The sequence below is a fragment of the Arthrobacter ruber genome (assembly GCF_002954225.1).
In the GTDB taxonomy this organism is placed as follows: Bacteria; Actinomycetota; Actinomycetes; order Actinomycetales; family Micrococcaceae; genus Arthrobacter_D; species Arthrobacter_D ruber.
Window position 1 is genome coordinate 57,672 of the sequence record NZ_PPTH01000010.1, and the last position, 46,792, is coordinate 104,463.

At 61.8% G+C, this 46,792-nt stretch carries 45 protein-coding genes and 1 pseudogene (1 of these 46 running past the window's edge); 23 read left to right on the forward strand and 23 right to left on the reverse strand.

The genetic code is table 11. The features are described 5' to 3' along the window. A protein-coding gene (locus CI785_RS01675) for a hypothetical protein (RefSeq protein ID WP_157940113.1) crosses the window boundary here: on the forward strand, positions 1 to 714 show its 3' portion. 4,773 nt of this gene lie to the left of the window's left edge; 714 of the gene's 5,487 nt are visible here — the last part of the coding sequence; its start codon lies off the left edge, out of view; the stop codon is at positions 712 to 714. Between the two features lie 2 nt (positions 715 to 716). Then, positions 717 to 2,603 (forward strand): hypothetical protein, encoded by a 1,887-nt coding sequence (locus tag CI785_RS01680; protein ID WP_105030373.1) that lies wholly within the window; start codon positions 717 to 719, stop codon positions 2,601 to 2,603. Between the two features lie 69 nt (positions 2,604 to 2,672). Here CI785_RS01680 and CI785_RS01685 read toward each other — a convergent pair whose 3' ends face one another. Both CI785_RS01685 and CI785_RS17620 read right to left on the reverse strand, forming a co-directional pair. Continuing rightward, positions 2,673 to 3,077 (reverse strand): recombinase family protein, encoded by a 405-nt coding sequence (locus CI785_RS01685; protein WP_338064869.1) that lies wholly within the window; start codon positions 3,075 to 3,077, stop codon positions 2,673 to 2,675. Beyond that, positions 3,023 to 3,250, reverse strand: a complete 228-nt coding sequence (locus CI785_RS17620; RefSeq protein WP_276307992.1) for a recombinase family protein — start codon at positions 3,248 to 3,250, stop codon at positions 3,023 to 3,025. Before CI785_RS17620 ends, CI785_RS01685 begins: the two co-directional genes overlap by 55 nt. 381 nt (positions 3,251 to 3,631) lie before the next feature. Here CI785_RS17620 and CI785_RS01690 point away from each other — a divergent pair, with 381 nt between their 5' ends. After that, positions 3,632 to 5,131: a pentapeptide repeat-containing protein gene (locus CI785_RS01690; protein ID WP_157940114.1), complete on the forward strand. Its 1,500-nt coding sequence runs from the start codon at positions 3,632 to 3,634 to the stop codon at positions 5,129 to 5,131. A gap of 428 nt (positions 5,132 to 5,559) precedes the next feature. Here the strand turns inward: CI785_RS01690 and CI785_RS17725 are convergent, their stop codons facing one another. From CI785_RS17725 to CI785_RS17625, 5 genes and pseudogenes are all read right to left on the reverse strand, one after another. Then, a complete protein-coding gene (locus CI785_RS17725; RefSeq protein WP_157940115.1) occupies positions 5,560 to 7,320 on the reverse strand; it encodes a zinc-ribbon domain-containing protein in 1,761 nt (586 codons plus the stop codon). 73 nt (positions 7,321 to 7,393) lie between these two features. Beyond that, a pseudogene (locus CI785_RS17730) lies at positions 7,394 to 7,630 on the reverse strand (zinc-ribbon domain-containing protein); the annotation flags it as partial. A gap of 151 nt (positions 7,631 to 7,781) precedes the next feature. Next, complete coding sequence (locus tag CI785_RS01715) at positions 7,782 to 8,306, reverse strand: hypothetical protein (RefSeq protein WP_105030376.1); 525 nt, start codon at positions 8,304 to 8,306, stop codon at positions 7,782 to 7,784. 110 nt (positions 8,307 to 8,416) lie between these two features. Continuing rightward, on the reverse strand, positions 8,417 to 9,127 hold the full coding sequence (locus CI785_RS01720) for an SOS response-associated peptidase (protein ID WP_105030377.1): 711 nt from the start codon (positions 9,125 to 9,127) through the stop codon (positions 8,417 to 8,419). Positions 9,128 to 9,459: 332 nt separating this feature from the next. Then, positions 9,460 to 9,582, reverse strand: a complete 123-nt coding sequence (locus CI785_RS17625; RefSeq protein ID WP_276307993.1) for a hypothetical protein — start codon at positions 9,580 to 9,582, stop codon at positions 9,460 to 9,462. Between the two features lie 212 nt (positions 9,583 to 9,794). Here CI785_RS17625 and CI785_RS01725 point away from each other — a divergent pair, with 212 nt between their 5' ends. From CI785_RS01725 to CI785_RS01740, 4 genes are all read left to right on the forward strand, one after another. Then, complete coding sequence (locus CI785_RS01725; RefSeq protein ID WP_105030378.1) at positions 9,795 to 10,118, forward strand: hypothetical protein; 324 nt, start codon at positions 9,795 to 9,797, stop codon at positions 10,116 to 10,118. Positions 10,119 to 10,200: 82 nt separating this feature from the next. Further along, the gene (locus tag CI785_RS01730) at positions 10,201 to 10,509 is read left to right on the forward strand and encodes a hypothetical protein (RefSeq protein WP_105030379.1); all 309 of its coding nucleotides are present in this window, start codon (positions 10,201 to 10,203) and stop codon (positions 10,507 to 10,509) included. Positions 10,510 to 10,577: 68 nt separating this feature from the next. Continuing rightward, positions 10,578 to 10,922 (forward strand): histone-like nucleoid-structuring protein Lsr2, encoded by a 345-nt coding sequence (locus tag CI785_RS01735; RefSeq protein ID WP_105030380.1) that lies wholly within the window; start codon positions 10,578 to 10,580, stop codon positions 10,920 to 10,922. A 35-nt stretch (positions 10,923 to 10,957) separates the two neighbouring features. Next, positions 10,958 to 11,575, forward strand: coding sequence for a hypothetical protein (locus CI785_RS01740; RefSeq protein WP_157940116.1), 618 nt, complete (start codon positions 10,958 to 10,960; stop codon positions 11,573 to 11,575). Between the two features lie 183 nt (positions 11,576 to 11,758). On the opposite strand, the gene CI785_RS01745 is transcribed toward CI785_RS01740, so the two are convergent. Next, on the reverse strand, positions 11,759 to 11,989 hold the full coding sequence (locus CI785_RS01745) for a helix-turn-helix domain-containing protein (RefSeq protein WP_420808203.1): 231 nt from the start codon (positions 11,987 to 11,989) through the stop codon (positions 11,759 to 11,761). Positions 11,990 to 12,178: 189 nt separating this feature from the next. Here CI785_RS01745 and CI785_RS01750 point away from each other — a divergent pair, with 189 nt between their 5' ends. Then, positions 12,179 to 12,394 carry an Lsr2 family DNA-binding protein gene (locus CI785_RS01750; protein ID WP_157940117.1) on the forward strand — a complete coding sequence of 72 codons (216 nt, stop codon included), beginning with the start codon at positions 12,179 to 12,181 and terminating at the stop codon, positions 12,392 to 12,394. A 451-nt stretch (positions 12,395 to 12,845) separates the two neighbouring features. Here CI785_RS01750 and CI785_RS17420 read toward each other — a convergent pair whose 3' ends face one another. The 7 genes from CI785_RS17420 to CI785_RS01780 form a co-directional block, all read right to left on the reverse strand. Beyond that, positions 12,846 to 13,382, reverse strand: coding sequence for a ParB family protein (locus tag CI785_RS17420; protein WP_240614945.1), 537 nt, complete (start codon positions 13,380 to 13,382; stop codon positions 12,846 to 12,848). Continuing rightward, positions 13,379 to 14,206: a ParA family protein gene (locus CI785_RS01760; RefSeq protein ID WP_105030384.1), complete on the reverse strand. Its 828-nt coding sequence runs from the start codon at positions 14,204 to 14,206 to the stop codon at positions 13,379 to 13,381. The genes CI785_RS17420 and CI785_RS01760 overlap by 4 nt, the downstream gene beginning before the upstream one ends. Positions 14,207 to 15,750: 1,544 nt before the next feature. Then, positions 15,751 to 17,397, reverse strand: a complete 1,647-nt coding sequence (locus CI785_RS01765; protein WP_338064870.1) for a MarR family transcriptional regulator — start codon at positions 17,395 to 17,397, stop codon at positions 15,751 to 15,753. A gap of 383 nt (positions 17,398 to 17,780) precedes the next feature. Next, positions 17,781 to 17,927, reverse strand: coding sequence for a hypothetical protein (locus CI785_RS16920; protein ID WP_157940118.1), 147 nt, complete (start codon positions 17,925 to 17,927; stop codon positions 17,781 to 17,783). 713 nt (positions 17,928 to 18,640) lie between these two features. Beyond that, entirely contained in the window at positions 18,641 to 18,949 is a 309-nt protein-coding gene (locus CI785_RS01770) for a hypothetical protein (RefSeq protein ID WP_105030386.1), read from the reverse strand. A gap of 10 nt (positions 18,950 to 18,959) precedes the next feature. Further along, complete coding sequence (locus CI785_RS01775) at positions 18,960 to 19,727, reverse strand: hypothetical protein (RefSeq protein ID WP_105030387.1); 768 nt, start codon at positions 19,725 to 19,727, stop codon at positions 18,960 to 18,962. After that, a complete protein-coding gene (locus CI785_RS01780; protein ID WP_157940119.1) occupies positions 19,724 to 20,452 on the reverse strand; it encodes a hypothetical protein in 729 nt (242 codons plus the stop codon). The genes CI785_RS01775 and CI785_RS01780 overlap by 4 nt, the downstream gene beginning before the upstream one ends. Positions 20,453 to 20,630: 178 nt before the next feature. Here CI785_RS01780 and CI785_RS01785 point away from each other — a divergent pair, with 178 nt between their 5' ends. From CI785_RS01785 to CI785_RS01850, 12 genes are read left to right on the forward strand one after another with little or no spacing between them, the layout of a single operon-like run. Then, a complete protein-coding gene (locus CI785_RS01785; RefSeq protein WP_105030389.1) occupies positions 20,631 to 21,749 on the forward strand; it encodes a transglycosylase SLT domain-containing protein in 1,119 nt (372 codons plus the stop codon). Continuing rightward, positions 21,746 to 22,396: a hypothetical protein gene (locus CI785_RS01790; protein WP_105030390.1), complete on the forward strand. Its 651-nt coding sequence runs from the start codon at positions 21,746 to 21,748 to the stop codon at positions 22,394 to 22,396. The genes CI785_RS01785 and CI785_RS01790 overlap by 4 nt, the downstream gene beginning before the upstream one ends. Next, a complete protein-coding gene (locus CI785_RS01795) occupies positions 22,393 to 23,955 on the forward strand; it encodes a hypothetical protein (protein ID WP_105030391.1) in 1,563 nt (520 codons plus the stop codon). Before CI785_RS01790 ends, CI785_RS01795 begins: the two co-directional genes overlap by 4 nt. Next, positions 23,955 to 25,385, forward strand: coding sequence for a MinD/ParA family ATP-binding protein (locus CI785_RS16925; protein WP_157940120.1), 1,431 nt, complete (start codon positions 23,955 to 23,957; stop codon positions 25,383 to 25,385). Before CI785_RS01795 ends, CI785_RS16925 begins: the two co-directional genes overlap by 1 nt. A 2-nt stretch (positions 25,386 to 25,387) precedes the next feature. Beyond that, a complete protein-coding gene (locus CI785_RS01810; RefSeq protein WP_157940121.1) occupies positions 25,388 to 25,990 on the forward strand; it encodes a DUF6668 family protein in 603 nt (200 codons plus the stop codon). A 15-nt stretch (positions 25,991 to 26,005) separates the two neighbouring features. Continuing rightward, entirely contained in the window at positions 26,006 to 26,311 is a 306-nt protein-coding gene (locus CI785_RS01815; RefSeq protein WP_157940122.1) for a hypothetical protein, read from the forward strand. A 40-nt stretch (positions 26,312 to 26,351) separates the two neighbouring features. Next, positions 26,352 to 27,173 (forward strand): DUF8175 domain-containg protein, encoded by an 822-nt coding sequence (locus tag CI785_RS01820; protein ID WP_105030396.1) that lies wholly within the window; start codon positions 26,352 to 26,354, stop codon positions 27,171 to 27,173. Continuing rightward, entirely contained in the window at positions 27,173 to 28,888 is a 1,716-nt protein-coding gene (locus CI785_RS16930) for a hypothetical protein (RefSeq protein WP_157940123.1), read from the forward strand. The genes CI785_RS01820 and CI785_RS16930 overlap by 1 nt, the downstream gene beginning before the upstream one ends. Further along, positions 28,885 to 30,417 carry an SCO6880 family protein gene (locus CI785_RS01835; protein WP_105030399.1) on the forward strand — a complete coding sequence of 511 codons (1,533 nt, stop codon included), beginning with the start codon at positions 28,885 to 28,887 and terminating at the stop codon, positions 30,415 to 30,417. Before CI785_RS16930 ends, CI785_RS01835 begins: the two co-directional genes overlap by 4 nt. Further along, positions 30,417 to 31,958, forward strand: coding sequence for an ATP/GTP-binding protein (locus tag CI785_RS01840; protein ID WP_105030400.1), 1,542 nt, complete (start codon positions 30,417 to 30,419; stop codon positions 31,956 to 31,958). The genes CI785_RS01835 and CI785_RS01840 overlap by 1 nt, the downstream gene beginning before the upstream one ends. Before the next feature lie 10 nt (positions 31,959 to 31,968). Then, entirely contained in the window at positions 31,969 to 33,657 is a 1,689-nt protein-coding gene (locus CI785_RS01845) for a type IV secretory system conjugative DNA transfer family protein (RefSeq protein WP_105030401.1), read from the forward strand. Next, a complete protein-coding gene (locus CI785_RS01850; protein ID WP_105030402.1) occupies positions 33,654 to 34,052 on the forward strand; it encodes a DUF4913 domain-containing protein in 399 nt (132 codons plus the stop codon). The genes CI785_RS01845 and CI785_RS01850 overlap by 4 nt, the downstream gene beginning before the upstream one ends. A 130-nt stretch (positions 34,053 to 34,182) precedes the next feature. Here the strand turns inward: CI785_RS01850 and CI785_RS01855 are convergent, their stop codons facing one another. From CI785_RS01855 to CI785_RS01885, 7 genes are all read right to left on the reverse strand, one after another. Continuing rightward, entirely contained in the window at positions 34,183 to 35,025 is an 843-nt protein-coding gene (locus CI785_RS01855) for an IclR family transcriptional regulator (protein ID WP_105030403.1), read from the reverse strand. Positions 35,026 to 35,074: 49 nt separating this feature from the next. Beyond that, entirely contained in the window at positions 35,075 to 36,292 is a 1,218-nt protein-coding gene (locus CI785_RS01860) for a mandelate racemase/muconate lactonizing enzyme family protein (RefSeq protein WP_105030404.1), read from the reverse strand. Continuing rightward, a complete protein-coding gene (locus CI785_RS01865) occupies positions 36,279 to 37,280 on the reverse strand; it encodes an NAD(P)-dependent oxidoreductase (RefSeq protein ID WP_157940124.1) in 1,002 nt (333 codons plus the stop codon). The genes CI785_RS01860 and CI785_RS01865 overlap by 14 nt, the downstream gene beginning before the upstream one ends. A gap of 40 nt (positions 37,281 to 37,320) precedes the next feature. Further along, the gene (locus CI785_RS01870) at positions 37,321 to 37,899 is read right to left on the reverse strand and encodes an OsmC family protein (protein ID WP_105030406.1); all 579 of its coding nucleotides are present in this window, start codon (positions 37,897 to 37,899) and stop codon (positions 37,321 to 37,323) included. Positions 37,900 to 37,973: 74 nt separating this feature from the next. Then, positions 37,974 to 39,323: an MFS transporter gene (locus CI785_RS01875; RefSeq protein ID WP_105030407.1), complete on the reverse strand. Its 1,350-nt coding sequence runs from the start codon at positions 39,321 to 39,323 to the stop codon at positions 37,974 to 37,976. A 1,249-nt stretch (positions 39,324 to 40,572) separates the two neighbouring features. Beyond that, the gene (gene trxA, locus CI785_RS01880) at positions 40,573 to 40,899 is read right to left on the reverse strand and encodes a thioredoxin (RefSeq protein ID WP_105030408.1); all 327 of its coding nucleotides are present in this window, start codon (positions 40,897 to 40,899) and stop codon (positions 40,573 to 40,575) included. A 73-nt stretch (positions 40,900 to 40,972) separates the two neighbouring features. Continuing rightward, positions 40,973 to 41,713 (reverse strand): SDR family NAD(P)-dependent oxidoreductase, encoded by a 741-nt coding sequence (locus tag CI785_RS01885; protein WP_105030415.1) that lies wholly within the window; start codon positions 41,711 to 41,713, stop codon positions 40,973 to 40,975. 99 nt (positions 41,714 to 41,812) lie between these two features. On the opposite strand from CI785_RS01885, the gene CI785_RS01890 reads away from it, so the two are divergent. The 3 genes from CI785_RS01890 (at position 41,813) to CI785_RS01900 (ending at position 44,318) form a co-directional block, all read left to right on the forward strand. Further along, positions 41,813 to 42,445, forward strand: a complete 633-nt coding sequence (locus tag CI785_RS01890; protein WP_205753540.1) for a TetR/AcrR family transcriptional regulator — start codon at positions 41,813 to 41,815, stop codon at positions 42,443 to 42,445. Between the two features lie 120 nt (positions 42,446 to 42,565). Beyond that, a complete protein-coding gene (locus CI785_RS01895) occupies positions 42,566 to 43,054 on the forward strand; it encodes an ACT domain-containing protein (protein WP_105030409.1) in 489 nt (162 codons plus the stop codon). A 37-nt stretch (positions 43,055 to 43,091) separates the two neighbouring features. After that, positions 43,092 to 44,318 (forward strand): MalY/PatB family protein, encoded by a 1,227-nt coding sequence (locus CI785_RS01900; protein ID WP_240614946.1) that lies wholly within the window; start codon positions 43,092 to 43,094, stop codon positions 44,316 to 44,318. 85 nt (positions 44,319 to 44,403) lie between these two features. On the opposite strand, the gene CI785_RS17250 is transcribed toward CI785_RS01900, so the two are convergent. Further along, on the reverse strand, positions 44,404 to 46,792 hold a 2,389-nt coding region (locus CI785_RS17250; RefSeq protein WP_170068206.1), incomplete at its 5' end, for a pectinesterase family protein.

Consider the following 46,792-nt stretch of genomic DNA (forward strand, 5'->3'; position numbering starts at 1 on the left):
CCCTTTATTACGCTACCCCCGGCAGCCCGCACCGAGCTCGGCAACGCTCGAGCGTACAGCGAGTCGGGGGCACTCACCAAACACCTCACCGATGGGCCACCGGCCGGCTCTGATCGCGACTTCCCCGTCGAGGACTGGCTTCACGGAATTGCGCGGGTGCGCGATAAACTCCATCACTGGGAGAACGTCGTCCTGCTCGCAGACGCGCTGCCCGGCGCAGCCCCTCCAGATCTGACTCCAATCCAACTGCCCAACAACACCGACGTCCCGTGGCTAGCAATGGAGTTGCCCACCGACACTGTGGTCGATAGTGACCCGCTCCTCTACACCGCCCACTGGGCGGGTCCCTACAACCCCGCCGAACCGCTCTGCGGTCTACTCATCGACGAATGGACCGAAGTAATTCCTGGACGGGAGCAAACCACCGGCGTCGCGTTCCACCACGACCGACCCAACGCCGAACCACCGCAAGCCTGGCTGCTGGCACTGCCCGCTACCTTCGACGGCCCCTGGTCCTGGGATGACCTCGTCGGAGCAGTGAACGACGCCCTGAACTCGGCCAAAATGAGGGCCATTGAACCCGTCCATATCGACAAGACGGCTTACAGCGCATTGCTGCCGGCCACACACTCGGCATGGACCTTCCCGGAAATCTCGATTTCCAACAATCTACTGCGCAACATGCAGATCTACACCCGGCTGGCGACGGAGTAACCATGACAGAGCGCAACATCGTCACGCACATCGAACAAGCGCTCTTAGAAAGCCGCTTTCCATCCACCACCCGCTGGAACCGACTGGAGGGCCGGCCCCGCACACATCACTTCGACCGCGCCCTGAAGGCCGAAGTGCGGGACGCGCTCTGGATGCTCTCTCGGCAATGGCAGATGGGTGAGTTTGAGGGCGACGACGCGGGATCACCGGTGTTAGCTCGGGCATGTCTAGACTTGCGCACAATCGATCAGTACCAAGCCGCTGACGGCGAGGCCCACTCCCTCTTACCCGACGAGATGCTCGAGTCCCGGGTGGAGCGGCGCCGCTTACTTCTGAAGTCTGGAGAACAGTACCTCTCACTTGATCTGCGGATGGCCACCGGTCGGCGGTGGTTGCGTCTGCTGAAGAAGGAACATGCAGCCAGCCGGCTCGCGGTTAACCATCAGGACGCATACCTCCAAAGGTATGCCGTGCGCGTGCCCGATCCTGGTACCGAGGCTGACGCACAAATCTGCGCGCATGCGGACGCGTGGCAGCAAGTAAGCTGCGCGGGCGGCAGAGCGATGGACGGGATTGCGTTTCTCGAGTACCTCGATGAGGACCCCGCCCACACCGCCGCGGACGGCATCCCCGCAGCCGGTGATGAGTCGGCCTTGGCCGCCCTGGCAGACCGACTACGCTTGTGGCTCGCCGATCTCCTCGACCAACCAGAAGAGGGCGACGATGCCTGGTTGCCATCGCGTCTTGAGTATTCTTTCGGGCTCTCCGCCCCAACCGGAGCCACCGGGAACGACGGCTCCGGCACAGAAGTTGTTCTCCGGGCGCCGGAGTACCACCACGGGACCCTCGACTGGCACGCCCTAGAACATCGCGACGACGAACGACTCGGCCCCACCCGATCCGCATTGCCACCCCTTCGGAAGGTACTCACGGTCATTCCCACTTCCGTGGTGTTCGAGGGTATGCCCAATCCGCGGTGGTGGAGTTATGAGGATAAACGCACAAACTTCGGGCAGGTCACGCCTGACACCACCGACCTTGGCAAGCTGATGCTCTTGGAGTTCTCACTCGTTTACGCCAACGACTGGTTTGTTCTACCCTGGGTACTCCCCACCCAGACTCTGGCACAGGTACACGGAATCGCGCTGACGACAGTGTTTGACGAGCGTCTGTGGATCCGGCCCGTGCAGGATTCACCGACCGCGGCCGGATGGGAACCGTGGAGCATGTTCACCTTAACCTCTGATGACACCCAGAAATTATCCACCGGCCCGGGACCGGAGCTGGCCAGACTCGTAATACTCCCCACTGCGCCGAAGGTCCAGCAGGGCGATTCCTTGGAGGAAGTCGCGCTGGTCCGCGACGAGTTGGCCAACATGGTCTGGGCAATCGAGCGGCAGATCCCCTTGCCCAGCGGCTGGTGCCGAGCCGGAGGAGAAGCAGCTCACGAATATGCCACTCACCTTCGGAGGCTCGCCGCCCCGCCGATGGCGCCTCCACCTCCGGCGGTTGCACCGATCCGATACCGCGTGATGAACGAAGTGCCGGAACAGTGGATCCCGTTTATTGCAGTACACGTCGAAGGCAGCAGCAGAGAGACTCAACTCCAGCGTGCCGCACTCCCCCGTTTTATCGAAGGGCAGCCAAATCCGGAAAAAATTCGGCCCCGGACCACCCTGCTCCGGCAAAACCTGCCCTTGAGATACTTGATCCACGAGGAGGAGGTGCCGCGCGCAGGTGTCATGGTCAGCCAGTGCTACCAGCGCACCCGACGGCCCGATGGTTCAGTAGTAACGTGGTACGGCGCACGCAAGAGCACAGGCCGTGGTGAGGGGTCAAGCGGATTAGCCTTCGACCAACTGACCAACGTATCCCCTCCAACAACGTGAGAGCCGCTAACCCGCAACACCGGCTCGTTAGGGGCTCATCTTTCCTTCACCGGCTAACGAAAAGTTTCTTCACCTCGAAAGCGCGTGAATCAGGATGGAAGACCCAGTACCGCCCACCTTCCCTGCGTTCAGAAAAGCTTGTTCCGTGAACACCCATACCGAAGAAACCCTTCTCTCGGCTGGCCTGTCCGGGCAAGTGAGCGCGTCACTCCATAACCAATGAAACGCACCACCAGCCGCTTTCCGCCGATGTTCCGCGGCCGTAGCCCTTCCTGCCCTGATCCTTTCGACAAGCTGGTCGCGCTCGAGCTGCGCGAACGCGGACATGACCGTAAGCATGGTCCTGCCCACCGGGGCTGTGGTGCTGACTCCTTCCGTGCCGCTGCAAGAGCGCACAGTGTGGTGTTCCAGGTCATTGATCAAAGCCAGCAGGCTACGAATGGTGCGCACCAACCGGCCCACATTCCACACCACAACCTCATCACCGCCTCGCAGATTGTCGAGCTCCGGCGAGGCAAGCTCGCTCTCGTGCCACTCACCCCGTGGTCGGTGAAAATCCGGTCACAGCCAGCTGCTCGGAGTGCCGCGTGCTGCAGGTCAGCATTGTGATCTAAACTGCTGACCTTGGCGTATCCGATACTTCCCATCCTCAGGTCTCCTCAGGTTCATTAAAGGCCTTCGTCTCGATTGTTGAGAATGATCCATGTGAGACATATTGCTGAGACGGAGTTTGGATACAAAATTTGCCGCAGAAATACGAGCTGCACCGGGCACCCGAATTGTTCGACAACGCCTACAACTACATCAACGCTAATTAGTAGTCCAATTTCAGCCGCTGAAGCAGATCGACGCTAAGGGCTGCAAGCACAATCCGCTAGCGGGCTCGACGGCACCTACTGACGGCGGATGATTATGGGAGCTTGAAAGAAAACCCACTTCCACAATCCAACTTAACCCCCTCCTGGATATAGGCTGTAGATATGGGAGACCGTAACCGCGACGGCGCACCGCTCTTGATACTAGTAGTTGTGGCAGTTCTCGCCGCACTCATCGTCGGGGCACTTGCAATAATCGTGTTCGCTGATCTCGCAGCCGGGGTGCTATGGCCGTTACCAGGCGCAAAACCTCCAAATCTTGAATCAGACAAATGGTTTGACGTAGTGCGTAGCGCGGTTGCGACCGTGGGTTTAGCAGGACTAGGCGGGGCCGCAGTCATCGCTTATCGCCGCCAGCGTACGGGGGAGCACCAGCACAAGCTCGAAACCGATAAGCACTCCGCTAGCGGGGTAACAGAGCTCAGGGCACGGTTCACAACAGCAGCCGAACAGCTTGGACACGAGCAAGCTGCAGTCCGTCTAGCAGGCGTCTATGCAATGACAGCTTTAGCTGACGATTGGTTTCATGTTTCTAATAAAAACGAGCAAAAAGTGTGCGTCGATGTGCTCTGCGCCTATCTGCGTATGCCTTATAGCCCAGATTCGGCTAAACCCGGGGAACGTGAAGTCCGCTTAACTATCATCAACGTCATTCGTGACCATCTCATGCGCCCGGGGGAATTTTCAACCAACTGGTGCAATATATCTATGAACTTCACGGGCGCAACATTTGACGGAGGCATCTTCGACGATGCAGTCTTCAAAGGCAGAATAAATTTCGACAAGACAAAATTTGTTGGTGGCACCGTAACTTTTGATAGAGCACAGTTCGCTGGCGGTATCGTCACTTTTGACGAAACACAGTTCAGCGCCGGCACCGTAACCTTCAATGAAACACAGTTCACTGCAGGCACTGTGACGTTCAACAAAACACAGTTCGTGGGGAGCACAGTAATCTTCGAAAAAGCACAATTTACGCGCAACGCCCCCCTTCCTCGTCCATGGTCCAAGATTGCTCCTTCCCTTGGACCATGGCTGATCAGCAATTTCGAATTTTTACGGGAGACGGAGTTTGCTGGCTGCAAAGTCCACTTCGACGAAGCAAATTTCGCAGCCGGCATAGTGACCTTCAAAGAAGTTTTCTTCAGTACTGGCGAGGTTTCCTTCAGTAAGGCGCTGTTCACCGGAAGCACAGTCACTTTCGACAGAGTATGGTTTACTGCCTATTACCACACCCTTAGTACTACTGTTAATGCCCCAAACGTCTCATTCAACGAGGCCACGTTCTCTGCTGGCATCATCACTTTCAACGGGGCCAAGTTTGCCGCAGGCACTATTTCCTTCGACAAAGCAAAATTTGTCGGTAGTAACATCACTTTCAAAAGGTCAGAAGTTTTCCGCGGTTTAATTCTCAAACCGTATCCCATCCCAAGTGCACTAACCTTTGACAAGGCGCAATTTACTGCTGGTGCTGTTAGCTTCGAAGAAGCACAAGTTACTGGTGGCATCATCACCTTTAAAGAAGTCACAGGTGCATCTCCTGGAATTCTGAACTTGCAAAATCCTGAAGCTTGGAACCCTTTCCCCGACGTTCCCTGGGATGCAGAGACAGTTCCCTCTTGGGTCCGCCCCTCCGCATGGCCAACTAAATGAGCCCTCACGTAGAAGTGAAGTATTCCGGTGCACCTGAAAGTTCTCAGGGGCGGTGTCTTCGTAGGAGAGCATGTATGGCAAGTATACGATGTGCATTTCTTGCCATGGCAGCCACGGATGACGCAGCGTCGCAGCCGCTCTAGATAAAGTTTTCGGTGTTGTAGGTACTCCCACTGTGGCCTTCGAAGCGACCAAGGGCCACGTCACAAAGCACAACCCGACTCGGTGTGACAACGCGAATTACTACCTCAGCTCCCTTATCAACCGATCCCCCCGCTGATACGACCTCCCTCATTCTGCCAACAAGATGCCGGTCCTAAACTTCGACTCGTGGCTTGCTCTGCGCGACACCGCGTAGACGGCCTATAGTCCCGCTACCGAAGCTAACGAGTGTCAAATGCACTGTTATCGGCATTTCGACCACAGCCCTAATGTCTGCAATGTGGGCAACCGTGCTTACCGATTGTTCGGTTATAAACCGCGCTTTCCCAGTCGTGTCCGCTCCCACACCGCCACCAGATTTTGAGGTGAGAACCGGGACGGACCTCCGTAGGTAACAGCACGCCGTTGAGGGATGGGTGCCATTGGCCCGCGATGATTGGATCGCTTTCTGCGAGAGACTCTCCTGATTTCGGTTGGGCTCGCCGCCGGCCGGAAATCAATCGGTTGCAGGAGGGACAACCCGGGTTACCTCGTCTCGCCCGGGTGTTAATGGTCGTGTTCCATTCATTTCCGCATCGCCCGCATAGCCACCATGCCCTTGCGTTTTTGGAGTTCGCAACATCCTCTGGACGGAGATCCCCATTTAGGGTGGGGTGCCATTCAGCCGCAATCGCCGGACTTTTCTCCGCGAGTGAATTCCCGGGTCCGGGCTGAGGAGGGGGTTGGGCGGGGCGGGTTCGTTCAACCCGGTGGAGACTGTCGGCGATCATCCGCTCCGAAGTCTCCTTCGCCCAGAGATGTCCCTTCATACGATAAAGAGCCGCTACTTCCTTCACACGTTCGGAAACGGCAGTTATCGGGTGGTCGGGGGGGCTAGTACAGGAGGATGAGGCAAGGCGGTCGATAACCTGCAATGTCATTTGGTAGGGGTCGGGATCACCGGTTGTACAGGTGACGTCAACTGATTGGATGAGAGGCAGGGGTGCCTGCCGCACACGAATGACCACCCATCCGTCACGAGTTAGGGCCTGAATTTTTTCCCGATCCCGTTGCTCATGTCCTGCGTGCCAGAAGCTGCCGTCGTACTCCACCGCAATCCGCAGGGTGCGGGCGATGATATCCACGTGTTGTTGGCCCTGCGAGGTGTTTACCCTGGCATCACCTTCAACGGGCGCGGGAAGCAATGCCTGAAGTTCGCATTGCGAAGCGATCTCGGGCCGTGACCGCCTCCATCCGGCCGAGCATTTTGGGCATCCGGTTCCCAGCCGGGCTCTGGAGGCGACATTGGCCCGCCAAGAGTGGCCCCTTTCGCAGAGCCACCAAAATGGTCTTCCCACTCCGGGCGTGACCTGGGCAGGAGTCTGTTTTCCATTTTTGGTCAGGTGCCATTCGGCCGCCAGCGCCGGCATTTTCGACATTAGATCATTGCCGTATCCGATCTTCTGATTTGAGCAGTAGGGGCAACCACGGCCCAGCGCTGTCCGGTTGGCGACCTTGCTTTTGTAGTCGTGGCCGGCGGGGCAATTCCACCACACCATCTTGGCGGTGGATGGCAGCACATCATTGGCAGTCAACGAACCGTTCAGGGAAGGATGCCACTGCGCTGCTATTTCGGGTCTCTGAACAGTCAGTGAAGTCTCTGCGGTGGCGAAGCGCCCCGAACAGTACGGGCACCCTGCCCCTCCCTTGGCGACGCGGCCAGCGGGAGATATCCGCCAGTCATGGCCCCGAGCGCAGCGCCACCAGACCGCGGTGTTTGACTGTGGGGCCACCTCTTCGGGAGTCAGCGGCCCGTTCTTCACCGGGTGCCATTGCTTCGCAACCAGAGGATGCACGTCGGCCAGGGACTCTCCCGGTTTTGGCTGCGACATCCTTTTCGCCGTCCGATCCCCAGCACACTGCGGACAGCCTGCACCGAGAACAGTCCGGCTGCGGATGATCGCCTGCCAACTGTGGTTCTGGTGGCAACGCCACCAAGCCTTTCTCTCGGATCCCGCGACCACTTCGCCGGCCCTGGTTCTTTTCAAAGTCCCATTCCCCGGCCAACACCGGGTAAAGAATGTCCAACCGGTTTGTCACGGAAGGTCTCTTACCGGCACAGAACGGGCATCCGCTCTTCCGTGAAGCGGTGACCGACTTAGCGACAGCTTCCCATCGGTGATCTGATCCGGCAGTGCATCTCCACCAATATTTTTTATTCGAGCCAGCTGATACGGCGCATGCCGGCAAGGGATTGCAGGGATCATATCGAGCCGCGGCCGGAGTATCTGCAATGGTGAGCCCTTGGGGAAGCCTAGTCACTCCCCCAAGAGCGTCGGGTTGATCCAAGGCAGTCATCTGAATGGGCCGTTTCTCTTCGAAGAGGTGAACAACATCTGCCAAAGCTTCTCGATGAAGGCAACGCTAGCTACACACCGGGCGTTCGCTGCACGATCCCCTTGCGTGCGGTCTTCATTGCGCAGGGCGTAACCAAACGCAACACCTCGCGTTACTGGGTGCTCCACCGTTCGTGCGCGGACTGCCGGCTGATTCCCACGGCTCGGCCTATGTCGGCCCAAGAGGCGCCCGCCGCTCTCGCGGCCGCCACGGTTTTATCCAGCCGGGCTCCGGCCTGCTTGTGGTCCCGCGCTGCTGCCTCCACGCCGAGGACCGCTTCCGAGGGTGCGATGTGAGCTTTCCACTCCTCGTGGATGGCGTCCTCGACCTGTGGGGAAGCGTCGGCGAAGTCCTCCGGGGCGACGTAGTCCCGGCGTCGGTCAAGGTCCGCTGCGGCCAGAGTTTGGGCCCGTTCCCATAGTTCGCCCCGCCACCCGCATTCACAGACTCCGCGCCAGCCGACGATGTCCTTGTCTGGGACGATCTCATAGCCATCCAGCTGCGGATCCCGTGGCCAGCGTCCGGTGATCCCCTTGACGTGCATCCCGGCCGACGATGAACTGCCGGAGTGCCGTCCGTCCGGAGCCTCCGGCGCGGCCCAGCCTTCATGCTCGTTGTCGCTTGAAATCCACCCCATGGCCAACCTTCCGTTAGGGTTTTCCTTCAAGAAGTGTGTCAGGGAACCCTGACAGAAGCTCGGTCTAGCTCACTCATAGATGGACGACGACAAGTTGGATAGCCAATCCGTTACTCGACAGGTTCGATGAGTTGCGGCCCATTGTTGCGCACTGATCCGACCTCTTTCCCCACGATCCGCGGCACAAGGTTGGGTTCGGGGATGGTGTCGATGAAGTGCTGCACCTGGTCCCGCTCGGTCATGGTTGGGTCCAGCCACTGATCCTGCAGGTCCTTGGGGATGATGACCGGCGTCCGGTCATGAATGTGGCCGAGCGCGTCATGCGCGGCGCGGGTGAGGATCGTCGCGGTCACCAACCACTTGTCCTTAGCGTCCTCGGGTTTGGTGGGGTCGGGCCAGAACTCGTACAGGCCGGCGAAGCCCAGCAGCTGGTCCTCGTCCTCCGCGTGGAGGTAGTGCGGGGTCTTCGTCCCGTCCTCGTTCTTCTGCCACTCGTAGTAGCCGTTGGCTGGTATCAGGGCTCGGCGCTTGGCGGCTGCGGTACGGAACGATGGCTTCTCCGTGACCGTCTCACTGCGGGCATTGATCATCTTCGCTCCTGTGGCCTTCGGGTCTTTCGACCAGGCGGGGACGAGTCCCCAGCGGGCTGTCTCGAGGCCGCGCACCAGTGTCCCCTCGCGCAGCTGCTCGGACACGAACGGGATCCCCTGCATCGGCGCCACATTCCACGACGGCTTCAACTCGTCCTCGAAGGACTCGTCGACGCTGAAAGCGTCCCGGATAGCGGCCTTGTTTCCGGCGATGACGAAGCGTCCACACATACCCGCATTCTCCCCTAGCTCTCCGACAGACGCAGGACAGCACGGAGCGCACGGGCGCGCCTCCTGTCCCCAGGTGCACGGCACAAGCTCCCCCACGCTTCGCTGCTTGTCCCGCACACAGGGGGACAGCAGGAACCCGAGGGCCCTCCTGCACACACCCACCTCTCGTCACCGACACCGGATAGCGCACCTCGAGCGAGCGGTGGATGTGCACAGCCTCCTGGCGCTGAGGTGCTGAGGTGCTGAGAAGAGAACGTTTATCGAGCTCGGGCGCGGAAGTACCGATACCCGGAGATGTAGAGGCCGATGAGAAGGTCGCTCCTGAGTACGAATCACGCACCGTCCCAGTTCAGCTCCACCTGACCGAACGACAGCGCCAGCAGGGACAGCAGGCCTACGAATCCCGCCAAAACAATGGACATCCCAGCTAGGACGCCAGCGAAGGTCTCGTTCATCGTCTTTGTCGGCGTAGGGCTCATCAGCTTCTTGAACCAGCAAGCCCTCCCCCGCCATCCGGACAACTTCCCAAATAATCGAAATTGTGTTCTATTTTAAAACCTGCACAAGGGACGGCAGAGGATCAGGACGGCGGACGATGACAGCACAGCCAGACGACACAACACGAACAAGGCAAGCCGCGCGGGGCTCTGAGGAGCCGGCATGGCATGTGCTGGACGAGACCGCCGACGTCCGGTTCCTGCCTTCGGGGTTGCCGTTGGCGCTGCGCTGGCGGGGCGGCCTGTGGCAGGTCATCGGCGAGCCGGTCTCGTGGTCCAGCTCGAGCAGCTGGCGGAAACCCGCCACCACTCCCCCAGACGGACTGGGCGGCCCAAGCGCATTGGAAGGGCAGAGCCGGATGCTCACGACCCGGTTCTGGCGGTTCCAGGCGCAGACCGGGCCCGCGTCCCCAGTGCTGGAGTTCGATATGAGCGCGGACCCACGGTGGGGCCACTGGCGGCTGCGCCGCGTGGCGGGCATCGACGGGTTTTGAGCCGGCGGCAGTCGGGACGTAACCGGAACCTGAACCAGTTGTGGGTGGCTCCAAAAGGTATGGCAAGCATTACGCCCGGCTGATGGACGAAAAGATCGAGGAGTTCGTCATGCGCGAAGAGCTCATCATGCTCACCGCAGCCGAACTCGACGTCGAAAACTACCAACCCACCGACTTCCCCGAACCACGGCGCGTGTACGCGTGGATTCGGTACCCCTCCAAAGCCATCCGCGTCCAGGCACACGCGATCACGTACACGCGCACAGCGGTGAAGATCCGGTTCCTGGAACCGCTCATCAAGATCCACCGCGAGGGCTGGGTGTGGCTCAGCGCCGTCACGCCCATACCTACTCGCGATAACGGTGACAGTGGCAATGCGAAGCGTGCTTAGTTTCATTTGGGATAGAATCCACGAAAGGGGATGCAGTAATCAGACCAACAATTTTTAGGAGTAGAACAATGGCACAACGCGTTCAGGTGGAACTGGTCGACGATCTCAATGGTGAAGTAGCGGACGAGACGGTGCGGTTCGGTGTCGATGGCACCGAGTACGAGATCGACCTCACGGCGGAGAACGCTGAGAAGCTTCGCTCGACCCTGTCCGAGTACGTGGAAAAGGCCCGGAAGGCAAAGACGGGCCGGCGCGGACAGGGCGGGCAGAACACATCCTCGGCGGCGGCGAGTAAGTCCAAGCGTGAAGAGACCCAGAAGATCCGCCAGTGGGCGAAGGACAACGGGCACAACCCCAGCCCCCGCGGACGCATCACCCAGACCATCGTCGACGCCTACAACGAAGCCCACTAGGACCCCATTCGCGGTCGACCAGGTGCGGGGGGACAGTGGCGGGACTCGATGACCTGACATCGGAAGCCAATGAGCGGTGGGCTAAAGCCGAACGGTACGCCCACGGGTTCGCTGATAACGGCATGGGCGAAGCACTGCGGGTCTATTACACCCGCTACTTCCCCGCCGGTGTCATCCTCTACGCCGGTGCCCTCGCCTTGGTCGGCTCGCTCCTGTCCGGCGACGAGCCCACGAATTGGCGTCTTGTCCTACAGGCAGGCTCATTTCTGTTCGCGCTGCTCGCAGCGATCGCAGGTCTCATCTACAACTCCAAGCGAGTCAAACCACGCGCCGAGCTCGGTAAGAATCTCTCCATCACCATCGGGCTCGAGGTCGACGAGCAAAAGTACCTGAGGCGGGCCATTACTGGCAAAGAGCCACCACCACAGGATCCCGTTCGTCTTGCTGTAGCGCGCTCGGTCGCCGTGCAAAGCAGGAAAACCCAAGCAACCAACCTCCTGACAGTCCCCCTCCACTCCTACGGTCTCGGAGGGCTCTTCGAAGATCTCTCCTTCCTATGGATGGGCATCACAGCCGTCTTCCTGGTCACCACCATCCTCTTCGCTCGCGAATTCCGGCAGACAGGACGGTTCCTCGCTGCCACAGCACCCTAAAAATCGACCTCACCCCCAGATCGCGATGAAAAACAAGGCAGCCCCGAACAGCATGGCCAGCATGCCCTGCAGGTAGCTATTCGCGGTCTCGGACTTATGCCGATGACGCCGCCCCGCTGACGACACCGTAAACGAACAGGGCGACCCCACCCAGGCACAGCAGGCACTAGACGTCGAGACCACTCACTCTGCCGCGTCAGACGCTGGGTCAGCGTCAACGTCGGCGCCGCCGCGGGCAATGTCGGTGCGGGCTCTGGCATAAGCCGCGGTGACGTAGTCCTCGATCTTGGCACGTTCGATACGCCACTGGCCCCGGCCGCCAATCTGAATCGCCGGCAACTCCCCCGAGGCGATTAGCGCCCGAACGGTGCTGTGCTTGGTGTTCAACTCATCCGCTACCTGCTGCAGGGTCAAGAACCGCAACGGCCTAGGCTGCCCGTCGCTCTGGGGTTGATCTGTCATGTACCCAGCATTCCAGTCACCAAACGCTGCACTGCTGATCGACGCGTCAAAAAGGTGGAGACGGAACCGCACCATGAACTGCACCCCAGAAGTTGGACTGCAAGTTAGTCCAGTCTCTGAGGACCCATCCACTGTTCGAGGTTGTGCACGTCCACCGATGTTGAGGCACGCAAAGCCAGAACCGGTCGCAGGGGCCAGGGCGAACAGAAGTCCGCCTCACCGCCTTCCTCGACGAGCCGATCCAAGCGCGAGGACACGCAGCAGATCCGCCAGTGGGCACAGGACAACGGCTACAACCCCAGCTCCCGGGGACGCATCACCCAATCGATCATCGACGCCTACAACGAAGCCCACTAGAACTCACAGTTCGCGGTCGACGAGCTGGCAGGGGGATAGTGGCGGGACTGAACGATGTGACGGCGGAAGCTAACGAGCGGTGGGCGAAAGCCGGACCCTAAGCCCGCGGCTAAGCCGATCTTGAGCTGGGCGATGCGCTGCGAATCTATTGCACCTGATACTTCCGCGCCGGCGTCACCCTCTACGCTGCTGCCCTCGCCCTGGTCGGCCCGCTCCTGTTCGGCGGCGAACTCACCAGTTGGCGTTTTGTCCTACAGGTAGGCTCGTTCCTTCTCGCCCTGCTCGCAGCGATTGCAGGTCTCATCTACAACTCCAAGCAAATCAAGCCGCGGGCCGAGCTCCGCAGAAGTCTCTTTATCAAGGCCGAGCCTGAGCCGGCGCGGACGTTGTAGGAGCGGACGAAGGAGCCCGGCGGAAATGACCCCACCATGGCTTTGCTGTGCCGGGGCTCCTACCGCAGCGGTCGTCCGCGCGGGATGCCGATCTCGTCGGGCGGGAACGGCTGGCCGTCGTTGTACTTCTCCTCCAGGCGTGTCACCTCGGCTTCGAGGGCGCGCGCAGCAAGATCGGAGAGCGATCGGTGTCCCTCGAGCCGACTGGTGGGGCCGTAGGCATTCCTGACGCGCTCAACGACCTCCGCCGGGATCCACACGCCCATCTTCTTTTTCTCTACCGTCACCGTCTCTGAGGCGGGTCGAGCGGGCACATCAGGGGCTGACGGAGCCTCCACTGCGACGGCAGGCTCTGCGGGGGCCGTGACCGCCGGCGCGAGAACTACCGGGGCTTCGGGCTGAGCGGCAACCGACTCCAGCACCGGGGGCGCAGCGGCAAGCACGGGTGGCTCCGGCGTCTCATCGACCGCAGCCACATCGGCGCCCATGTCTTTGACGACGCTGGACTCAGGAGCCTTTCTCAGACCCTTCTTGCTCTTAAGCTGGGAAAGCGGGTTGGCAGCCCCTCCCCTGCCCGCTGCGGGAGCCGTGCTCATTCCTCGCTTCCCTTCCAGATCTGGCGTGCGAGCTGCTCGAGGTCGGCCACGAGAACGTTGGACACCGACCCGAAGGACCGAAGCGGCAGGCACGCGGCCTGCGCCTTCGCGAAGAGCTCGCGATCGGGCAGCAACGGATCCAGCACAATGTCACCGAAGTCGTCGCGGACCTTGTTAATCCAGTACGCCTGATCAGAGCGGCCCTTCCGCTCCTTGTTGATGACTACGCCGACCAGGTCGATGTCCTCGTTGAGGTTCTCCTGCACCTCGGCGATCGTTGTGACGATCTCGGTCAGGCCCTCCACGGATGACACTCGGGGCTCAGTAACGAGCAGGGCGTGGGTCGCGGCCGTGAGGGCGTTGACGGTTAGCAGCCCGAGCGAGGGCGGACAATCGATCAGCACGACGTCGTAAGTCTCGGCCACGCCCTTCAGGGAGATTCTCAAACGGTGCTCCCGAGCCATCATGGCGTCCCGCTCACGCGATGCAAGATTGCGCTCGGATGGAATCACGTCGATGGCCGCAGTCCCCTCCCCCGCCCCTGCCTTCGGTAGCCAGGCTTCGCCGGCGGGCACGATGGCATCGCCTGCCGCTCCGGGGGTGATCTTTTGGTTGTTGTCCGGATCGCCGTACAGGACGTCATTGAGGGTGAACTCGGGCGAGACGACGCCCAGCGCCGAGGTGGTGTTGCGCTGAGGGTCCGCGTCGATGACCAGCACGCGCTTCCCCAGCTTGTCGGAGAACGCCTCTGCAAGGCCTGTCACCAGGGTCGTCTTGCCGACGCCACCCTTCTGGTTACAGACTGCAATGATTCTCGCCGTCATGGCGCACCTTCCGTTGACTGTAGTGACAGCCACGCCGGAGGGAGCCCGAGAACACACGGGCTCGGAATCCTCGGTGCCGGCGTGGCCGAAGTTCTTCCGCTCAGACTAGCGGCGCGGTAGCAGGTTACGCGCGAGCCACGCCGCGGAAGAAATGGAACCATTAGGGAACTTACCTCAATTCTTCCCCGTAATCTTATAGAAGAAATTGAACCATTAATTAATGGTAGAAACGTCACCTTAACCAGATCCGTGGCGGCCGCGGTACGGAAGAAACGGTTCCATTTCTGTCGCCCCCTGCATGGAAGGCAACCGAGTGGCCCTGGGAAAAAATGGTGCCATTCAGTAGATTCGGCTAGGGACGAAAAGGCTCCATTTCTGCTCGACGGCATCACCCGCCATTGAGCGGACCACCGGGAGCGTGAGTCCGGTATTGGACGAAACAGAACCATTAGCGCCAACGCTCCCCCGGACAGGCAGGTCAGACCCGCACCCCGAGCTTGGAAGAAATTGATCCATTTGGGATAATCTGTTTCGGCTTAGCTGCACGAAACAGGCGCTGACGACAGATATTACGGATGGATCCATTTCTTCCCGCTGCCCGGCAAAACCCGGCGGCCGTCTAGATAACCAATAGAACCATTTCTTCTCCTCGGCGAATCCTAGCTGGGTCCGCTAATCCAGAGCCTCAGTGGAAAGAAATGGATACATTTTTACCTTAGCTGTCGGTCGTGTCGACGGCCTTGCTCTTCAAGGCCCGAGTTCGATCACCATCACGTTCAAGACCAGGCCTCCTGGAAGAAATGGTTCCAAGGCCTTCCTCAGGTCACGATGTTCATCGCTGGCTGTCAGGTGTGCTGCCAGCCGGCTGAGCTGAATCAATGGAACCATTTCTTCTCCAAGTCGAAGATAGAAAGGGTTCCATTCCACTATGGTTTTGAGAAGAAAGGGCACCATTTGGTCCCCGGGCAGAAAAATACTTAATGGTTCCAATACCCCCCTGAAAGAGGCTGGTGGTCCGGGCGGTCTTGGTGCGATGTCGGTGGGTGAACGACGCCGCTCGAGCACAGTGGCGATCCTGCGGGATGCCGACGCCGGATCTAGCCCAACCAAGCGGAGCGGCTCAAGAAGAAACGGTGCCATGAGGACTACTGGCAGAACGGGCCCTAATGGCACCATTCCTGCCTGCCCCTACCATCGGGAGTCGATGGCGGGGGAGTGGGCTTGAGGTAGGCCAGGGGTGGGCTGACATCCGGAGACGTAGGGCGAGGTGTGGAAGGGCAGTGACGCGAGCGGGGGAGTGGGCGCTCGGTGACGGCCAATCCACTGGCCGAACGCGCCCGACCGGAAGTTAGTCTGGAAGAAATTGAACCAATCGTAATGTGGACTTATTGGACCCATTAGATGAACAAGTTCCAATTGTTCCAATTGTTCCAAGTCCAAGAAGGCCCGTACGGCCAGCGAGATCAGCTCCAGATTGAGGAGTGGACAGTGACGGAAGAAATGGGTCTATTGGTGAAATGGTTCCATTTCTGGATCTGGACCCCTTATCTGAAGGCATACGCCGCCAGCGTCCAGTCCTCCGTTACAGGCTCGAATAGATGCCAGGGGTAGTCGTCGCCTGGGGAGAGGAGTTGCTGCTGGAGATCCGCCGTATGCCCGGCAAGCCAGGCGCGCCAAACGGCCCTCTCGGCCCTGTATCGGGCGACCTGACGCTCAACGGCCTCCGGTACGCCGAAGTACTCGGCGAGGAGTGCCAGGCTCGTGCCAGTAACCACGGACCAGCTCTTGTTGGAGGAGCGGGAGACAAGGTTCCAAGCAGCAAGCACCTCGAGTGCCATTGAAACCGCGGTGCGCCCGATGCCGGTGGCGTGAAGGAGCTCCGTCGTAGATAGGGGAGTGGGAGAGTGCTCGAGGGCCTCGTACAGCAGCGCTGCGGGGATTCCCAGCTCCCTGAAGACGGGCCGGAGGGCATGGAGCTTCCCCTTACGCCAAGAGATGTCTGAGGCGTCCGCCTGCAAGGCCTCAGGCACCACGAGGGTGTAGAGATCCCCGTGGGTGCCGCGTCCTGACTCGATCAGGGTGACGAGCGGCTCTGACTCGGTCCTGAGCTCCTTCAGGTGTGCCGCAACCGTGGTGTGATCGATGCCGGATGCAATGGCGAGGGACCTGGTCCCGAACTCCACGTATCTGCTGCCTGTCATGTGTGCTGCAACTCCCAGCGCCCTCAGCAGCATCCTCTTCGCCATGCCGTCCCTCCTGTCCCTGTACCGGACCTCAGCCAGGGCCAGAGCGTTGCGCCAGGTTCGAATAAAGCGGTGCTCCGAATCTGAGCCGCGAGTCAATGACGCAGTAACCCCTGCCGGCTGTGTATTTGGCTGGCTTGTGGGGGAAATACGGCCATTGTTCTTCCCGGCTGGATATGCCGCCAGAAATGCCTTGGCCTTGCGCCAGTCGCGCTCGAGTGCCTTGAACCGGTGCCTGCTGGGGTAGCGTGCGAAGAACTGTGCCAGGCCGGGCCAGATGCCCTGTTTCATGCGCCGCTCGACGTCCAGCAGACTCAGTCCGGCGGCCGCTGCTGCAACGAGGACGGCTTGGCGTGCCGCTGAAGGGGAGTCGTACCGATTGGTGTCGAACAGGCCGTCGGTGGCGATAGACAGCGTGGTGCGGGACATGCCTCGAACCGGTGCTGTGGCCTCGTCGTCAAATGCCGTGTCGATCGACGGTTCGTACTCCTGCTCGAGCCGGAAAGCGCGGGCCGCGGCGATCTCCGGGGCCAGGTCTGCAACGAGCCGGTTCCAGACAGCCTTCGAGTTCGGCCGGCGCGCGATGTCGTAGGCCATGGTTAGGCTCATGTCGAGCATCTGGTGACCGCCGCGCTTGTGGACGCTGCCGGGTGTGCGCATGCAGCCGTGGTGAAGGTTTTGATGCGGAGACCTGTCCAGGCTCCGGTGGCGGCTGCCGAGTGCCTCGACGAGCTCGCGCGCTTCATGAAACGGAACACGTTCCTCCAACGGAACGTAGATGTGGCGGCCGCCGTTGGGGGAGTAGTCCGCTATCCAGCGGGCACCCATGTCGTGCAGCCAGGCCGTGACAAGGTAGACGTCGGCGTCGACCCTGTCTGTGCCGTCCACGGAGGAGTCGAAGTCGAGGAAGATGGCGCGGCAGGTGCCGTCCTTGCCGATGATGCGCACGGCAGCCGGCTTGGACGGCAGGGCGTCGGTCAGCTCGCGCTCAAAGCGCTGAGGGTAGCTCTTACCGGCGTCCGGGGAAATGCGAACGCGGGGCTGACCAGCCAGGAGGGGTGCGAGGGCTGCCCACACCACGGCAGGGTCGTCAGAAACTACCGCGACACGCGGCACGCCGGGGTGCATGATTTCTGGCAGCGCAGCAAGGCGCTGTTGTACGATGAACCTGTTCCTCTCAAAGGAATAGCGAAGGAACCCTTCACTGGGGTTTGTTCAAAGGGCAGGATCCGCAAGGACCCTGTAACGGCTCTTCACCCTCGCCGGCAAGCATCCGGGTGATGAGCAACATCTGTCATTGGAAGGCCCGCCTTGTGCGGGCCTTCTTATGCTTAAGAGGCCATGTTGATCGGCAGGACCTCCTGGTTGTCCCTCTTAGTGAGATCCACGTGCTGGAGGCGCATGGCAAGGGCAGACTCGATCATCTCCGTGATCGTGAGTCCTTCGAGCTCGGCGGCCTGATGTACTTGGTCGGCCATGCGGGCAGGGATCTTTCCACCGACGAATCGACGGTCGCCTTTGAACCGGCGACCGATCTTGCGTGGAGTAGATTCAGCCATTCCCAATCGGTCCTTTGCTCATGTGCGCTCCGATTGCCAGCCGGGGCTGACTCGGTAGCACGAGGATCAATCTGTCTCTAGCTGCTCCTAGGCTCCGAGCTCGTCGCGCGGTGGCCCAGTTGCGGCTAGTGAAAAACTACCAGCGCCGGGGAACGATTGGCGGGAAGCTGGCACATCGTTTTGTAAAACGATGTGCGCGTGAGCTGATCGGAGGGGGCTCCGAAGTATCGCGTGGGTTGGGCGCACGGGCCACGCCTGCCGACCTATGGGCGAAATGCGCCTAATGTCCCCATTGTTTCCGGGCCTTTTACGGCCCGGATGAGGCCGAAGATGACCCCAACCGGCCGCGAGCCACAACGGTTCCATTTGAACCGTTTCTTCCTCGCAATGCTCAAGATGCCCGCTATCGTTTTTCGTTAGACGTCCGCAAGGCATCCTTGAAGGCCGACGAACCGCCCTGAGAAAAAGTTTTTGTAAGGTGTCTCGGCGTGTCGCCCTGAGGGACGAGTGGTGAGTGGGCGTGTCGCGCGACACGTCCCCCTGCCTGCCGGTCGGCTGCATCTGGCTCCCTAACGATTGAAGGACTGTACCAATATGGCACATTCCTCCAAACCACAGCAATTAGAGCAGTCTCAGCTCTTCCATGCCCATTGGATCAGCTTCGCTTTCGCGTCCTCTGCGGGGACGTCAATCGACCTGGAGCGGAAGGCTTCTCCGAACATGGTCCTGACCGACCTCGTAGTACGAAAGTACTGGCCGTGCTTGTCAATACGGCGGGCGGACACGCCGAGGTAGCGGGCCGTCTGCCGGCGGTCCATGCCGGCCTCGATGCAAATCCTGACGGCGCGGAAGATGACGGCGTAGGCGGCCTCGTTCTCCGGGTTGGCCTTGGTCAGGATGCGCTCTACAGCGCGCTTGGCCTCTGGTGGCGTCTGACTCACGTTTCTCTCCTCATTCGATCGATAGATCGATGTCAAGCGTGTTGCGGGGTAGTTGGCGCCTCCGGGCGAAAGCGAAGGCCCACAGCCCGAGGACGACGCAAGCTGTCGAAATGTACGACACCAGCATGAACATGTAGAACGCCTCGGGACCTGCTGGAAGTTCCAAGGGGAAGTAGGCCAGGGCGCGGAGGGTGGACAGTGCAAGACCGGTGCATATCAGAGCGGAACCTAAGCGGCCTATTCGTAGCGGGTTGCGTCTGGCATCCCGGAATGTGGGGCGGATGAGCGGCGCCCCGACGTAGGCAACGTAGGCGAGCATGATCCACGTGTTGATATCGACGGGTAGCTGATCCGCGTAGTTCGCGAGCTGCGGCGATGGCTGGGGGGTATCCGCAGTAACCAACGTCGCGAACAGTCCGACAGTGGCGAGGCCGATTGCTATAGCTCCACGAGTGCCGACGTTCCACCGGAGGGCAACGGTCGAGTTGTATGCCCGGCTCAGGTGTTCACCGAGGAAGGCGACGGCCAACAACGCGCAGTATTTGGAGATAAGGTCCGTGCCATTGGAGAGCGGAAGCATCTCCTCCATCCAGATGTAGACCGGCGGCATCAGAAGGACGTACGACGTGGTGAGAAGGATCCCGAGGAGCGCAAGCCGGCCGCTGCGACGATAGAGGATAGCGGCGCCCTCTGGCTTGGCGGAGGTGAGGCGCTTGAACGTGAGGCTTCCCAGCAGAATCAGCATCAGGCTAACCGGGATCACGTACAGGCTTGTCATCCCAGGATCTCCGTCAGCCGTTCCGCGTATTCAAGTGCCTCCTTGCGCTGCCTCACACGACGCTGAAGCAGGTTCAAGCGTTGCTGAATGAGCTCGATGAGCTCTTCGTGCTTTATCACCCTTAGCGCTGACTCCCTGACATCTTCAGGCCAGTCACCCTCCTCCGTGGTGAGCAGTCCTACGACGACAAGGCCAGCCACCAGCGACGTGCCGCTTACCCGAGCAGCTGTGACTGCTTGAAGAGGAGTGAGCTTGTTGTCTGAAAGCTGCGTGAACAGGTACGTGATTGCCGTGCCTGTTTTCTCAGCCACATCGTGGCGGACATCCCCGGTGTCGATGGCATCAATCCAGGCCCGGTGCGAACCATCGTGCGGAAAATCGATTCTGACATGGTCGTCACGCGGGAAAAGCGTGGCATGGGTTCGGTGCTGGAGCTCGGCCATGAGGTCCGCGTGATGAACTTGGCTCAGCACTTCTGCCGCTGTCGGTGAGCGTGGCCGGCTATCGAGGTCTTCGTACTCCTTGAAGCCCGCCAACGCTGTGACAGGGTCAATTTCGTAGGCGCGAGCTACCCCAACGACGGTCGACTCCGGAACGTTGCCCCGCCTCATCTGATTGCCCACCGTGACGCGATGCAGTCCGGTCAGCCGGCCCAACTCGCTTGCCGATGTGGTGATGCCGCGTCCTTCTAGCCATTGCTTGAAGTCAGAACCAGAAACAGCCACGGCACCTCCTTCGATGAAATTTCTAGATGGGCATGACGCAGCCCGTAAGCTTGATGTCAAAATTTAAGCTATTCTGGTAACTCAGGAATTGACATCACGTCGCTTCCCCAACCTCTCCGATTTTACCGGGCCCTGCCCAAACGGTTGGTACCCATCGGGCCCCGAGAAGGAGGTAGCGGTGGATGAACAGCACAAGAGTGGACCGGCGCCACTGCTTGCCTTGGCGTTGCTTGTTCCAATCTTCGCTTGCATGCCTTTGATGGGTGTTGGGGCGGTAGCCGTTTTGACGCAGATCGAGGAGAACCCCGCTGCGTGCGTCGTCTCCGCGGTCGGTGAAACGGCTGGCGACGTTACCTCGACGCCAGCGATCCCGAACGGCTGGGGCGACCTGGTCGACGCTGCCGCGAAGACTGCCGGCCTGCCGGTGAGCGTGGTTGCGGCGCAGTTGAAGCAGGAATCGGGCTGGAACGAGGGTGCGCGGAGCCCTGCAGGGGCTCAGGGTGTGGTTCAGTTCATGCCCGGCACCTGGGCTTTGTACGGCGAGGGCGGGGACCCGTTCTCGGCCGAGGACGCCATCCCTGCCTACGGCCGCTACATGGCGGCCCTGAAAGAGCAGGTGCAGCCGCTGGCCGGCGATGACGCCGATCTGCTCGTGCGGCTGACCCTCGCCGCCTACAACGCCGGGCCCGGTGCCGTGCAGGCAGCCAAGGGCATCCCGGCGTTCACCGAGACCCAGCAGTACGTCGAGAAGATCCTCTCCTCCGGGCAGGGCGAGTTCTCTGCCGACTGCACGGCACCGGCGGGCACCATCGCCTGGGATGGCGACCTCGGCGACGGTGAGTGGACCAATCCGCTCCCGGGTGGGGTGTTCACCTCCGGCTACGGGCACCGCAACGTCCCGGGCCTGCCCGCATGGGCGCAGGACCACGTCGGGGTTGACCTCTCGACCCCGGGCGCCGGCAGCGGTAACGGCGGCCCGATCATCGCACCGACCGACCTGCGCATCACGGGCTTCAACGACAAGGACGGGTGCGTGATCGCCAAGGAGGACGGCGACGATCCCGATTTCGGGTTCGCGTTCTGCCACCTCAACGCCTACAGCGTGGCCGTGGGGGACAGGTTGAAGCGCGGCGACGTCGTCGGCACCGAGGGCAACAAGGCCGGCCTCGGGCTGGTCGCCACACACCTGCACGTCGAGGTTTACAAGCCGGAAGCACCGGAGGTCGTCTACCCGTACCAGGGCTGGAACCTCGACCCGGAGCCGATCCTGAAAGAGAAAGGAGCGTGGGTGCGATGACCTGTCGCTCACACACCAACCTGTACCGGGCCGCCGCTCTGGCGGTCTCCATGTTGGCACTGATCGCTCTGACCAGCTGCGCCTCCGACGCGCCGGCGTCGGAGGACGTGGCCCCGATTTCGGCTCCCACGGAGGTCTACGAAGGCTCCTACACCTCGGCCCCTGCCGAGGAAATTTTGGGCGGGAACACATTCGCATCCCCGGAGGATGCCGACCGATCCGACGCCGACTCGACCGCTCGGGTCGCGGCGCTCATGTTGCATTCATGGGACACGACGGTGGACCGCACGGAGACGGCGGCCGCGGTACGCGCGATTCCGCTGATGAGTGAGGAGTGGGCGGCAAACCAGGTCGAGCCTGAGCGCAACGCGAGCAACGGCGAGTGGTTGGAACCAGCCGAACACGGCGCCTACAGCGTGCCCCGGGCGGTTCCGGCGATCGGTGACGCCGCGCAGGACGTCACCCCGGACAAGGCGATTCGGGTCCTCGACGTGACGTGGCGCTGGGTAGCCCGTGACCAGACGGCACTGGACGGCGGCGGTCACCGGCAGGTGACCGTGTACCTCGAGAAGGCGGACGGCCAGTGGGACGTCGTCGGGCATCAGACCCGCGACATGACCGCCTCGATGACGGGGGAGGGCAAGTGACTCCGGCAGTGCATTCCTGGCCCGTCATCCGTCTCACCATCGGGGAGGGCGAAATCGTCGCGGACGCGAACGGCGACGTCCTCACCTACCCGGTGCTCGATGACACGTCCGCAGCCGACGTAGCGGCCGACGCAGCAGCGGAAGCGTGCCGCCGTTTGGGCCTGGCAGCATGCCGGGTGCAGGGACTCACGGAGGACGGCGAGGTCTACGAAATGGTCGTCAACGCCGAGCTGGGCACGCTCGAGGAACGTGAAGACACCACCTTCACCGGCACTGCCGGCGTCACAGGTGCTGGTGCTGCCCGTACTGGGTCGAAGTTTGCACGCCGTCGTACCCCTGCGCGCCGGAAGGCTGTGCTGTGGGGGAGCGCGGGCCTCCTGGCGGCCACGGTCGGTTTCAGCGCCTTCTACACGCTGCAGGACGACACGGCCGAGCCTGTGGCGACGGTTTTCACGCCGCCTCCCGCGCAGCTGCCGGTCCCTGCTCCTGCTGGGTGGGATACCTACGGTGACTGGACGACGCCGATGACCGGCTCGACCGTTCGGGCGATCCTGGACCCCTCGGGGCAGCCGGTGAGCGTGGATGGCTCGAAGCTGATCGGCCATGACCCTCGGACGGGTGTGGAGCGGTGGACGCGCGCCGCTCCGTTCACGATCGCTCAACTCGCCCTGTTCACCCTCGATGGGCAGTCGAGGGTCGCGGCCGCAGCAGCCCGCGACCTGGTGCTGTTCGGAGACGGGGCGGACCCGATCCGCGTCGACGTCCCCAAGGACGGAACGATCGTCCTGGACGGCGGGACAGCACCTCGGATCGACCTGCCGAACAAGCGGACACTGATCGTGGCAGCCGACGGCAGTACAGCGGCGCGGGTGGTCCCGGCGGCCGCGGAACCCATCGAAGCCCTCGGAGACGACCTGGTAGCAGCGGACACGCGCTCCGGACGGATCTGGCGCGTGACGCAGGACTCGGCAGCCCTGCCAGCCCCGGCGAAGCTGCCTGCGCCATCGGCAGGGGCGGAACTGGTCACGGTCCTCGGATCCGTGAACGGGACGGTCGTCGCGGCATGGAAGACCAACGACACCACCACCATCGGCTTCTACGCCCTCGGGGCTGCCGCCGATGCGACGGAAGCGACGCAGGTCGGCATCGTCGACGTCGAAGGAACCGACGTTGCCACCTCCGGCATCCAGGTGGACCGGGAAAACGGCCTGCTGATGGCAGGCACGGTCCTGGTCGACGTCGACGCGAAGCAGGCCCACCGCCTGCCCGGAGCCGGAAAGCTCGCCGCCGGTTACGCCTGGGTCACCACCAACACCGAGCAGCTGCGGATCAACGCGCAGGGCGTCACCGAAACCACGACCGACGCCGCCCGGGCAGCGATCCCCGACATCATCACCGACGACGGCAAGGCAATCACCCGGGCCGAAGGATCCTCCACCAGCCTGCTGTATGCGCTGACGCAGGTCGCACCCCGACCCACAGCAACACCCACCCCGACTTCTACCTCAACTTCTACTGCGAGCCCCACCTCGACTGTTTCCCCGAAGGAGAACCCCTGATGAGAATGACCGCTGTCATCGACCCGGCCGGCACCCTCGAACTTGACCTGGGAGGCGAGAAAACCACCGCCCCCTACCCATCAGTCATGGACGCCCGCCGCTCCGTCATGAGCACCGCGACCGACCTCGCGGCCGAGACGAGCACCGCCACCGAACTGCACATCGAGGACCCGTCCGGCTCCCGCACGATCCTCATCCAGACCGACGGCGCCGTCATCGAACAGGACACCGACAGTAACCCAACGGAAAGCGGGCCAGTACAGCCCGCCGAAGCAATCGAACCTGCAGCGTCCCCGGCCACGGCAAAAGAGCCGACCGCGCCGAAGGCCACGGTGGAAGCAGCAGCACCTGTTGCCGCTCCTGTTCCCACCCCTGTTGCCGCTCCCGTTGAGGCATCCGTGGCCACGGAAGAGACGACACCAGAAACCGTCGCTTCATCAGCTGTGGCGCCGGCAGTGGTCCCGGTAGTGGTCCCGGTAGAGACGGTGGAACCGCTGCCGACCCGCAGGACAGCGATGCCGTCGTTCGTCGACCGGCCGGACGCCGACTCGCCCGCACAAGCGGGTTTTCGCGGTGTGTTGAATCAGTTCGGGTTGAAGCTCGCGGCCTCGCCGGCGGAGCTGGAGCAGCGCAGGGACGAGAAGACCGTCTCTCAACACTGGGCCGGACCCCGCACAATCACGGTCCTCAACCCCAAGGGCGGGGCAGGCAAGACGCCAACGGTGGTTTGCCTGTCCGCTGTATTCGCCCGCCTCGGCGGTTCCGGTGTCCTGGCGTGGGACAACAACAACTCGCTCGGGTCGCTCGGCTGGCGGACCTTCGACGCCGGCCATGAGGCGACGGTGGTCGACCTCCTCGAGCAGACCGACTACTTCATGACCGCCGGCGCGCGGGCCGGGGATCTTGCGTCCTACGTCCACCACCAGCCCTCGGACCAGTACGACGTACTTCGCTCCGATGACCGGCCAGGCGCGAAGAAGCGGCACGAGGTCACCGGCAACGAGGTCCACCGCCTCTACTCGGTGGCCGCGAAGTATTACCGGCTGATCCTCATGGACTCGGGCAACACCGAACGCGGGGACAACTGGGAGGCGATGATCGGGCACTCCGACCAGGTCGTCATACCGGTCAAGTCCGTCAACGACGCCGCCGAAGGCGCGTCCCGGGTCCTGAGCGCCCTGCGGGCGGGCAACGAGCACGCGCAGTCACTGGCGGACCGCGCCGTAGTAATCGTCCTAGGCTGCACCCCGTCCCACGGGCCAGCGAAGCTGAACGAGCTCGCTGAGTCCTTCCGCCCGTTCGTGAAGTCGGTCGTCACGGTGCCCTACGATCCATCGCTGATCGAGGGCAGGATCCGGTTCTCCTCGATGTTCCCGCAGACCCGCCGCGCCTGGCTCCGAGCCGCCGCGCAGATCGCGGAGGGACTGTGACCGTGACCCCGCAGCGCAATCCGTTCGTCAACGAGCCGGAGGTAGAGCCGCAGGAAGACCCGATCGACGATGACCCGATCCTCGGGCAGCGCGAATCACTGAGGGGCCCACGGAACATTCAGCAGACCCTCGCCGCCGAGCCTGTCGAGGAAGCCGAACCAGCGGCCCCCGTAGCCGTGATCAGCGCGACCCTGTGGCTGGTCGGCGCCTCCGGTGGCGTCGGCACCAGCACCCTCGCGGGCCTGTGCTCGGAAAACGTCGTCGATGAATCCGAGCGGCGTCCGACCTACGCAGGGCGGGCCCTGCTGGTCTGCTCGACCAGTGCATCCTCGCTCGAGGCCGCACAGCAGCTGGCCCGTAAGTCCGCATCCGGGCAGCTGCCCTATGAACTGGTCGGCCTCGTGATCGTCCACGACCGGCCCAAAAACCGGCTGACGAAACCGACCCTGGACTTCGCGCGCGGAGTCGCACGGATGTTCCCGGTAGCCATGACCGCGCCGTATGAACCCTCGTGGCGCGAAGTTGACGTCACCCCACAAGCTTCCGGGACACGGCTGAAAAGCGTGCTCCGGAAAATCGAAAAGATCGCCCGCTCCGGGCACTGAGAAAGGCAAACTCCCATGTTCGGAAACACTTTGGCAGCACACACCCTGACCACCATCAACGCGCTCACTCCGGTCCGTGAAGGATCGCTCTCGGCGCAGACCTTCACCCCGACGCAGCCTCCCGGCACGGAGGGCCTGACGCAGGTCATCGGGTGGATCCTGTGGGGCGCGGGCCTGGTTCTGTTCGTGTTCTTCATCCTCGGGCTCGTCTCCGCGGGCAGGAACCGCCGGCAGGGCAACGAGATCGAGGCACCCATCTGGCCGATGGTCGCTGCCTGCCTGCTGGGCGCGTCGGGTGCAGTGTGGACTGCAATCACCTGAGCAACACCAGCTACCCACGTGATCGAGAGAAGGACAGACGATGAGCACACAGGACACCACTCAGGAACCGAAGGCCCGCTCGAAGTGGTTCGGCGCCACCGTGATGCTGCTGGCCCTGGTGCTGGTCGGCCTCCTCGCATGGGGCCTCCGGGCATTCCTTCTCCCCAGCAACGACGAACCGGCAGCAGACCCAACCACCGCTACAACGCAGACAGCACCATCGTCTGCCACGACGCCCGCGTCCGCGTCCGCGACGGCAGCACCCGTCGAGGACGCGGACGCCGCATGGGACTGCCAGGCGGACCTTAGCGACGACGCCGTATCTGTCGCTGACAGTGCTCCGGTGGTCGAGGAATGGGTAGCTGGCGGATACAACGTCATTCCCTTCTCGGAGTTCGGAGGCTGCGAAAAACGGCCCTCCGGACTTCGTGTCGGTTTCGCGCATACCGAAGCAGGCTCCCTCATGGCAGCAGCGACTTATGCAATGGCCTTGGACCCTTCGGTAAGTGAGGAAGCAGCTGGTGATGTAGAAGTTGCCATTGCTGAAGGCCGGGATCGCGACCGGCTCGCCGAAAAAGCGAAACGCATCCGTGACGGTCTGGAACAAGGCGCGGACGGCACGGCATCCGCGGCTTCGACCCTCATTGGATATGCGCAGGACTTTTACTCCGAGGACGCCGCTTCGTACCGCTTGATTTATGAGGTTCCTACGTCCGACGGTCTTGTCGGGCAGGTCTCCCTACAGGCTGACCTGATGTGGGAAGACGGCGATTGGAAGCTTGACCCGGCTTCCGGGACAACCTTTATGACGTCTGATCTGTACCAGGGCCAGCCCTATATCGAATGGGGGCCAAAGGTCTGATGCCAAACATTGGGGACGTCCTCGAAGGCGTGGCCGGTAGCGCCATCCAGAAGCTGATCCAGTTCCTCGCGACCTGGCTGGTGCAGGTCCTGACGGAGATGATCAACTTCGTTGGTACCTGGTGGTTGAAAATCGGCGCACCGGACATGGGTACAGGGTCCGCGACTGACCGCATCCAGCAATCGACGCTGATCTTCGTCGGGATGGCAGGTGTCATCGGGACAGCGTTCGCTCTCATCAAGCTCGCCCGTGACCAGGACCGCGCCTCGACCGAGAACCTGATCATGGGCATGGTGCGGACCATCCTCACCACAGCGCTGGCCGTTCCAATGGTGGGCCTCCTGTTTGGTGTAACCGACGTCCTCGCGCCGTGGCTGGTCACCACCATTTCCGGATCTGCGCAGGAGGACGGACTCGGGACTGCAATGGGTTTGGAAGCCCTCGCTGGGACAACTATGACCATGCAGCTCGCCGGCATCATCCTGTTCGTCGCACCCCTTGCTCTGCTAGGCGCGATCATCAATGCGGTCATCGTGATCTTCTCCTACGGTGCGGCGATCGCATTGTGCGGGGTTCTCCCGATCTTCGCGGCCGCGTCTCAAACCGAACGTGGCCGGAAGTCCTTCGACAAGGCCGTGGGCTGGCTCGCCGCCGTCGTCCTCTTCAAGCCTGCCGCAGCAATCCTGTACGGGGCGGGACTCGCGCTCCTGAAAGGCATCAACGGCAGCGCAGACAACGAACTCGGGAACACCGCGATCGGCCTGATCACCGGTCTCGTGATCATCTGCAGCGCCTGCGTTGCGATGCCAGCCCTGGCGAAGGTCCTCGTACCTGCCGTCAGCGCAGGCCCGCAGGGCATGGGAGCATCCGGCCTGGCAATGGTCGGCGGTGCCGTCGCCATCGGAGCACTCACCGGAGGGATTGGCGCTGCAGCCGGCACCGCAGCTGCAGGCGGTGGTGGCGGGGGCGCAGCCGCCGTCACTGGTGGAGGGGCTGCAGCAACGGCCGGGGAAGCGGCCGCTACAGGTGGAGGCGCCGCTGCAACTGGTGCGGCCACTGCCGCAGAAACATCTGCGACCGCAGGCACCAGCAGCAGTGCTGCCGCAGCCAGTGGAGGCGGAAGCGGAGCCACCGGTGCTGTAACGCCTGGTGGTGCAGGTAGCACCGGCAGCGGAAATGGTGGGGCCAGTCCGTCCGGGGCGGAGCAAAGGCCAGAACAGCCCACCGCGCCGGCATCGGACTCAGGTGGCGGGGCATTCGGAGGAAATGCTGGCGGCCCCGGTAGCGGGTCTGGTAGAGGTTCTGGTGGTCCGTCGGGTGCGGAGCCGCGCCCGGAACGATCCGGAGCAGAGACGACCCCGGTCAGTGATGCCGGTGCTGGTGGATCAAGTTCGCCTGGACCGACAGGCGCACAGCCTCAGGCGGAGCGCGCCGGCGCGCCTACGGAATCACCGACGGGAGCACTGTCCGGGGCCGGTGATGGCGGCTCGTCAGCTGGAGGACCGAGCGGGGCAGAGCGCGCAGCATCAGGCGACAAGCCCCCGACGGAAGCTCCTGGGGCAGCACCCGCGATGTCACCGACGGCTGAGGGGTTCCGGGCCGGTGCGCCGTCCGGGGCGGATAAGTCGGCTCAGAACCAGCAACGCATCGAGTACGCGGTGCAGAACGCAGTCAGGGACATGGAACGCGCAGTGGAAAGTGGGGATGACAGTTGAGCACCGAACAGACGATCGTCAGACAGTACGGCAACATCGCAGATGACCGGACGGCGGGTCTGATGGGGTTCTCGATGGCCTCGACCGTCTTACTGGGCGCCGGAGCAGTCGGGGTGTTCATCGCGATCATGGCCTCCCAAATCTGGGTGGCCGTCGGCATCGCCCTGGTCGCATTCATCGCGGCCACGATCCTTGGCTCGAAGGACCGTCATGGTCGGTCCAAGCCTGAGCGGTGGCTGGCGCGCAGCATGCATTCCAAGGCCAAGAAGGCCGGCAAGACCGTCTACAAGTCCGGCCCTGTCTCGCAGATCCCGGACGGATCATTCCGCGCACCGGGATTGCTGGCCGCGACGGAGCTGATCGACTTTCAGGACCTCTTCGGCAACGAGGGCGTCATGCTGTGGCACCCAAAACTGAAGACCGGCACCGTGTTCTTCTCCACCAACTCCTCCGGCCTGGGCCTGCTGGATCAGGACCGCGTCAACCGGCTCGTCGGGTCGTGGGCCGCGTTCCAGCGCGACGCCGGCTCCAACGCACGGGTCGAGCAGATTTCGGTGACGACGCAGTCGACCACCGATCCAGGCGAACGACTGCCGGACGCGATCGCGGTGGCCCGGCAGCAGGCCGGATCCCACGAGGTGCCCGCCTTTGCCCGTCAGGTGATGGATGACGTGGTGGACAACCTCAATTTCGACGTGCCCAAGCTCGAGCAGTGGGTGGCGCTGACGTTCAACGGCAAAGCCAACGATGGCGACCGTGCACCGGAACGCTCCGCTGAGGAGCTGGTGGCCGATGTGAAGTCGCTCCTGCAGGGCTTCAAGGAAGAACTCGAGGACGTCGGCGCTGGCAGCGTGTCTCTCATGCGGGCCGCTGACCTCACTGACCAGACCTACGTCGCGTTCAACCCGCGCGCCGCGGCCACTGTCGAACGCGCCCGCCTCTCCGGCGACGGAACCGGCCTGAGCTGGCACGAAGTCGGCCCCTCTGCTGCCCGGACGATCGGGTACCCGGGCCGGTACGACCACGCCGGGGTTACGAGCAAGTCGTGGCAGATGTTCCGGCCACCGGCCGGGACGTTCCGCGAAAACGCCCTGGTAGCCCTGCTGGGCCCCGATGCGAGCATGCTGCAGAAGCGCGTCACAGTGTTCTACCGCCCTCAGCCGCCGGAGAAGTCCGCGCAGCAGGTCGCGCAGGCGCTCACCAATGCGCAGTTCGCCACGAACCAGAAGGGTCGCCGTCCGACCAGCTCGCAGATCATCGCCCTCGAGAAGGCACGCAAGGCCGAGCGGGAGCAAGCAGAAGGGGCCGCGTTGGTGCGCTTCGCGATCGGTGTCACCGCGACGGTCGAGAGCCCGGAGCAGCTGCAGGCGGTGGAAGCGAAGATCATGCGCAATGTGGCTACCGGAATTCAGATCCGTATGCGGTCGTGTGACTACAACGACGACGCCGCGTTCTCCTTCAACCTCGGGCTCGGCCTCGTGCCAGAGCATCTGGCCACCATTTCCTCCGACGTCAGGAAGGCCCTCTAATGTCCGCGATCGACAGAATCGTCGACACGGTCATGGACCGGTTCCTGGGCCGCTCCGAGACGGCAGCCGCCGTCACCACTGCGTCGTTCCCGCAGCTCACGGAGAAGGGCATGCGCGTCCGTGAGGGTGGCATGGTGACGTGGGTCGAACCTCCGCCGGAGTTCACCGCCACGTCGAACCAGACCGCGGGCCTGTGGCCGTTCTGCGTCGGCACGTCCTCGCCGCTGGTCGGTGCGGTCCTGGGCCGGAACCTGCTGAACAGTTCGGTGGTGTGTGGGGATCCGATCAGCCTGTTCCTGCACGGCATCATCTCCTCACCCTCCGGGTTCATCCTCGGTTTGAACGGGCGTGGGAAGTCCTCGGTCGCCGTCCGCATGGCGTTGGCTCTGATCGATCAGGGGTTCCTGATCCTCGTGGCAGGGGACCTCAAACCGGACTTCGCTGGCGTGGTTCTGGAAACCAACGGGCAGGTCGTGCAGGTCGCCCCCGGCGTCGGGGCGATCAACCCGCTCGACGCCGGTCCGCTCTGGCGGGTACTCGAACGCCTTCCAGCTCCGATGCAGCGGCAGATGCGCGCCGAGATTCACGCCCGGCGTCTGATGACTCTCACCGGTCTCATCGAACTGGTGTTCAAGGAACCGCTGGATGCGAAGAAGCAGGAACAGACGGTGCTGTCCATGGCGATCGCGATGGCCGCTGAGAAGGCAGAAGCTGAGGACCGGCAGCCGCTGGTCGGCGACGTCGTCGCCGCCATCAAGTCCGCACCTCCCCAGATCCAGTCGGCGCTGCTCATCGAGGAGTCCAGGGAGTATCTGCCGCAGGTCAAGAATCTCCTGGCGGGCCTGAACGCCCTCGGCGAGCACGGGCCGTTCGGGGACGTGTTCTGCCAACAGACCACGAAGGAAATGAAGATCGACACTTCCGTGGACTTCGACATTTCCCTTATCGACGAGTCCCAGCTGACGCTGCGCGCCGCGGTGCAGACGGTGTGCTGGTCCTACGGGCAGGCCGGCATCTCGGCCGCGAAGACCCTCGCCGATGCCGGGTTGATGGAGGAACGCCATCACCTGATGATCATGGACGAGCTGTGGCAGTCCCTGCGCGCGAGCGAACTGCTGGTCCACCAGATCGACTCCATCACCCGCCTGAACAGGACCAAGGGCCTGGGGCAGTTGATGATCACGCACTCCATGAAGGACCTGCAGCTGTCCACGGATGAGCTGACGAAAATCGCGACTGGCTTCGTGGAACGCTCATCCGTGAAGATCCTCGGTGGGCTGGCGCAGAACGAGATGGACCTGCTGGAAACGGTGTTCCCCGTCTCGGAGCGGGAGAAGGCGATGCTGGTCGGCTGGTCTGCCGAAGGGTCGATGAACCCGAACACCAATCAGGTGTCACCGCCCCCCGGACGTGGCCGGTTCATGCTGAAAACCGGGTCCGAACCCGGTGTGCCGTTCCGTGTTAACCTCACCGCTGGCGAACTCAGGGCCCACAACACGAACCAGGCGTGGGCTGCTGCACAAGCGAAAGTAAGCCGATGAAGGGGGCCCGATGAAGAACGAGGAGAACGGCCCCGTCCTCGCGTTCTCGTTTCTGGCCCTGGCCGCGTTCGTCGCGGTCGCCCTGATCCACCTTGGGGAAACCTTCACGCCGGTTCCCAGCGACCTGTCATGGAACCCGATCACGTTGGCGATTGGTCTTGCCACGGGGGATCCGTGGCCGGCGGCCGCGAGCTGGTTGCTCGGCGCGGAAGCGGTCGTGGTCATTGCCGTTTTCGCGTGGTGGAGCACCCGCCCTGTGTCACGGACCGCGGAGGCGTCCCGTCGGATGAGCCCTGGCGGGAAGATGCGCCCGGCGATGCTCGATGCCCGCCTCACCGAAGCGGCCCGCCTCCACCCCGATGCGGAAGGTATCGGCCCGGGCCTGACGATCGGTTACGCCGGCGACGCCGGCACGAAGGCGGTCATCCAGGGGTGGCGTGAGTGCTCGACCCATGTGTGGGGGACCGGGCGGGGTAAGACGACGACGCAGGTCGTCCGTCATGCCACTGAAGCCCCCGGCGCGTACATCATGACCAGCAACAAGGTTGACGGCGTCGCCGAAGTCCTGGCCGCCCGCGCCGGGGAAGGGACGGTGTGGTTGTTCGACCCGCAGCGGATATGGCGGGACAGCCACCGTCCCGCGATGATCTTCAACCCGCTCACGAGTGTCACCGACACCGTAAGCGCCGGCGAGGTGGCGTCGATCTTCGAGACGTCGTCCGCACCGAATGCCGGACAGGGCAAGGGGGACGCGCAGTTCGATTCGCAGGGCCGGGATTTCCTCGCTTGGTGCCTCCTGGCTGCTGCAAAGAGTGATGGCACGATGAAGGAGGTCCTGCGATGGGTGTCCTCGGCCGACTTCATGGAACCCGCCGAGCTGCTGGAACGAGCCGGACACATAGGCCCGGCGTCGGCGTTGAAGGGGATGAGCGGCCAGCCGGAGGATACCCGCGGATCCGTGGCAGCCAGCGCCCAGCGCATGGCCTCGGCCCTCGTGCACGACGAGCTCGTGGCGTGGTCGACACCGACCCCGGGCGTCCCGGTATTCGATCCCGCGCGGTTCATGACCAGCAAGGACACTCTGATCCTGCTCTCGCAGGACGCCGCCGGCTCCGGAGCCGCCTTCGTTTCCACGCTGGTCTACGCGGTGTTCACCGCCGCGCAGCAGGCCGCCCGCCGAGCCGGTGGACGCCTCCAGGTTCCTTTGGTCGCGGATCTGGACGAGGTCGGAAACGTCGTCAAACTCAAGCAACTGCCTGAGTGGTATTCATTCTTCGGGTCCATGGGCATCGTCGTCAGTGCGTACTTCCAGACCCGCGGGCAGGGCATGGCCATGCTCGAGCGCACCGGCTGGGACACCCTCTGGTCCGCGGCCGCAATCAAGGTCTACGGCGGCGGATCCGACGACACACAATTCCTTGAATCCCTGTCGAAGACCATCGGCCAGTACGACGCAAAGGTCCGCAGTACCTCGACCTCGAGGAACGGGCCCTCCCGATCGGTGCAAACCCAGCGGCGCGACATCATGTCCGTCTCCCAGCTCTCCGAGCTTCCCGCTAACCGTGCGTGGGTGAAGACTTCAACTGGCGGAGGAATGATTGTGCGCACCATCCCCTGGTTCCGGGACGAGACGATCAACGCTCGTCTCGGTCCAACGGTTGAACGGATCAAGACGACGCAGACGGGACAGCACGCATGACTGAACCCCACACCGACGCCGCCTCGGCCTTCGAACCTAACGGTTACAACGACGGGGGAGAGGACTTCGCCTTTAGCCCTGAGGAACTGACGGACTGGGTGGAGGGTCTTGTGGCGATGCTCGAATCAGTGGACCGGTCGCAGAACCAGTACTGGTGCTCCCAGTGGTGGAATCACCCCGAAGCGGTCGACAGGCTCCGCGGGCTGTATGAGCAATGGTTGGAAGCACAAGCCAATGGAGGAATGTCGTCATGGTGGATTGATCACTTTGATCGTCATGCCGCGGTGTTGTTTGCGAGACGGGGCCCTTTCGGGGAATGCGGTAGTACACATGCCGTGAAGACCACTCGTCGCACGTTGGCCACTGAACAACCTCCCGTCGGTTGGGAGTGGTGATGCCCTCTTCCTTCAGGTTTTAAAGCCGGGTTGGCCGGTGAAGCTGAACGCGCGCTTGACACCCTGTTTCTTCAGCCGCTTATAGGGTCGGGCGTCCCTGTGCAGGGGTGCCGGTGAAACACAGTCCTCCCTAACTGCTGAGTGTGAGTCTCCGCAGCGTGTTTTGGTTCAGGTGAGGATCAAGTGTCAGCAACTTATTCGCCAGGCGTTCTGCCTCCTCATGTAGCCATGCCACAATCTGCGATCGACGGGGTTCGTCCATCCTTGATTCGATGGAGGCAACGCTCAGGGAGGCAATGGGCTTGTCCTGCGCGTCGAAGACAGGAACACCCAAACCTGCTGAACCGGGTACGAGAAGGCCTGGGAAGTAGGCGTGTCCGTTCTGCCTGGTCTGATCGACGAGCTGCCGCACGATAGTCACCTCCAGCCCGGAGCTATTGGTTGCGGTAATGTCCTCACGGAAAATCCGTTCGGCTTCGTTGTCGTCCAACCAGGAGAGCAGAGCCAGACTTCCAGCGCAGGTACCGAGGCGGAGACGATCGCCAACGCGTGGATTGAGTGTCCGTATAGGAAAGGAGCCCGTGGCTTGATCTATGCAGAAAGCTTTGTCTCCGAGCAGAACGGACAAGTACACCGTGTCTCCCGTGAGTTCGGCAAGACGGGAGAGGTGCGGCTCTGCGATGTCTAGGAGACCGTGCCTGTCAGAAGCTGAGGTTCCGTAGCCGACCAGCGGAAGGCCCAGAAAGAACGTGCCGGCGTCGTCTTGATCGACCCATCCGACCTTTGTGAGTGTGCCAAGCAGCCTGTGCGCGGTGGTCTTCGACAGGTTTGTTTGCGCAGCGATGTCGACCAGACGCAATCCCCCGCTACCGGCGCGTGAGATTGCATCAACGACAGCCGCGGCTCGCTCGACACTACGTATGCCTTCCCCTGTCGCGTTGAAAGGCTGGTCTCGTCCTTCGGGTTCGGTCATCACACAAGCCTAACGGTGGGCTCTTCTGATGCGTTGTTCAGGTCCACGGTTAGCGCTGGATACCGAGGTAGGCTTCGCGCTTCACTGCGGGGTGAGCGCGCAGTGCCTCTTCTATGGGTTCGGTTCCCCAGCCTGGACGATCAGTGACCTGCAAACGATCACCCGTGAAGACCGGGGAATGCGTGAAGAGGTCATCGTCGTAGTTCAGCCGGTCAACGTCGTGTTCCATGATGCGCAGGTTCGGGACAGCTGCAGCGAAGTTCGCTGACATCATCGTTGCGAGGTGACTGTAGAAGTTATGGGGCGCGACGTTGACATCGAAGGCCTCTGCGGTGTTGGCGATTTTCATCGCTTGCCAGGCACCGTTCCAGATAACGTCGACTATCCCCACGTCAATCGACTGGTTGATGAGGTACGGGAGGAACTCGCGCACACCGAAGAGGGTTTCGCAGGAGGCTATGGGCACGTTCCCTTGACTGCGTAGCATTGCAAGTGCTTCTGGGTTGTAGAGGTCGAGCTCAACCCAGAAGAGGTCGATGTCGTTGAGCGCGCGAAGGAGGCGCAGGAATCCTTCGGTCCGGGCGTTGAAGTTAAGGTCGAGAAGTATCTCGACGTCCTCTCCAACTCCTTCACGAAGGGATTCGACGTGGGCTACTACGTCTCGGGTGAGCTTCAGGTCGATGTTGAGACCGGGTTCGTAGGGGTTGCCGAACCCTGAGCCCCAGGATTTGGGTCCGTTGGTGCCGTAGGAGAACATGTTGGTTTTTACGGCTTTGAATCCGCGGTCACGAGCCTCGCGACCAATGTCCTTTACACCGGCGAGATCGGATATCCGTGACCCGTAGAGGTCTGGGTGGCTGATCCGCCAGCTGGCGCAGTGGGACCAGTACACGGGGATATTATCGCGGTGCTTGCCTCCGAGCAGTTGATGCACTGGTATGCCGAGAAGCTTCGCTTTAGCGTCGAGCATTGCGTTCTCGATGGCGCCGAATGCTTCCGCGGGTAGCCCCAAGGGAGCTGGCCGCGCGGTAGCGGCCACCTGCATGTATGTGCGTTCGTGGTCGAAGATGTCGGCACCGATGAACAACGGTGCGTAGAGCTCGATGATGGTCGAGAGGCCTCGCGGCCCGAAGTCCTCGTCAAATTCGGACCATCCGACCGTGCCCTCGTCTGTTGTCAGCTTGAGGAAGTGATAGTTGCGCCACCCTGCGTCACACGACAGGGTCTCAATCGTGCGGATGCGTACTATCACGTCATTGTGGTTCACGGTTCCTCCATCTGAGTGGGTTGGATTTCGGGGTGTTGACCGGGCTGGTGACTTGTTTGCCGTCCAGCAGGAGTGAGACGTCGGTGAAGGCTCGCAGTCTCACCTCGTTGAGGGACTCGGCGGTGAGATAGGCGACGTGCGGGGTGAGGGTGACCTCAGGAATTGCATGTAGCGGGCTGTCCTCGGGCAATGGTTCTTTGGAAAATACGTCCAGGCCGGCGCCGGAGAGTTGGCCTTCACTGATTGCTTCAGCGAGGGCTCGTTCGTCGATGATTCCGCCGCGTGCGACGTTCACAAGGTAGCTTCCCCTCTTGAAGCGACTGAGCGTGTCCTTGCTGATGAGGTTTGTTGTCTCGGCGGTCAGGGGTAGATGCAGTGATACGACGTCCGAGGTCGAGATGAGTTCATCGAAGCCCAGAGGCCGCACGACGGGGTTGGTGAGAACCGAGAAGTCTGTTCGCGGGCTACAGGCAAGGATGGAGAACCCGAGTGGGGCGGCCAGCTTCGCTAGATGCTGGCCTGAGCGGCCGTATCCGATGATTCCCAGACGAAGGTGGGAGGGACGTCGGAGAGCGGTGCCTGCACTGGAACCGTTCCAGTGTCCGCCCCTCACTTGCGCATCGAAGGTTCTGATCTTCCTTATTCCACCCAGTATCAGTGCCAATGCGTGGGTGGCGACGTCCATGTAATTGCCGTCGCGCACGTTGGTGACCTGTATGCCAAGTTCGGTCGCGGCATCGATGTCAATCGAGTCCACGCCGACTCCGGGCCGAGCGATGATCTTGAGCCGTGGCAGTAATTCCAGGACGGTGCGCGTGATGGGCTCGTTCATGACGACGAGCCCATCAGCATCAGCGCATCGAGCTATGATTTCGTCTGGTTCCGCACAGGGCCGGCTCTCAAGTGTGACGCGTGAGCCTTCCAGCACCGCCAAAGTTTGCGGGTCAGTGATTGCAGGTCCCCTGTCAATTTGGTAGAGCCGGTACACAGCTGCCAGTCTCCTGCCCTGTTGCGAAATGGTGAGTGAGCTAGACCAGGTTGGTCACAACATCGACGGGGCGGATGAGCGTGTCCCGGATCGGGGATCGCTGCTGTACGGCGTCAACGAGGGCCTCCAGCTCTTCCCGTGCAGTTCCCGGGGCGTCCAGCTCGATGGCGACTCGGATCTGGCTTGCGCCCGGTGCTTCTTCCGGGGCGACCCCGAGGAAGGAGGCCAGATCGAAGTCGGCCTCCAGCATCAGGTTGTAGCTCTTGAGCTTGATCCCCCGGGACGCCGCATTTGCGGCGAGGGTTACCGTGTAGCAGGCCGCCAGCGCCTGAAGGACGTACTCTGCAGGTGAAACGGCGGAGTCTGTGCCGAGCAGTGCTGCGGGCTCATCGCTCCGCATTTCGAACTTGCCATCACGGGAATCATCCTTGGTGCCGGCCTGGGTGAGCGAACCTGTGGTTGCTCGCAGCTTGAACCCTCCTTCCCACTGTCCGTTGACCGCGAAGGTGACCGCGCCCGCGGTGCGCTCGTTCCGTACTGCGTCGACCGTCGCCGACAGTTGATCCAGATCGACGCCGTTAAGCGAGCCCCGCTGGGTCTGTGCGTTGGGTATGGACATGACTTCCTCCTGATAGGAATGAACTGATCGTGCGGTTTGTAGGTGGATTCAGCTATATCGGACTGAAGGTCCACCTAGTGGAACGCTACAGTACCGGCTGTGGTCACGGGCTGCGACTTCGCGGTTTGTTTGATCCGCGCCCTGACGACGAGCACTAGGACACCGGATAGCAGCGTGAAGGCGCTGGCGACGAGCATGCCGGGCTGCAGGCTGCCGGTTGCGTCCTTGAAATAGCCGGAGATGTACGGTGCGAAGAACCCGGCGAGATTGCCAATGGAGTTGATGACGCCTATCCCGGCTGCGGCGGCGGTGCCAGTTAGGAATGTGGGCGGGATCTGCCAGAAAACAGGGATGGAGCAAAAGACGCCGACTGCAGTTATGCAGATGCCAATCATGCTGAGTACGGGCGACCCGAGGATGAGGGACACCGCGAGGGAGAGTCCTCCGATGAAGCAGGTGATGGCAACATGGACGAAGCGGGATTGGGTTTTGTCCGAGTGCCGGGACCAGGGGAGCATCACTGCAGTTGCTACGGCGTAGGGGATGGCGGTGATCAATCCAATTTGGGTGAGGCTGAAGCTCATTCCATATGTAGCTTGGAAGCTGGACACGATCTGAGGGAGGAAGAATCCGACAGCGTACACGCCATAGGCGATGCCGAAGTAGATAAAGCCAAGCACGAACACTCTTGGCTTGAATGCAGCACGGATAGAATGCCCGTCGTGCGTTGCATTCACTGACGCATCCTCTGCTGCTATGACTGCCTCAAGCTTTTCAGCTTCATCGCGTGGAAGCCACGTTGCCTTTGTGGGCCTGTCCACCAGGACGAAGAAGCCGATGATGCCCGCAAGGACTGTCACGAGGCCTTCGATCAAAAACATGAAGCGCCAGCCGACAAGGCCGAGCAGGCCGTCGCCGTGTTCCATCATCATCGTGGAGATCGGAGACCCCAAGAGGAAGGAGACCGGAGCTGCGATATAGACGAACGCGACAATGCGGGCTCGTTGTCCGCGCGGGAACCACATACCAAGGAAATAAATGATCCCAGGAAAGAATCCGGCTTCAGCGACGCCGAGCAGGAAGCGCAGGATGTAGAAACTGGTCGGCCCCTGAACGAAGGCCATAGCGGCGGCGATCGCTCCCCAGGTCACGACAATTCTTGTGATCCAAATTCGGGCTCCGAATCGGTCCAGCATGAATTGGCTCGGTACTTCGAAGAGGAAGTAGCCGATGAAGAAAACCCCGGCACCGAGTCCGTACGCCGTGGCGCTCAAACCGAGATCAACGTTCATTGTAAGTGCGGCGAACCCAACATTGACGCGGTCGACGTAACTGAGGAAATACAAAATCATCAACATGGGAAGAAGCCGGAACGCGACCTTTTTCATGATCGCCGGATCGATAGTGTCCATCATTTCGGGCATGCCTCCTACAACGTCGGTGTTGTTTACGGGATCTTCAAGCCAACCTCACAGCACACCAAGGCTCCCCAGAACCGTTCAGAACGTCGGGCATGTGGTCCGCTCGACATCTCTGCCTCGGGTGAATAACTGGCTGCGTCAAGTGAAGCAGATCACACCGGCAGGGTCAAGACTTAAGTTCCACGTGACGGATCGACGTTTCGTTCTTCGGAACGGCATGGTGAGCTGACTTCGGTATTGCTTCAGAAGCGAGGAATAAAGGAGAGCTGCGTGCCGTGTGTTTCAAGCCGGTCATGAGGTGGAAGGCCGTCGCGGTGTTCCCCCACGAGGACCGCACTTTGATACGGCGGTGAAAGGCCGACGAAGCGTACCTAATCGGTGAGGAGGGATCGCCGGGTCCAGACCATAGGTCGGCATCGAGGAAATCATTCCGGTAGCAACTGAGGCCGAGGTGCGACGCGGCCTCCTACGCACTACGGGTTGATAGCCGAGGACCCCGGGCCGGAACCGGCCGCAGCGGACGTCGGCACCACCTTCGTGGGTGTGCAACTGGATGCTGCATGACGGGCCAGGCATGACGTGATTACATGGCCCATGCAGTATCCGGCAGCTTGCATGTTCCATTGCCTTCGAGGCTGAACGGTTATTCTCGCTTCAGGCGACGTGCTGGACTCCCTGTCGCTTGTCAAGCCGGCACTACTGCTTGGCATCGGAAAACGACACGGAACAGGCAGAGGCGTACCCCTTCCTGTCCCGCGTTGTCGTTTCCTCAAACCTGCTGCAGTGCTGTTCGTGCACCTCATGGGCATAGGAGTGCTGCTCGGCCGGGCGAGGAAGGACTTGGAAGAACTCGACCGCCATCAGGCTATGAGACAATTCACCAACAGCTCATGTGTGCTGTAGCGCTGATTATCACCCTGACAGTTCTACTGTTGAAGCCCGTTGGGCTTAGAAAGCGCATACGCGAGCCTCGATGCAGTAGGCCCCCGGGGCGTCAGGGCTGGTACAGCGAGGAAGCCCGCCGTAGAACAGAAGATGATTTTGGCGGGATCCTTACGCACTGCATCGTCAGGACACGCGAATGTCCCTCTCCGTGCGGCGCTGCTACTGCTGCTACTGCATAGAGGTTCGTCAGTGATCGTGGCCTGCATGGACGTCGTGTGTGCCGTGAAGCGTCCTTTCCTAGAACACCTGCGTGTGTCACCCGCTTGTCAATGGCCCTGATGCTTCGGCTCGGCGCTTTAGGCGACATCTAGCGTGCGATGTAAGGTGCTAGCCGATCTTCGAAAGCGTCTTTGGGCATGGCTCCGACGAAGGAACCGACGACGTCCCCGTTATTGAAGATCCGGAATGCCGGGATGGAGGAGACGACGTACCGCTGAGCGAGTTCGGGGTTCTCGTCAACGTTGACCTTAACGATCTTGAGGTTGCCTGCCTGCTCCTGTGCAATCTGGTCGAGGATCGGGCCGACGACCCGGCATGGCGGGCACCAGGGGGCCCAGAAATCGACCAGCACCGGCAGCTCGTTCTGAAGAACCTCGGCCTGGAATGTTGACGTTGTGGCGGTCTGTGCTGGCATGGTGTGTTGCCTTTCGGGTAGTGGAATGCGCAGGCGAACTTAGGAGAACGCCCGAGGGGGGCGGAATGTGCGGTCAGAGGTCAAACGCGCCGCCGTCGACGGCGATGTCCTCGCCTGTGATGAAGCTGCCGTCATCGGAAGCCAGAAAGAGGATTGCTCTGGCGACCTCGACTGGTTGACCCAGGCGACCCATCGGTACTGTGCTGATGAGTCCTTCCCGGACGCTTGCGCCGTCAGGTCCGAGGGAGTCGAGCATGGGGGTGTCTACCGGGCCGGGACTGACGGAGTTGACCCGGATCCCTCTATCGACCAGACCCGCAGCCAGAATGCGGGCGAAGGAGCGAACAGCGGCTTTGCTTCCTGCATAGAACGTGAAGTCTGGCCAACCCGTCATGTGACCGTCACCAGCTACAAGAACAATCGCCCCGCCCTCTTTCATGAAAGGCAATCCCTTCTGCACGGCGAAGAACGTGCCTCGGGCGTTGACGTCGAAGGTTGAGTCGAAGTAATCGAATGTTGCGTCCTCGAGGGCGATCGAAGGAGCGATGCTCGCGCTGGTGACGATGATGTCGACAGATCCGCTGCGCTCCCTGACAGTTGCCCACAGTTGATTCAGGTCGGCGATATTGGCCACGTCGCCCTGCAGCGCTGTGACGTTGTCGCCGAGTTCAGCAACCGCCTCATCGAGCTCTTTCTGACGGCGACCTGTGATGTAGACCGTCGCTCCTTTACTGAGCATCAGTCGCGCAGTCGCCAGCCCAATGCCGCTGCTCCCTCCTGTGATGACGGCGATCCTGCCCGTTAATTTCTTCATCTCCAGCATTCTCTGTAGTGACTGCTACACATTCAATGACCTATACTGTAGTGAACACTACGAAAATTGCAAGTACGATCAGCCTCCCCTGAAAGGTGCATGATGCCCGCAGGTCGCAAGCGTGGGTTCGATGATCAAGCTGCCCTGCAGACGGCGATGGAGTTTTTTTGGCGTCAGGGCTACGAAGGGACGTCGATCGCGGACCTCACAACAGCTCTGGGAATCAACCCGCCCAGCCTGTATGCGGCGTTCGGGAGTAAAAGAGACCTGTTCGAGAAGGCTTTGGGGCGCTACATGTGCCAGCGGACGGCGCAGATGGAAGAAGCTATCTCCAAGCCCGGTGTCGACGAAGCGATTACCGCGTTGCTCCTGGGACGAGTTGAGGTCTTCACGGACCCGGATTTGCCAGCCGGTTGCATGACTGTCCAGTCCGGGCTGTCCCTGGCCAAACCTCACGCCGACATCGTGGAAATGCTTGCGCAGGCGCGGGAGGGCATGAGGCTCATGGTCCTGGAACGCCTTGCTCGAGCGGTGGCGGAAGGAGAGCTTCTACCCGGTACAAGTTGTGAAGCATTGACCCGGTTCATCATGACCACTCTGTATGGGTTGAGCGTTGAGGCAGCAGCGGGTGCCCCGAAGGACGAACTGATTGCAGCTGCAAACCTGGCTATCGAGGTCGTGCGAGGAATGCTGTTCCAGCCTCAAGGCCATCATGTGTATGCGCAGGTTTGAGGTGCCAGCAGGCAGCAGAGATGCGTGCACTGTAGCTTCTGATCAACCGCTGCTCGATAAGCAGGCACATGCAGGAAAGCACACGACAAGCGTCACGCACAGCAAGGGAGCGGCATCGTGATGGCTGAAGCTGGTTCCGCACTAACCAGACCTCTGACCCTCACGCTCCTGCCGGAACGTCTGAGCATCTACCGTTTCGACTCAACCACTGCTCTCACTGATATCGGGCTGCTACCGGGAATCTGGTCGATTACCCGTACCCGACAGGAGCTTTCGGTCGTCGCAGCGGAAGGTTGTTGTGCGACAGCCGATGCGGAGGACCCGGGGTGGAGGTACCTGTATGTCGCCGGTCCAATCCCCTTCGATCTGACAGGCATTATCGCTGGGCTCACAGCAACGGTCGCCGCACGAAACCTGCCTGTGTTCGTCCTTTCAACCTTCGACAGCGACCTGCTGCTCGTCCGAAGTGCGTCCCTCGATCAGTCGTTGCAGGCCCTGCATGAGCAGGGCTACGGCATTCAGTACGACGCCGACGAGACACCGCCCGGTAGGCCTACTACGCACGACGGCCAATCACAACCTCCGGCCGGCAACGGCGCGGGGGTTTGAACTGGAATCTGAACCTAAGCACTTGGAGGAGAGACGCATGCGTGCCGAACAACTTGCAATGAGGACAGACGCGGGAATCCCCAACCCGTTGGAGGAGCTTGGTCTGGCTGATTTACGTCAGCGCACGAGCATGAAGTGGCGTGCGCACCCTGAGGACGTCCTGCCCCTCTGGGTTGCTGAGATGGATGTCAGGCTCGCCCCCGAGATAGCCGACGCCCTCCACCGAACGATTGACTCTGGTGACACCGGGTACCCGTACGGCACCTCCTACGCGGAGGCCTTTTCCCGCTTCGCAGCTGACAGGTGGGGTTGGCACGAGCTCCAGGTCGACAGGACCGCGATCGTGCCGGACGTCATGATGGGGGTCGTCGAGGTTCTGCGGTTGGTTACTGCCCCTGGTGACGCAGTGGTGGTCAACTCACCGGTTTATGCCCCGTTCTATGCTTTTGTTGCCCACGACGACCGGCAGGTCGTTGAAGCACCTCTTGGTGCCGACAATCGGATCGACCTCCAGAGGCTGGAACTCACCTTCGCCCGTGTCACCGAACAGGGCCGGCATGCCGCTTACCTGCTGTGTAATCCGCACAACCCAACAGGCACTGTTCACACGGCTACCGAACTGGCCGCGGTCGCAGAGCTAGCCGCAAAGTACAGGGTCCGGGTTGTCTCCGATGAGATCCACGGACCCCTCGTCCTTCCTGGAGCGTCCTTCGTTCCGTACCTCAGTGTCCCCGGTGCTGATGACGGATTTGCTGTGATGTCGGCGTCGAAAGCGTGGAACCTTGCGGGCCTCAAAGCGGCTCTGGCTGTCGCTGGTCCTGCAGCAGTGGAGGACCTCGCCCGGCTACCGGAAGAGGTCAGCCATGGCCCGAGTCATGTGGGCCTAATCGCTCATACCGCAGCATTGGAGCACGGTCAGTTGTGGCTCGACTCACTGCTGCAGGGTTTGGACGACAACCGGACTCTCCTTCGTCAGCTCCTAACTAAACATCTCCCTCACGTTCAATACACCCCACCTGAGGGCACGTATCTTGCGTGGTTGAACTGCAGTTATCTGGACAGCGGGCCTCATCACGCGACCAAGGACCTCGCTGTAGTAAGTGATTTGGCTGGGCCGGCAAAGCTGTTTCTCGACCAGGCGAAAGTCGCGCTCAGCTCGGGACACGTGTTCGGCAGAGGCGGACACCAGCACGTGCGCCTCAATTTCGCCACCCATCCGGCGATCCTTACTGAAGCAGTGACGCGTATGGGTCGTGTGAACTAGCGCGCCTACACGAGTGATCAAGAACGAAAAGCGTAGGCCCCTCGACGGAGATCGAGGGGCCTACGCTTTTGTTGTTCGCTGCGGACTACCGTCCGACAGGGTTCCAGCCGTCGGTACCGGTGAGGTACTGCTGGGCGGTGGCGCCGGCTGCCTGCTCATCGGCCAGTTGTGGTCGGTTGGCGTTGATCGTGGCTCCAACCCCAGTGTTCTGGTATTCGAAGAAACGACCGTCGGTCCACAGGTTCGGAGCCATATCGGACCACGGCTGAGCGACACGGATCGCGGCGGGAAGGTCAGTGGTGCGGATGGTGACCTGTCCCCGGGAGTTGTAGACGATCCCGTTCTTCGTATAACCATCAGCCCAACCACGCCAGGGCCGGGCAAGGGAGAAAGTGTTAGCAGGCGCGTTGCTGATGATCGTGCTGTCAATCAGCAAGAAGCCGTACGGGTTCTTGTCAGAGGTACTCGGCGCGAACACGTACCCGTTGTTGCTGTTGCTGCCGCGCGTAAGCGCATTGATCGTGCTGTTCTGGAACACCGCCGTGCCGCGGCCGAAGATGAAATCGACGTCGCCTTCGATGTAGCTGTTGACGAAGTACGAGCGGGAGATCACCGGGGCGTCCCCTGAATCCGCGAGCAGTGTGTCCTGGTTACCCAACAGCCGAACGTTGTCAAAGATCAACCGGTCGCCTGTGGTTTTCAGAGCGACGGCTTGCTCGCCGTTGATCTTCAGTTCCTGGTAGGAGTTCTCGATGGTCACATTCTTGACGGTGACGTTGTTGCCCTTGATGAGCGTGGTCTGGCTTCCGCCGGTGCCGTAGGCCACACCGGTGGCGGGGTTGATGGTAAGTGCCGCGTTGTTGTAGGTGATGACGACGTCGCGGGCGTTGCCGGTGGTGCCGATGATCGTCACCCCGTTCTTTGCGACGTTGACGAGTTCGCGGTACACACCAGGCTTGACAGCGATCACGGTGGGCTTGATAACTGTTCCAGCGACCGCAGCGTCCACAGCAGCCTGAACGGTGGTGTACTGTCCGGTGCCGTCTGCTGCTACCAAGATGTCGTGAGCGGGCAGCGGCGCGCCGACCGATGAGCCGGTGACGGCAGCGGTGGCCGCCGACTCGTTGCCGGCCCGGTCGACGGCGGTCAGCACATAGGTGTAGGTGCTGCCGTTGGCTGCTGTGCGATCCGTGTAGCTCGTTGTGGCGAGCAGGTCGGTGTTAATCCGGTTGATCGCCGTTGGGGCGGTGGTTGTTCCAGTCGAGCGGTAGAGGTTATAGCCGGCAAGATCCTCCTCCGTGTTCGCTGTCCAGGTCAGGTCGACACTGCCATCGCCTGCGGAGGCGGTAGGGGTGGCGGGAACTGCGGGAGCAACGCTGTCCGCGGGTGGCGGGGGAGGGGTCTGGCCTGTGGGGTTCCAACCATCGTTGCCCGCCAGGTAGGTCCACTTCGTGTACTTTGCGGCATCCACGGTGCTGAGCTGCGGCCGGTCGCCGTTGATCACGGCGCCGGGGCCTGAGTTGTTGTATTCGAAGAAGCGGGCGTTTCGCCAGGAGAAGGTGGTGGACATGTCCGTCCACGCTGAGGGCTTGATGGCTGCGGGGAGGGCGGTGTCACGAACGACAACCTGTGCGATGGCGTTCGGATCATTGCTGGGCTGCCAGGGGCGGCCGAGGTGGAAGCTACCAGCGGGGGCATCGCTGAGGACCGTGCTGTCAGTGATCAGGTGGCCGAAACCCAGGCTCTTGTCGGTACTGGCAGCAGTAAGGTAGCCGTTGTTCGAGCTGCTGCCCCGCGTGGCTGCCATCAACGTGCTCTTGTCGAACACTGCGGTGCCGCGTCCGAAGATGAAATCGACGTCACCTTCGATGTAGGAGTTGGTGAAGTAGGACCGCGCGCTGACGCCGGCTGCGGGGGAATCGACGTAGAGGGTGTCCTGATCACCGAGCAGACGTACGGTATCGAACACAAGCCGGTCACCGGTGGTCTTCAGTGCTACAGCCTGCTCGCTGCCGGTTCCGGTCTCCTTGTACGAGTTCTCGATTGTGAGGTTCCGAGTTGTGACGTTGTTGGCCTTGATCAGGACGGTCGCGCTTCCAGTGGTGCCAAGGCTTCCGGTGCCGTCGGCTTTCGGCGTACCCGCAGCGTTGCCATAGGTAATGACAACGTCTTCAGGAGCTCCGCCGGCACCGACCAGGGTGATGTTCGGCTTGCTCACGGAGATCACTTCTCGATAAGTGCCGGGCTTGACGGCGATGACGAATGGAACCGCGGAGTTCGCCGGGGCCGCAGTGAGAGCAGCAGCAATCGTCGTGTAGTCCCCACTCCCGTCGGTAGCGACTGTCAAATCCGCTCCAACCACTGGTGACTTGGCAATGGTGCGGGTTCCTTCGGCGCTGGCAGCGGCCGAGGCGTTACCGGCAGCATCGACTGCGGTGACCTTGTAGAAGTAGGCAACGCCCGGAGTGCCCGTC

Coding starts and splice junctions, on each gene's coding strand:
- CI785_RS01680 (WP_105030373.1), top strand. CDS start 717: ATGACAGAGCGCAACATCGTCACGCACATCGAACAAGCGCTCTTAGAA.
- CI785_RS17620 (WP_276307992.1), bottom strand. CDS start 3,250: ATGGGAAGTATCGGATACGCCAAGGTCAGCAGTTTAGATCACAATGCT.
- CI785_RS01715 (WP_105030376.1), bottom strand. CDS start 8,306: ATGGGGTGGATTTCAAGCGACAACGAGCATGAAGGCTGGGCCGCGCCG.
- CI785_RS01720 (WP_105030377.1), bottom strand. CDS start 9,127: ATGTGTGGACGCTTCGTCATCGCCGGAAACAAGGCCGCTATCCGGGAC.
- CI785_RS17625 (WP_276307993.1), bottom strand. CDS start 9,582: ATGAACGAGACCTTCGCTGGCGTCCTAGCTGGGATGTCCATTGTTTTG.
- CI785_RS01730 (WP_105030379.1), top strand. CDS start 10,201: ATGGACGAAAAGATCGAGGAGTTCGTCATGCGCGAAGAGCTCATCATG.
- CI785_RS01735 (WP_105030380.1), top strand. CDS start 10,578: ATGGCACAACGCGTTCAGGTGGAACTGGTCGACGATCTCAATGGTGAA.
- CI785_RS17420 (WP_240614945.1), bottom strand. CDS start 13,382: ATGAGCACGGCTCCCGCAGCGGGCAGGGGAGGGGCTGCCAACCCGCTT.
- CI785_RS01760 (WP_105030384.1), bottom strand. CDS start 14,206: ATGACGGCGAGAATCATTGCAGTCTGTAACCAGAAGGGTGGCGTCGGC.
- CI785_RS16920 (WP_157940118.1), bottom strand. CDS start 17,927: ATGGCCGACCAAGTACATCAGGCCGCCGAGCTCGAAGGACTCACGATC.
- CI785_RS01775 (WP_105030387.1), bottom strand. CDS start 19,727: ATGACAAGCCTGTACGTGATCCCGGTTAGCCTGATGCTGATTCTGCTG.
- CI785_RS01790 (WP_105030390.1), top strand. CDS start 21,746: ATGACCTGTCGCTCACACACCAACCTGTACCGGGCCGCCGCTCTGGCG.
- CI785_RS16925 (WP_157940120.1), top strand. CDS start 23,955: ATGAGAATGACCGCTGTCATCGACCCGGCCGGCACCCTCGAACTTGAC.
- CI785_RS01815 (WP_157940122.1), top strand. CDS start 26,006: ATGTTCGGAAACACTTTGGCAGCACACACCCTGACCACCATCAACGCG.
- CI785_RS01820 (WP_105030396.1), top strand. CDS start 26,352: ATGAGCACACAGGACACCACTCAGGAACCGAAGGCCCGCTCGAAGTGG.
- CI785_RS16930 (WP_157940123.1), top strand. CDS start 27,173: ATGCCAAACATTGGGGACGTCCTCGAAGGCGTGGCCGGTAGCGCCATC.
- CI785_RS01840 (WP_105030400.1), top strand. CDS start 30,417: ATGTCCGCGATCGACAGAATCGTCGACACGGTCATGGACCGGTTCCTG.
- CI785_RS01845 (WP_105030401.1), top strand. CDS start 31,969: ATGAAGAACGAGGAGAACGGCCCCGTCCTCGCGTTCTCGTTTCTGGCC.
- CI785_RS01850 (WP_105030402.1), top strand. CDS start 33,654: ATGACTGAACCCCACACCGACGCCGCCTCGGCCTTCGAACCTAACGGT.
- CI785_RS01855 (WP_105030403.1), bottom strand. CDS start 35,025: ATGACCGAACCCGAAGGACGAGACCAGCCTTTCAACGCGACAGGGGAA.
- CI785_RS01870 (WP_105030406.1), bottom strand. CDS start 37,899: ATGTCCATACCCAACGCACAGACCCAGCGGGGCTCGCTTAACGGCGTC.
- CI785_RS01875 (WP_105030407.1), bottom strand. CDS start 39,323: ATGCCCGAAATGATGGACACTATCGATCCGGCGATCATGAAAAAGGTC.
- trxA (WP_105030408.1), bottom strand. CDS start 40,899: ATGCCAGCACAGACCGCCACAACGTCAACATTCCAGGCCGAGGTTCTT.
- CI785_RS01885 (WP_105030415.1), bottom strand. CDS start 41,713: ATGAAGAAATTAACGGGCAGGATCGCCGTCATCACAGGAGGGAGCAGC.
- CI785_RS01890 (WP_205753540.1), top strand. CDS start 41,813: ATGATGCCCGCAGGTCGCAAGCGTGGGTTCGATGATCAAGCTGCCCTG.
- CI785_RS01895 (WP_105030409.1), top strand. CDS start 42,566: ATGGCTGAAGCTGGTTCCGCACTAACCAGACCTCTGACCCTCACGCTC.
- CI785_RS01900 (WP_240614946.1), top strand. CDS start 43,092: ATGCGTGCCGAACAACTTGCAATGAGGACAGACGCGGGAATCCCCAAC.